Below are 55,907 nucleotides of genomic sequence, written 5' to 3'. Positions count from 1 at the left end.
CTGACCGTGGCCAACGTGGTGGGCGTCCCTCTCGGGACACTCGTCGGCCAGCGGCTCGGCTGGCGCGTCACCTTCCTGATCGTGGCCGCGCTCGGCGTGCTCGGTCTGCTCGGGATCGCCAAGCTCGTCCCCGAACTGCCGCGGCCCGAGGGCGTCCGCATCCGTCACGAACTCGCCGCGTTCCGCAACGCGCAGGTGCTGCTCGCCATGGCGATGACCGTCCTCGGTTTCGGCGGGGTCTTCGCCGCCGTCACCTACATCACCCCGATGATGACCGACGTCGCCGGCTTCGCCGACACCTCCGTCACCTGGCTGCTGGTCCTCTTCGGACTGGGCATGGTGGCCGGCAACCTCATCGGAGGCCGGTTCGCCGACCGCGCCCTGATGCCGATGCTGTACGTGTCGCTGGGCGCCCTGTCCCTCGTCCTGGCGGCGTTCACGCTCACCGCGCACAGCGAGGTCGGCGCCGCCGTCACCATCGTCCTCATCGGCGCCCTCGGCTTCGCTACCGTACCGCCGCTCCAGAAGCGGGTCCTCGACCAGGCGGCCGGCGCCCCCACCCTCGCCTCCGCCGTCAACATCGGCGCCTTCAACCTGGGCAACGCCCTCGCCGCCTGGCTCGGCGGCCTGGTCATCGCCGCCGGACTCGGCCTGACCGCCCCGAACTGGGTCGGAGCCGCGCTGGCCGCCTCCGCGCTCGTCCTCGCCCTCGTCTCGGGCGCCCTGGAACGGCGTACGGGCCGGCGCGCCGCCGCGAGCCGCGTCGTCGCCGGCGCCGCCCCGCACGACCGGGCGGTCCCCGCACACCACTGAACCGGATCGGACCCGCCCCGGCCACGCACGAACCGACCGAAACCGCACCGCACCCACCCGATCCACCCCAGGAGGCCCCGTGTCCGCCACCGCCACCGCCGTCGCCCCCTTGACCACCGAGGACGCCGAAGCCCTCCTCGACGCCGCCCGCGCGGCAGCCGAAGCCGCCGGGACGGCGGTCAGCGTCACCGTCCTCGACGCGGGTGGTCACCTCCTCGCCTTCCGTCGCGACGACCGGGCCGTCCTCATCTCCGGCGAGACCAGCACCCGCAAGGCGTTCACCGCCCTCCAGCTGAACGCGCCGACGGCCGACCTCGCGGACGCCGTCCTGCCCGGCGGCCCCTTCCACACCCTGCCCACCGCCCTGGACCGGCCGCTGCTCTTCATCGCCGGCGGATGGCCCGTGCACCGCGCCGGCCGCCTCGTGGGGGCCATCGGCGTCGGCGGCGGCGCCCCCGCCCAGGACCACGAGTTCGCCGCCGCCGCACTCTCGGCCGCCGGCTTCGCCGCGGCGGCCTGAGCCCCCGGTCCCGGTCGCGTCCCACCGATCCCCGTGCCACGTTGGTACGGGGAAACGGTGCATGATGCGAGAGACCAGGCAGCGCAGGAGGGTCAACGCCATCGCGACGGCAACGGTCGCCGCGCTGGTCACCCTCGCCGTTCCCGGATGCACGGGCGGCGGGAGGGGCGAGGCCCGCGCCGCCTCCCCGTCCGCCGCCACCACCGCGGGGGCGGCCACGGCGACGCCCGTCCCGTCGCCGCCCGCGCCCTCGTACCCGCTCTCCACGACCCCGCGCACCATTCCCGCCGTACGGGACCACGTCCCGGCGCGCGGCCCCGGCTGGAAGCCCGCCTCCGGCGCGCGCGTGATCATCGCGCCCGCGGACCGCGCGACGCTGACCGACGAGGCCCGGCTGATCGCCGGTGAACTCGGCCTGGGCTTCGCGGAGGCCCCCGACCCGGGCCCCGGCGACGTACAACTCGCCCTGGACGCGGCCCCGTCCGGGAAGCCGGAGTCGTACACCCTCACCGTCCGAGACGGCCGGGTCAGGATCAGCGGTCACGACGAGGCGGGCGTGTTCTACGGAACCCGCACCCTCAAGCAGGAGATACGGTCGGCCGGTTCAGCCCCCGAGGGGATCGTCCGCGACGCCCCCGACCGGCCCCAGCGCGGCCTCAACCTCGACATCGCCCGCAAGAACTTCACCCCCGACTGGATCGAGGCCAGGCTCCGCGAGATGGGCGACCTCAAGCTGAACCAGCTCGGTCTGCACTTCTCGGACGACCAGGCCTTCCGGATCGAGTCCGACACCCACCCCGAGATCGTCTCCACCCCCCACCTGACCAAGGCCGACGTCCGCCGCATCACGGCGCTCGCCGGCCGTCTGCACATCACCGTGGTCCCGGAGATCGACTCGCCCGGCCACCTCGGGGCGGTGCTGCGCGCGCACCCGTCGCTCCAACTGCGCGACGCACAGGGCCGGGCGGTCAAGGGCGCCGTCGACATATCGAACCCGGCGTCGGCGAAGCTGGTGGACGAACTGCTGCGCGAGTACCTGCCGCTGTTCCCCGGCGGGGCCTGGCACCTGGGCGCCGACGAGTACCAGGCGCTCGTCGTCCGCGACCCGCAGGCGTCCTTCCCGCAGCTCGCCCGCGCCGCGCGGCAGCGGTACGGCCCGACGGCCCGCGTACAGGACCTGGCGACGGGCTGGCTGAACGACCGGGCCGCGGTCGTGCGTCCCTCGGGCAAGGCGCTCAAGGCGTGGAACGACGGAATCTTCGCCGGGGGAGTGGTCGCCGCCGCCCCCGACCTCCAGGTCGAGTACTGGACGGGGAGGGAGATCGGCGCCCGCCCGCCGCTGGACTACCTGCGGGCCGGCCGGAAGGTGGTCAACCTCAACGACGAGTACCTGTACTACGTGCTCGGCGAGCCGAACCAGTTCACGTACCCGACCGGCCGCCGCATCTACGAACAGTGGACCCCGCTGGTCCTGCGCGGCACCACGGCGGTGCCCGCGGGGTACGGGGCGCAGGTCCTGGGCGCCCGGCTAGCCGTCTGGTGCGACCTGTCCGGCGCCCAGACGCAGGCGCAGGTGGCCGACGGGATACGGCTGCCGCTGGCCGCCCTCGCACAGAAGGTCTGGGACCCCAGGACCCCGCGGCTCACCTGGCCCGCCTTCCAAACCCTCGCGGGCAGGCTCTCCTGAACCCTGTCGGGCAGGCAGGCCCCTGTCCGGGCCCCGACGGGCCCGGATTCACGGGGCTTCGCGCCGGACCGTACGGTCGCGTTGCTGCCAGCGCCGCCTGATCCGCCGGCCGAGCAGCGGCAGGGCCGTGAACACCGTCACGATCCAGGCGGCGGCGAATGCCCAGATCAGCGGTTGCGACACCGTCACCGAGGCGGCGATCAGCAGCGCCACCGTCAGTGCCCCGAGCAGCCAGGCCGCCACGGCGTGGTTCCGGTGGTGCGCCGAACGCAGCCGGCGGTCCAGGGAACGGTCACCCTTCAAGTGCGACTCGATCGCCGAGAGGGCTCGCCTCTCGCGGTCGGAGAGTCCGGCTCCGTCCATCACGACGTACCTCCGCGGGCTGCCGCCGTCGGGCGCGGATCGCAGCCTCTGACCTGCGAATACCCGGCCTGGCGCGCGCCAATCCCGCGGAGGGCGTCGTGGTTGGCGTCGTCGGTCACCAGATGGAGTTGACCCACTCCGGGTGGTCGATGAAGGGGTTCCGGTTGTGCTGGTACGTGTCGAAGATGACCTGGTTGCGACGCTGTTCGAAGGCGTCCGGCGGGTCCATCTGGTTCCACTGCTTGAGCACGCTGATCCGGCCCATGGCGGGCGCCGTGCCGTTGTTGACCTTGTCGTTCGGTTCGAGGTCGGGGAAACCGTCCCCGCCGTCGTAGCGCACGGCCATGTAGAGCAGCATCCGTGCCACGTCGCCCTTGACCGCGTCGCGCGGCTCGAAGGAGTCGGAGTCGGTGTAGCTGCCGGGGGCCTCGGCGACGGGGCTGCCGCCCATGTCGAAGTCCTTGTTGCCCCGGACGCTGTTGACGGTGACGTCCTCGGGCCGCAGGTGGTGCAGGTCGGTACCGGGTCCGGTGGCCGTTCCGAAGTCGCCGTGGCTCTTGGCCCAGACGTGCTCGCGGTTCCAGTCGTTCGGGTCGCCGCCGTTGGTGTTCTTGGCCTGGGAGCGGCCCGAGTAGACCAGGATGACGTTGTTCGGGTTGGCCGGGTCCTGGTCGGTGACCTTCAGGGCGTTCCAGACGCCGTCGTAGGTGACCGTGGACTGGTTCTTGATGATCCCGTGGAGCGCGCTCTTGAGCGCCGCGCCGGTCTTGCCCTGGGCCGCGGCGTAGTAGTCCGCGGTGGCGGACGTGACGGCGTGGGGAGCCGCCGCCGTCCGCTGCTGTCCGGCCGAGGCGGTGGCCGGTATGAGGGCCAGGGCGGCGGCCGCGACGCCGGCCGCCCAGGGGGTGAGGCGGGAGAATCTCATGACGTGGGGGTACCTCTCCACACGCACCGTCCCCGCCGGTGCAGTTGGCGGGGTGTCAGGTGGCAGAGCGAGGCTCACATTGTCATGTATCCAACAGATGAAGACCATGTGTCGGGAGGGAGCACGACCACCGGCCCCCGGCTCCCGGCTCCCGGCCCCGGTCGGTGACGGGTCGCGGGGCGCCGGGAGCCGGACGGTGTCAGTTGCCCGAGGTCACCTGCGGCGCCGGCTCGTACTTGTAATTGGCAGGACCGAAGTTCTTCTTGACCGCCGCGTTCCAGGAACCGTCGGCGACCATCTTCGACAGCGCGGTGTTGATCTTGCGCTGGAGGGCGGTGTCGCCCTTCTTGATGCCGATGCCGTAGTTCTCGTTGCTCAGGTTCAGTCCGAGCAGCTTGAACTTGCCCTCGTTGCCCTTCTTGGCCGCGTACCCGGCCAGGATGGAGTTGTCGGTCGTCATGGCGTCGGCCTGGTTGTCCTGGAGGGCGACGACGCAGTCCGAGTAGCTTCCGAGCTCCAGGATGCTCGCCTTGGGGGCCAGGGTCTTGCGCACGTTGTCGGCGGAGGTCGAGCCGGTCACCGCGCACAGCCTCTTGGTGTTGAGGTCCTCGGCCTTGGTGATCGTCGTGTCGTCGGACCGTACGAGCAGGTCCTGGTGGGCGACGAAGTAGGGGCCGGCGAAGTCGACCTTCTCCTTGCGCTTGTCGCTGATCGAGTAGCTGGCGACCACGAACTTGACCTCGTTGTACTGGAGCAGCAGCTCCCGGTCGGAGCTGTAGACCTGCTTGAACTCGATCTCGTTCGGCTTGTAGCCGAGTTCCTTCGCGACGTACGTGGCCACGTCGACGTCGAACCCGGTGAAGGTGCCGTCGTCCTCGCGCATCCCGACACCGGGCTGGTCGAACTTGATGCCGATCGAGAGCGGCTCCTTGGGGCCGTCCCCCGCACACCCCGAGGCGGTCGCGGCGAGGGCGATCACTGCGGCGACCGCACCGGCCTTGGGAACCTTCATGCTGCACTCTTTCCTGGGGTCCGCGGATCACGCGGGGAGCGGGGGACGTACGGGGTGCCGGGGTGCGACACGGAGTACGGGGTCGGTACGCAGTGCCGGGCACATGCGGAACCACACGGTCCGCAGGGGCACGTGTATGAGGAAGCTAGGAAGGTGACGGGTGCAGCGTCACTAGATCTGAGGGAAATTTGAGGATAACGATCCGGCTCGGCCGCAGATCCTGCGGTCCGTCAAGGTCGGCGCACGCAAGGGTGAATGGGCATTCAGGTGGATAACCGAGCGATTCGGACGGCTCGTCCCAAATGCCTCATGGTCGCGGCGACGGGGAGTTCGCGCCCCTTCGGCGGGTAACGTACGTTTCCGCCGCCGTGATCACCGGCACATGACAGCATGGTCGGGCCATATCCGGTGAGCGGAGGGGGAGTTCGGTGAGCGGAGTACGCAAGAGCCTGGCCAAGGTCGAGGTGGCCCTGCGCTGGGACCCAAGCCCGGCGGGGACGCCGGCGCACGACCTGGACATCCTCGCCGCCGTGTACGGCGCGGCGGCCTTGTACGGGGACCCCGTCTACCTCGTGCACTTCGGCAGCCGCGCCCCCGACGGCACGATCACCCTGGACCGGGACAGCGAGACGGGGCAGGGACTCGGCTTCGACGAGGTGATGACCCTCGAACTGAACCGGTTGGCTCCCGAGCTGGGCCGGGTGGTCGTGGGCGTGGTGATCCAGGACCCCGGACCCGAGGGTGCCCGTACCAAGACCTTCGCCGCGGTGGCCGGGAAGGGGGTGCGCATCCGCGAGGGCTACACCGACCTGGCCGTGTCCGACCTCGACGAGGTCGGACGGTTCAGTGCCGCCACGGTCGCCGAATTCCTCCGGGACGCCTCGGGCGGCTGGTCCCTGGACGCCCGGCCGCGCGGCTTCGACGCCGATCCCGAGCAGTACACCCGGCTGATGGCGGCGCCCCGGCCCTGAGGCGGGCGCCGCTCCGCTCAGATCGGGCGGCGGCCACTCGTCGTGCGAGTGACCGCCGCCCGGTCCGGGTGGCGCGCTGCCGCCGTCCCCACGAGGCAGCGCGGGCAGGCCTCCGTCCGGTCATCGGGGACGGGGGCCCGCCGGTCTAAGGGGTGGCGTCCGGGGAGATGCCGAGCGCGGGCAGCAGGGCCGCGTCCACGAAGCGCACCAGGTAGTCGGCGTCGGCGTACCGGCCCTCCAGCACCGGCCTGATCCGCATGACGCCCATCAGCTGCGCGGGCAGGAACTCCACCGCCGTGTGGTCCGCGGCGATCTCGCCGCGCGCCACCGCCCGCGCCACCATCGCGTCGAACGCGGCCAGCTCGGGCTCGACGAGCGCCTCGCGCAGCGCCGCCTGGAGCTCCTCGTCGTCGAGCACCGCGTGCCCGAGGGCCTGGCTCAGCCGGGTGTCGCGGCCGGAGGTCCCCGCCGCGATCCGGGCCGCCTCGCGCAGGTCACCGGCGAGGGTGCCGGTGTCCACGGCGGCCAGGGTGCCCTGCCGGTTCGCCCGGAGGGCGGCGGCCACCAGCCGGGGCTTGGTCTTCCACTGCCGGTAGAGCGTGGACTTGCCGCAGCAGGCGCGGGCCGCGATGCCCTCCATGGTCAGGGCCTCGTAGCCGTTCTCGCGCAACTGGTCCAGGACGGCGTCGTAGAACTCCTGCACCCGCTCCGGGCTGATCTTGGAGCGGCGCGCTGAGGCCGGCGCTGTCTGCGTCATGGGTGCGGCCCTCCTCGGCGGCGTGGTCCGGATGTCGAGTGTACGACTACGCGAGCGTATCGGTACACCTGCGTATCGATACGCTCTTGTATCGATACACTGGCGTGTCGATGCGTGGCGACCTCCGGGCGAGTCCCGGCCGGCCGCCCGCCGAGAAGAGGAAGCGAGACCGTGGGATGACCACCCGAACCACCCCCGCGGAGCCCCCCACCGACCCACCCGGACGCGGGCGGGAGCGGCGCCGGCTCCTGCGCGAGTTGCTGCTCGTCGCGGGACTCTTCACCGTCTACAAGGCGGGCCGGATGCTCTCGACCGGCCGCACCGACGAGGCCTTCCGCAACGCCGCGCGGATCTGGGACGCCGAACGCGCGCTGCACCTGCCCGGCGAGGGCGCGATACAGCGGCTGCTGTTGCACGGCGACGCCCTCATACAGACGGCGAACGGCTACTACGCCGCCGTGCACTTCCCCGCGACCGCCCTCTTCCTGATCTGGCTGTACGTCCGCCGCCCCGCCCACTACCTGTGGACCCGCCGCGTGCTGGCGGTCCTCACCGGCGCCGCGCTCGCCCTCCACCTCGCGTTCCCCCTGGCACCGCCGCGGATGCTCGACGCGGCCGGACTGGTGGACACCGGCCAGGTCTACGGGCCCACCGTCTACCGGGCCGCGCCCGCCACCGACACCCTCGCCAACCAGTTCGCCGCGATGCCCTCGCTGCACTTCGGGTGGGCGCTGATGCTGGCCCTGGGCATGATCGCGGCCACCCGGACCCGGTGGCGGTACCTGTGGTCGGCGCACCCGCTGGTGACGCTGCTCGTGGTGGTCGGCACGGCCAACCACTACTGGCTCGACGCGATCGTGGCCGCCGTGCTGCTCGGGGCCGCGCTGCTGCTCGTCCCGCGCCCCGTCGCGGGCGGGCCCCGGGTCGCCGGCGTCTCCCGGGTCGTCGCGCCCGCCGCCACCGCGCCCGCCGGGTCCGGGTCGGCCGAGGTCGCCCCTCCGGGGCCCGCTTCCCCGGACGCCGCTTCCCCCGACGCCGGGGTACCGGTGGGCGGGTCCCCCGCCGCGCCACCCGACGGCGCGGTCCTGCCGGGGCCGCGCCCCAGTGAGCCCGTCGGCGCGGGCGCGGGGAGCGGGCGATGAACGCCACCGCCCTCGCGGTCGCTCTCTGCCTGGCCTCCGCCGTGGCCTACGCGGCGGCGGCCGTCGCCCAGGAACGCCTCGCCCGCCGCGCCGTCGCCCGCAGCGCCGCCGCGCTGCTCGGCAACGGTGCCTGGTGGTGGTCGGCCGGGCTGAACGCCACCGCGGCGCTGCTGCACGCGGCCGCCCTGCGGTACGGGCCGCTCACCCTGGTCCAGCCCCTGGGCGCCCTCACCCTGGTGGCGGCCGTCCCGCTCGGGGCGCGCGGCGCGGGACGCCGGGTCGCGGCCACCGAGTGGCGGGGCACCCTGGCCACCGTCGCCGGGCTCGGCCTGCTGCTGCTGCCCGCGTCCGGGCCCGCCCCCGAGGACACCCTGACCCTGGCCGAGGCCCTCGCCGTCTCGGGCGCCACCGCCGTAGTGATCACCCTGCTGACGCGGGGCGACGTCCGCTCCGGGCTGCGGCACGCCACGGCGTCGGGGCTGGCCTCCGCCGCCGCGTCCGCGCTGACCCAGACCGTGGCGGTGGCGGGAGGCAGGGGAGGGGCCCTGCTGAGCCCGCGGGTGGTCACCGTGGCGTTGCTCGTCGTGGTCTTCGCCGTCGGCGGCATGCTCCTGTCGCAGCGGGCCTATCGGGGTGGCCTGGGCGCCCCGCTCGCGGTGGTCAACCTCTCCAATCCGCTCGCCGCCGCCATCATCGGCATGGTCCTGTTGGGGGAGCGGCTCCAAGGCGGCGCCGTCGGCGTCCTGCTGGCCGGCGCGGGCGCCCTCGCCGCGGCCCGCGGGGTGCTCCTGCTGACCAGGACAAGCCCCGGCGACCGGGTGGCCGAGCAGGTTTCCGCGCCGGCGGGGCGGGTGGTGGTGGCCGAGCAGGTTTCCGCGCCGGCGGTCACCCCGGCGGGCCGGGTGGCGGTCTGACCCGCCGCACCGTCCGCACCGCCCCCGCCACGTTCGCCGGCCCGCCGGAGAACCGATCCCGCCCGCCCGACGTCCTCTTCCCCGAGTAGGCGAACGAACGAAGCGGAGTGAGCGGGCATGGGCGTCATCGGTTGGATCATCCTGGGGCTGCTGGCCGGAGGCATAGCCAAACTGCTGCTGCCCGGCCGGGACCCGGGCGGACTCATCGGAACCACCCTCATCGGCATCGCGGGGGCCTTCATCGGCGGGTGGCTCTCGGCGAGGTTCCTCGACCGCCCCATCCAGAACCAGTTCTTCGACGCCGCCACCTGGGGCTCCGCGATCGCCGGCTCGCTCGTCCTGCTGATCGGCTACCGCCTCCTGTTCGGCAACTCCCGCCGCTGACCGCGCCGCCGGCCGGCCCATAGGCTGACCCGCGACCGCCCGTCGGGCAGCAGCCCCGACGCAGAGCAGCGAGGAGCCGGAGCGAGATGACCGTCCAGCCGATACCCACCGCCGACCTGTACGACCGGTACGGAGAGGCCCTGGCCCTCTGCATGACGCCGCTGCGCCGGATCGGTGGCCGCGCGGTGTTCGCCGGACCCGTGCGCACCCTCTCCTGCCACGAGGACAACGCCCTGTTGCGGGAGCTCGTCAACACGCCGGGCGAGGGCGCCGTGTTGGTGGTCGACGGGGGCGGTTCCCCGCGGACGGCGCTCGTCGGCGACCTCATCGCCGGTGCGGCGCTGCGCAACGGTTGGGCCGGACTGATCATCAACGGCTCGGTCCGCGACAGCGTCGCGCTCGGCGGCTTGGACCTGGGCATCAAGGCGCTGGGCACGATCCCGCGCAAGAGCGGCAAGACGGGCGCGGGCGTGGTCGACGAGCCCGTCACCTTCGGCGAGGTCACCTTCCGCGCCGGGGACACCGTCTACGCCGACGACGACGGGGTGGCGGTCCTCCCGGCCGGCTCGCCCGCCGCCTGAGCCACCCGGGGCCGGCCGGGGGTGATATCCGGCCAGTGCCGCGCGGCACGCCCTGGTGCCCCCGGGGTCGATCGGGTTTCACTGCGGGGCCATGAGACGACACAGGATCATGGGCGTGCTCGGCGCGCTGGCGCTCGCCGCGGGCACCTTGGCCGCCGCGGGACCCGCCGGCGCGTCCGCCACGGCCACCGCCGGCACCACGGCCGCCCCCGCCACTGGCGCGGCCACCCTCGGCGGGGCCCGGCCGGGGGGAGACCCGCCGACCGAGTTCGGCACCGACTGGCACGACCCGCTCACCGCCGCCCCGCCCGTGTCCCGGCCCGCGACCCGGTCCTGCCAAGTGACCCTGGCCGAGGCCCGGTTCCGTGACTTCACCCCGTACCAGGGCAGCTACACGCCCCCCACCGGCTGCGGCCACGACGGCTGGGCGAAGGTGGTGCTCCGGCTCGACGGAGAGGTCAAGGGCCGCCAGTACGACCGCCTCGGCAACCTCACCCTCGGCGGAGTCGAGATCCTGCGCACCTCGACCCCCGAACCCTCACCCGAGGGCATCACCTGGTCCGTCGAGAAGGACGTCACCCCCTACCGGGACATCCTCAGCCGCCCCCAACCCGTGGAGATGCTGATCGGCAACGTCGTCGACGACACCTACACCGGCGTCATCGACGTCAAGGTCACCCTGACCTTCTACGCCGCCGAAGGCCGCACCCGGCCCGCCGAGACCCCCGACCGAGTCCTTCCGCTCGACACCCCCTCGGTGACCACCCCGCGCAACACCGAACGGCTCCTCGCCGAGGTGTACGCCACCGGTTCGGGCGGCGGCTGCGAGGAGTTCTGGTACCTGACCACGCCGGACGCCGCCCCGTACTCCTGCAAGGCGACGGACGGCCCCTACCGCGAGGTCCGCGTGCTGGTCGACGGCCGGCTCGCCGGACTGGCCGCGCCGTTTCCCAACGTCTGGACCGGCGGCTGGTCCAACCCGTTCCTCTGGTACGTCACCCCCGCCCCGCGCGCCTTCGACGTCCAACCCCTGCGCTACGACCTCACGCCGTACGCGGCGCTCCTCAACGACGGCCGCCCGCACCGGATCGCGGTGTCCGTGGCCGGCGTCCCGACCGGGCAGGGCGGTTGGAGCACCGCGGCGAACCTGCTGCTGTGGCAGGACCGGGGTCGTGAGGTGGTGACCGGCGCCCTCACCCGGCACGAGGAGGGCGATCCGGCCAACTCCGTCCAGTGGACGCCCGGTACCCCCGGCGGCGAGCACCGCCTGGACACCGAGGGAGGCCACACCCTGACCGTCGCCGGACACCTCGACACCTCCCACGGCCGCGTCCCGACCACGGTCACCCGGACCGTGCGCACCACCGACGTCCACCGCTGGACCGAGGGCGAGAACCTCGACGCGCTCACCGCGCAGTGGACCGACGAGGAGACCGTGTCCCACGACGCGACCGTCACCACCACGCGCCGCACGTACACGATGGACGGCCGGACCACCGTCGGCACGGGAGACCGCCTGCGCACCGTCCTCTCCCTGGGCGACCGGGCCGACACCGCGACCCTGCGCGGCGGCCGACAGGTGGGCTGGTCGCGTCTGGAGAACACGTACGCGGGGGACGCGAGTTACACGGCCGGCGTGCCGCGCGAGCAGCGGCACGCCGTGGGCACCACGACCGTGCGATACCGACTGTCCGGGTCGGCGGCCGGCTGCTACGACCGTACGGTCGCCACCGCGCAGGGCGTCCTCACCCAGGACCGCCGCCGCTGCTGACGCGAAACCGCCCGGATACCCGTACATCGGGTATCCGGGCGGTGAAGGGCCTCTTTAGTACGGGCCGTTGACGTTGTCGATCGAGCCGTAACGGGCGGCCGCGTAATTGCAGGCGGCGGTGATGTTGGCGACCGGGTCGTAGGAGTTCAGCGGAGTTCCGGGCACGTGATAGGCGCGGAAGGTCGGGTCGATGACCTGGAGCAGCCCCTTGGAAGGGATACCCGCCGCGGCGTTGGAGTCCCAGTTGTTGATCGCCATGGGATTACCCGAGGACTCGCGCATCACATTGCGCAGAATTCCGTTGTAGCTGCCGGGAATGCCGTGCTGGGCCATGATGTCCAGCGACTGGCGGATCCAGCCGTCGAGATTGTTGGCGTAGGAGGTGGCGGGCCGCGCCACGGCCTGTACCGCCGTCGCCGTGGTCTTCGCCGTCTTCGGCGCCGCTGCGAGGGTCAGCTTGATGCCCGGCCGGATGATCGAGGGATTGGCGCCGACGACGGTCTTGTTCGCCTGGTACAGCTGCTGCCAGCCGCCTGCCACCGAGTGCTCGGCGGCGATCTGCGAAAGGGTGTCACCGGCGACCACGGAGTACGTGGTGGGAGCGACGGTCGTCTCGGCCGCACCGGCCGTGGTCGCGCTGACCAGCGGGAGGGCGAGTGCCGCTCCGCCCGTGCCGGCCATGGCCAGCTTGCGGGCGATCGGGTGCTGCTTCGGCCGACGGTGCTTACCCTTTGGGGGCATGGCGCTATTCCTCACGTGGGGGTACGGGAGAGTCCTGGCGGCGACCGGTTTCGAGGGGCGGCCACTGGGAACGAGGTGACCGTAGGCGAATCCGAGCGGCTTGAACAAGGCGTGAATTCCGCCCTGTGATCGACTTCCCGCAGGGTGCCCGGTAAATGACCTTGGGAATGCCTTCTCCCGAATGCCAACTTTCTTTCGGGGGAAAGGGAATCGGGCCTTTGTCGGAATTGATGTTGATGCGCCCCGCGTGACTCACATCACGGGTCGACGGCCGATGTCCCAAACCGGACAACTCGCCCCTCGCGGGAGCAGATTCGGGCGACCCGGCCGTTATGCGCGAATCGCCCACCGCGGACTCTTTCCGGCACTCCGTCGCCCCGCCCGGCCTCTCGACGGCGCCGCGCGGCGGATCCGGCGAGGGCCCGGCCGCGCGTCGGGGCCGTCCGGGGTCAGACGACTGCCGCGAGCGCCGCGAGGGCGCCCGCCACCGCGGGCTTCGAAGCCGGGAGCGGCGGGAGGCGCACGTCGGCCCTGTGCGTGCAACACCCCCTTGACCACAGCCGGGTTGGGCTCGGCGGACAACGCCGTCGAGAGCCTCGCCAGGTCGTGGCCGAGGGATCGGGCCCGCGGGACGTCCCCCGACCGCCGGGCCGCGGCGAGCTCGGCGTACCGGTCCGTCGCCACCTACGCCGAGGCGAGCACCCCACCCGCCGCGCCGAGCACGAGCAGTGGCGAGAGGTACACGTCGTCACCCGCCAGGAAAGCGAAATCGGCGCTGGGCTCCCCGAGGAGCGCCACCGCGTCCTGGTCGATCCCGCCGGTGGCGTACTTCACCCCGGCGACCCCGGGCAGCTCCCCGAGCGCCCGCAGCGCGGAGGCGTCCAGCGGCCGCCCCGTCCGGTACGGGACGTGGTAGACGACCAACGGCACCGCACTCGCCTCGGCCACCCTCGCGAAGTGCGCCGCCATCCCCGCCGCCGAGGGCCGCACGAACGGCGGCACCGTCACCAGCGCCGCCCGCACCTGCGGCCACCTCGCCGGCGGGGCGACGGCGGCTCCCGCCGCCCGGGTCCCGCTCGCCCCGGCGCCCACGGTCAGCGGCGCGCCCCGCTCGCCACAGACCCGCGCGCAGACGGTGGTGACGACATCCCGCTCCGCCTCGTCGAGCGCGGCGACCTCCGCGGAGGTGCCGAGGGCCACGATCCCGGCGGCGCCCGCGTGGAGTACCTCGTGCGCGAGGGCCTCCAGCGCCTCGACGGCGACCTCCCCGCCCGAATCGAAGGGGGTGACCAGCGGGACGTGAATCCCGTGGGGCGAAAGATCCCGTACGTCCGGCGCCGCGCCGCCTGCGCCTGCTGCGCGAACTCGCCCGCCAGGGCACCATCGCCGCCGTGGCCGAGGCCCTCGCTTTCAGCCCTTCGGCCGTGTCCCAGCAACTCGCCGTCCTGGAACACGAGGCCGGTCTGCCCCTGCTGGCGCGTACCGGCCGCCGGGTCCGGCTGACGCCGGCCGGCCAGAACCTCGTCCGGCACGCGGAAGCCGTCCTGGAGCGACTGGAGCAGGCCGACGCCGAACTCGCGGAGGCGCGCCGGGGCCTGACCGGAGTCCTGCACATCGGGTCCTTCCCCACCGCCAAGCGGGCCATCGTCCCGGCGGCCCTCACCGTGCTCTCCCGGCGACACCCGGGGCTGGAGCCGAGGGTCCGCGAAACCGACCCGGCGGCGGTCGCACACGCGCTGCGCGCCGGTGACCTCGACGCGGCCCTGGTCCACGAGCACGACTTCGTCCCGGCAACCCGGGAGCCGGGCCTGGAGACGCAGCCGCTGTTCGGGGAGGCCGTGTAGCTGGCGGCCCCGGGCCTGTGGGACACCGGTCCCCGGGGTCCCCGCGACCGATTCCGCCGGGCGCGACCGCACCGGGTCGGACACCCGGGCCGGCCAGGAGGAGTCCCTGCGACGCCACGCCGAGGCACCCCGGATCACCGCCGTCGCCGGGAACCTCTGTCACGCCATGACCGTACGGGCCTGCCGGGCCGCGGGCTTCGAACCCGCGATCCGTCACCAGGTCGCGGAGTTCGCGACCGTCCTCGCCTTCGTCGCGGCCGGGCACGGGGTGGCCGTGGTCCCGCAGCTCGGTATCCCCGGCTCCGGCCACGAGGGCGTCGTCCTGTCCCGGCTGCTCATGGAACGCCGGACCATGCTCGCCTTGCGCGGCGGGGCGGCCCGCCATCCCGCCGTCGCGGCGCTGACGGTGGCGTTGCTGGAGGTCGTACCGACCGAACCGGCCGAATCCCGCGCCGCCGGGTGACACAACTCCCGCACCGGACGCCGTCCGTGTACGTTCGGTGATCCGGACAGAGCCGACAGGAGCGGGGTACGAAGTGACGCATCGCGTACGAGGGGTCATCGCGCGGAGCAAGGGCGCGCCGGTGGAGACGACCACGATCCTCGTGCCGGACCCGGGTCCCGGCGAGGCGCTGGTCACCGTGCGGGCCTGCGGGGTCTGCCACACCGACCTGCACTACCGCGAGGGCGGCATCAACGACGAGTTCCCGTTCCTCCTCGGCCACGAAGCGGCCGGGGTCGTGGAGGCGGTCGGCCCGGACGTGACCTCGGTGGCGCCCGGTGACTTCGTCATCCTCAACTGGCGTGCCGTGTGCGGCGACTGCCGCGCCTGCCGGCGCGGTCGCCCGTGGTACTGCTTCGCCACGCACAACGCGACGCAGCCCATGACCCTGGAGGACGGCACGCCCCTCTCCCCGGCCCTCGGCATCGGCGCCTTCGCCGAGAAGACCCTGGTGGCGGCCGGACAGTGCACCAAGGTCGACCCGGCCGCCTCGCCCGCCGCCGCTGGGCTGCTCGGGTGCGGGGTGATGGCCGGTCTGGGCGCCGCCCTGAACACCGGCAACGTCGGCCGGGGGGACTCCGTCGCCGTCATCGGCTGCGGGGGAGTGGGCAGCGCGGCGGTGGCGGGCGCCCGGCTGGCCGGCGCCTCCCGTGTCATCGCAGTCGACCTCGACGAGCGGAAGCTGGAGTGGGCGCGGGGCCTGGGCGCCACCCACACCGTCAACGGCCGCACCGAGGACGTGGTCGAGGCGGTCCGGGAACTGACCGGCGGCAACGGCGCGGACGTGGTCATCGAGGCCGTGGGTCGGCCCGAGACCTACCGGCAGGCCTTCTACGCCCGGGACCTCGCCGGAACCGTGGTGCTCGTCGGCGTCCCGACGCCGGAGATGCGTCTCGAACTTCCCCTCCTCGACGTCTTCGGGCGCGGCGGAAGCCTCAAGTCCTCCTGGTACGGGGACTGCCTGCCCGAGCGCGACTTCCCGGTGCTCATCGACCTCTATCTCCAGGGCCGGCTCGACCTGGACGCCTTCGTCTCCGAGACGATCCCGCTGGATGGGGTGGAAGCGGCCTTCACGCGGATGCACCGGGGCGAGGTGCTCCGCTCGGTGGTCGTTTTCTGATCTCGGGAGCACGGGTCGGGTGGGCGGTGCCCACGATCGCGCCGACGCGGGGCGGGCTCGACGACGCCGCCCAAGCCGGCCGCCCGCCGGGCGACCGGCCGGCCACCCGGTGACCGCCGGGCCGTACGGTCCGGGGGTGCCGCGTCGGGTCCGTACCTTCGCCTAGGGTGCGGGACATGACCGAACAACAGGCCCCGCGGCAGGCCCCCTTGCAGCCCATGCCCACCGATTGGCAGCGCGCCCTGGCGGTCGTCGCCCACCCCGACGACCTGGAGTACGGCTGCTCCGCCGCCATCGCCGACTGGACGGACGGCGGACGGGAGGTCGTCTACCTGCTCGCCACGCGTGGCGAAGCCGGCATCGACACCATCGCACCCGCCGAGTGCGCCCCCGTGCGCGAGGCGGAACAGCGGGCGAGCGCGGCGGTGGTCGGTGTCTCGACCGTTGAGTTCCTCGACTACCGGGACGGCGTCATCGAGTACGGACCGGACCTGCGCCGGGATATCGCCGCGGCCATTCGCCGCCACCGTCCCGAGCTCGTGATCACCCTCAACCACCGGGACACCTGGGGCGGCGCGGACGGCGGCGGCGTCTGGAACAGCCCCGACCACAAGGCCGTCGGCCGGGCCACGCTGGACGCGGCGGGTGACGCGGGCAACCGCTGGATCTTCCCCGAACTCATCACCGAGCAGGGTCTGGAACCCTGGGACGGGGTGCGCTGGGTCGCGGTGTCGGGCACCACCACGCCGACGCACGCGGCCGACGCGGGTCCCGGCCTCGAACGCTCCGTCGAGTCGCTGCTGCGACACAAGGCGTACATCGAGGTGCTGACCGACCAGGACCCCGAGGAGTACGTCCGCTCCTTCCTCACGGGCAACGCCCGGCAGGTGGCCGACCGGTTCGGCGGACGCCCGGCGGTAGCGTTCGAGCTCTTCCCCCGCTGACCGACCCGCCGCTAAACTGACGATCCGTCAGCCGAGTGGGGGTCCCGTGATCGACACCACCGGCACGGGCGTCGCGGAGGGCGAGGAGCGGATCCGCCTGGAGGTGGCGGACGAGATCGCCGTCCTCACGCTCTGCCGCCCCGACCGGCTCAACGGCTGGAGCTGGGAGTCCACCCGCCAACTGGGGCTGATGGCCGACCGCATCCGCTTCGACCCGGGCGTGCGGGTGGTCCTCCTGCGGGCCGAGGGCCGGGCGTTCTGCGCCGGGATCGACGTCAAGGCCCCGGGCGGCGCCATCACGGGGAAGACCGCCGCCGAACGGACCCGCAACTACTACGAGGGCGTCCGCTGGGCCCACGAGCGCTTCGCGGTCCTGGCCGGGCTCCCTCAGCCGGTGGTCGCCGCGGTGCAGGGCTACTGCCTGGGCTTCGGCTTCGAGCTGGCGCTGATGGCCGACATCCGGGTGGCCGCCGAGGACGCCGTCTTCGCGCTGCCGGAGGCCGGCCTCGGCGTGGCCGTGGACGCCGGGGGAGACCTGCGCATCGCCCGCGACGCGGGTGCGGGCTGGGCGAAGTACCTCGCCCTGACGGGCCGCCGCATCGACGCCGCCACCGCCGAACGCCTCGGTCTGGTCCAGCTCGTCGTACCGGGGACGGAACTCGACGCCACCGCCCGCGCGGTGGCCGGGGAGATCGCCGCCAACGCGCCCCTGGCCGTACAGGGCATCAAGCGGGCCGTCGACGCCTACGCGGACGCCGCCCTCCCGGCAGCCCTCGACCGGGTGGCGATGACGGCGGCCCTCACCCTCACCTCCCGCGACGCGGCCGAGGGGTACGGCGCGAAGGCGGCCCGCCGGCCCCCGAGGTTCACCGGAGGCTGAGCCCCCCGGCAACCCCCACGGCCCGCGGGAGCGCGTCAGCGGTCCGCGGCGGCGGGTACACCCCCGGGAGCGCCGGCGGTGGCGGCGGGAGTGCACCGCAGGGCGCGGAACTGGGCGTAGAGCCGGTCCATCAGCTCGGCGAACGAGTCGTGGCGTACGGGTCCTCGACCACTCCAGCTCGACCAGCTGTAGGCCGCCCACTCCCCGTGGGCGTCGCTGTCCCCGGGGTCGAGCAGCAGCCAGGTCTGGTCCCCCTCCGCGGATATCAGTATCGCCCGCGCCCACCGCTCGGAGTGCGCGACCTCCTCGTCGGCAGGGTCGACGTCGGCGTCGCCGACCGGCTCCCCGGACCGGTCGTCGGCGTCCTCGGCGTCCCACTCGTCCAGACAGGCTCGCACGCCGGGGCCCAGCTCGGGCAGCGGACCGACCTGTTCCGTCGATCCGAGCAGAGTGACGAACTCACCCGCCATCCGCCAACCGTCCGTGACCGCCAGGAACTGCCGGTACGACGGCGGCAACGGTCTTCCCAGCCTCGACTCCAGCGCCGTCAGCCGCTCCTCGGTCGCCGGCGCGAAGCCCAGCCACTCGGCCGTCCGCCCCGCGGGCTCCGCCGGTCGATCGGCGCCCACGACGGCGTACCGCTCGGCGCTCCAGGTCCGCAGGAAGGGTTCCCAGTCGTAGATCCTCATGCGTCCGATGCTGCCGCACACCACTGACAACGCCACCCGGCACGGCCTCGTGCTCACGCGGTGAACGGGCCGCGCCCCAACTGCTCCCGCACGGTGACGACGTCCGGGTTGACCAGGAACCGGCGTTGCCAGTTCGCGCCGTCGACCACCAGGGTGTGCCCGGTGATGAAGCGGGCGTAGGGCGAGGCCAGGAAGGTTGCCGCCCAGCCCAGTTCGCGCGGCTCCCCGACCCGCAGGGCGGGCTGCCGGGCGTCGTTCCCGCCGCCCTGCCCGTCCGTAGGAGGCTCGTACGGCCTCGACCCGGCCCCCCGCGCCCCGGCCCGGTCCAGGCCCTCGCGGATGTCGGCGCTCATGTCCTCGTGCGGGAACAGCCCGGGCACCAGACCGTTGATCCGGATGCCGTACGGGCCCCACTCGACCGCGAGCGTCTCCACCAGGTTCTTCACGCCGGCCTTCGCGGCGGCGCTGTGTGCGAAGCCGGGGCCGCCGGTCCACGCGTAGGAGGCCCCGATGCTGACCATCGCCCCGGGAGTACCCGCCGCGAGGTGTCGACGGCCGAACTCGCGGGTCGTGAACCAGGTGCCGGTCAGCGTGGTGTCCACCACCGCCCGCCAGGCGTTGGGCGACAAGTCCTCCGCCGGGCAAGGAAAGTTGGCGGCGGCGTTGTTGACCAGGACGTCCGGTGTCCGCCCGGACGCCGCGGCGGCCGCGTCGAAGGCGTCCGCGACCCGTCGCGGGTCCCGGATGTCGCAGACGGCGCTCGTCACCCGGCCCACCCCGGGCACCGCGTCCAACTCCGCACACGCCGCCGCCAGCGGCGCCGGGCGTCGCCCGGCGATCACCACGTCCGCCCCGAGCCGCGCGAACTCCAGGGCGATGGCCTTTCCCAGTCCGGTCCCGCCGCCGGTCACCAGGACCGTCTGCCCGGCGTACGTACCGGCGGGCAGGGCGGCCGCGCCGTACGGCGGCGGCGCGGGCAGCCCGCGCGGGCCCGAGGGGGGTGTGGGGGAGTCCATGGGCCCATCGATACAGTGCGGGCGCGCAGATCGCCATGCGCGGGCCGCGGCTAACTTCCCGGGTGGTAGGCCTGCTTGATCGCGCAGGTCCAGACGACCGGCCTGAGCTTGCCGGCCCCGTTCACGGCCGCCCAGCCGACCCGGCCGTCGTCCGAGACGGCGTCGGCCATGCTCGCCTTCCCCGGCGCGAGCCGAGGCAGCGCCATGACCGGGCCCGAGCCCGGCCACACCTGCGCCTGGTCGGGCAAGGTCATCTCCTCGGGGTGGAACTTGGCCGTGCCGACGCTCAGGCCGGTCGTCGGGCTGATCGCCTCGAACGTCCCGTACGGGTGCGTGCTCAAGGTGCCGGGGGAGGTGCCGGGGCCGGTGTGCGGGGGAGTCCAGACCCACGGCGTGTACTCGTGCCACGGCCCGGACCAGTCGTAGCCGACGATCCGGGTGCTGTCGTCCAGGTCCTGGACGTAGCTCTCCTCCATCGTGCCGGTGCCGGTGGGGGCCGGCAGCCGGGACGCCGTCCCGTCCGCCGGCCACAGCACCGGGTAGGTCCCCTGCATGTGCTCACCGGTCTCGGGCACCTCGTAGTCCTGTTCGGCCTGGCCGAGGATGTCGCCCGCGCGGTTGATGCCCGTGACCATTTTGATCCGGGTGCCGGGCCCGGCGTCCGCGGGGACGGGCAGCTCCCGCACCTTCCGCCCGTCCTTCCAGACGGTGCCGATCCAGCTCTTGGAGCGGGAGACGACGTACCCGGCGTCGTTGACGTCGGCCTCCCCGTCGGACCCGTCACTGTCCGGCAGTGGGGTGACGGCCGCCGCGCCCTGCCGGTACGTGAACAGGGTGGTGCCCTCGGAGCCGTGGAGGACCCCCACCATCAGGCCGTGCGCGTTGACGGCGAGTACCTTGCCGGTCTCGTCCGGGTCGCGCAGCGGGACGCGGTGGGGCGTGGTGCCGGTCCAGTAGACCGGCTTGTGGTCGGAGACCCCGACGGCGAGGTCGCCTGCACCGAGGTCCATGACGCCCTGGCCGGGCGGGACGTCGCGCGCGTAGGTGTCGTCCCCCAGCGCGCCGAGCACGAGGATCTTCGGCGTGCACGGACCGGCCGCGCCGGCCGCCGTGGCCGGCCCTGCCGGTCCGGCCACGGTGATCAGTCCCGCCAGGACGAGGGCGCCGGCGGTGCGTGTGACGCGTACGTGGTCCATCGGTGAAGCCCCCCGAGATGTGTCGTTTCCCGGGTCGTCTCCCCTGTGACACCGGTCCGTCGATGCTATCCGGATCGAACGGTTGTGCGCCGGTGAACGGTCGGACGGGGGTCGTCGGGGTGCGGGCCGCGCGGACGCGGTGGGCCCAGCCGTTCCCATACGGGCAAGCGACCGCTTAGTATGCGCTCGGAGTGTGGTTCCTCGACGGCGGCTGGAGGCCCCGGATGCAGGCATGGCGCGTACATACCCCCGGCGAGCCCCGAGAGGCCATGCGCCTGGAGGAGGTTCCCCAACCGGTACCGGGCGAGGGCGAGGTACGGCTCAAGGTACTCGCGGCGAACGTCAACTTCCCCGACGCGCTGCTCGCGCGCGGCCAGTACCAGATCCGTCCGCCGCTGCCGTTCACCCCCGGGGTGGAGATCTGCGGCGAGACCGAGGACGGCCGCCGCGTCATCGCCAACCCGAGCCTGCCGTACGGCGGCTTCGCCGAGTACGTCACCGCGCCCGCGCGCGCCCTGTTGCCGGCCCCCGACACCCTCGACGACGCCGAGGCGGCGGCCCTGCACATCGGCTACCAGACGGGATGGTTCGGCCTCCACCGCCGGGCCCGCCTGCGGTCCGGCGAGACGCTGCTCGTCCACGCCGCGGCGGGCGGGGTCGGCAGCGCCGCCGTGCAGCTCGGCAAGGCCGCCGGCGCCACCGTCATCGGCGTCGTCGGGGGCAAGGCGAAGGCCCGCACCGCCGAGGAGTTGGGCTGCGACCTCGTCATCGACCGTACCGCCGAGGACATCGTCGCCCGCGTCAAGGAATTCACCGGCGGACGCGGGGTCGACGTGGTCTACGACCCGGTCGGGGGCGACGCCTACACCGCCTCCGCCAAGTGCGTGGCCTTCGAAGGCCGGATCGTGGTCGTCGGCTTCGCCGGCGGCACCGTTCCGGCGCCCGCCCTCAACCACGCCCTCGTCAAGAACTACGCCATCCTCGGCTTGCACTGGGGCCTGTACGCGACCAAGGACCCCGCCGCGATCCTCGCCTGCCACGGGGAACTCGTCCGCCTCGCCGCCGAAGGGGCCGTCAGGCCGCTCGTCAGCGAACGCGTCCCGCTCGACGCGGCCGCCGACGCCGTACAGCGCGTGGCCGACGGCACGACCACCGGTCGGCTGGTCGTCGTGCCCTCCCTCGACGGAGGTGCCCGGTGACCACAGCGGAGGACCTGCCGGCCCGCGTCCGCGCCCTGCTGGCCGACCACCCGCCCGCCACCACCGACCGGGACGCCTTCCTGCGCGCCCGCTTCGACGCCGGACTCGCCTGGGTGCACTACCCCGAGGGCCTCGGCGGACTCGGCGCACCCCGCTCCCTGCAAGCCGTGGTGGACGCCGAACTGGAGGCCGCCGGAGCCCCCGACAACGACCCCCGGCGGATCGGCATCGGCCTCGGCATGGCCGCGCCCACGATCCTCGCCTACGGCACCGAGGAGCAAAAACACCGCTTCTTGCGCCCCTTGTGGCTCGGCGAGGAAGTCTGGTGCCAGCTGTTCAGCGAACCCGGCGCGGGCTCCGACCTCGCCGCGCTCGGCACCCGCGCCGTCCACGACGCGGCGAGCGACGAGTGGATCGTCGACGGTCAGAAGGTGTGGACCTCCAGCGCCCACACCGCCCGTTGGGCGATCCTCATCGCCCGCACCGACCCCGCCCTGCCCAAACACCAGGGCATCACCTACTTCCTCTGCGACATGCACGCGCCGGGGGTGGAGGTCCGCCCCCTGCGCCAGATCACCGGCGAGGCCGAGTTCAACGAGGTGTTCCTCACCGGCGTCCGCATCCCCGACGACCACCGGCTCGGCGCCGTCGGCCAGGGCTGGGCGGTCGCCCGCACCACCCTCATGAACGAACGCGTCTCCATCGGCGGCATGCGCATCCCCCGCGAAGGCGGCATGATCGCCCCAGTCGCCGCCACTTGGCGCGAGCGCCCCGAACTGCGCACCCACGCCCTGCACCAGCGGCTCCTGGAACTGTGGGTCGAGGCGGAAGTGGCCCGTCTCACCGGTGAACGGCTGCGCCAGCAGCTCGCCGCGGGACAACCCGGCCCCGAGGGCAGCGGCATGAAACTCACCTTCGCCCGCCTCAACCAGGAGATCAGCGGCCTGGAGGTGGAACTCCTCGCGGAAGAGGGGCTCCTCTACGAGGACTGGACCATGCGCCGTCCCGAGATCGTCGACTTCACCGGCAGGGACGCCGGATACCGCTACCTGCGCGCCAAGGGCAACAGCATCGAGGGCGGCACCAGCGAAATCCTCCTCAACATCGTCGCCGAACGCGTCCTGGGCCTGCCGCCCGAGCCGCGCGACGACAAGGACCTCGCCTGGAAGGACCTGGCCCGATGAGCGCACCCTTCGACCTGCTCTACTCCGAGACCGAGGAGGAACTGCGCTCGGCCGTACGGGCCCTGCTCACCGACCGCTGCCCGCCCGCGGCGGTCCTCGCCCGGATCGAGAGCGGCCGGCCCCACGACCCGGAGCTGTGGCACACCCTCGCCACCGGGATCGGCGCCGCCGGGCTGCTCGTCCCGGAGAAGCTCGGCGGACAGGGGGCGAGTCACCGCGAGGCCGCGGTGGTGCTGGAGGAGCTGGGCCGGGCCGTGGCGCCCGTCCCGTACCTCACGAGCGGGGTCCTGGCGACGGAGATCCTCCTCGGCTGCGACCCGTCCTCGACCGAGGTGAGCACGCTGCTGCGCGAGGTGGCCGGCGGCCGGCAGGTGTGCGTACCGGCCGTGCCGCTGACCCTGGCCCCCGGCGCACCGCTGCCCGCGCCGGTACGGGACGCGGGAGGCGGGTCGCTGAGCGGTTCCGTCGGCTTCGTCGCCGACGCCGTCGCCGCCGACGTGCTGCTCGTCCCGGCCGACACCGGGCTGTACGCCGTGCCGGCGGCGGAGGTCTCGCTCACGCCGCTGATCCCGCTGGACCTGACGCGCCCGCTCGCCGCCGTCCGCCTCGACGGAGCCGCCGGAACCCGGCTGGCCGACCCCGCCACCGCGCGCGCCGCCGTCGCCGGCGCGCTGCTCGCGGGGGCCGGGCTGCTCGCCTCCGAGCAGGTCGGCGTCGCGGAGTGGTGCCTGACCGAGACGGTGGCCCACGTCCGGACCCGCCACCAGTTCAACCGTCCCATCGGGTCGTTCCAGGCGCTCAAGCACCGCCTGGCCCGGCTCTGGCTCGACGTCGCCTCCGCCAGGGCCGCCGCCCGCGCGGCCGCCGATGCCCTCGCGACGGGCACCGCCGACGCACCGTTGACGATCGCCGTCGCCCAGGCCTACTGCTCGGGGGTCGCGGTGCGGGCCGCGGAGGAGTGCGTCCAACTCCACGGCGGCATCGGGATGACCTGGGAGCACCCGGCGCACCTGTACCTCAAGCGGGCCAAGGCCGACTCGCCGGCGCTGGGCACGGCGGGCCACCACCGCGGCCTCGTGGCAGACTTTGCCGAACTCCCGGCCCCGTAGGCCGTCCTCCCACCCCCGGGGTACTCGTGCCCCGGGGGTGACCTCGCCCGCCGGGCCGCGTTAGACCGCGTAGCACGGGCCATCGAGCGAGGAGAACGCATGTACGCAGCATCCGCCGCACCACTCACCCGTCGCACGGTCCTCCGTACGGCCTTCACCGCGGCGGTGCTCGCCGGAACGGCGGCGGCCCTGGGACCCGTACTCCGCGCCCGGCGCCCCCGCCAGACGCTCACCCCGGCCCCGCTGGTGGAGGAGTCGTACCGGGGCCGCCACATCAGCGTCGACCTCGCCGCGGCCGCCGTCCGCATCGACGGGCGGCCCCTGCACGTGATGCGCCGGGCCGACGGCAGTTACCTGAGCGGCGTCAACCACTTCGAGTCCTTCGCGACCCCGATGGAGCTGGCCCGCGCGGCCGTGGACGAACTCGGCACGACGAACCTGGCGATCGCCGCCCCCCACCACGGCTGACGGCAGGAGCCCCGCCTTGTACACCCGGCAGAACCAGAAGGACCTGACCCGCGCCCAGAAGCAGCGGTTCACGGCAGCCGTGCTCGAACTCAAGCGCAACGGCACCTACGACCAGTTCGTCCGCACCCACGGCAAGTACTTCGTGCCGGACCGCGACCGCAAGCTGCGTGTCGGGCACATGTCCCCGTCCTTCTTCCCCTGGCACCGGCGCTTCCTGTTGGAATTCGAGGGGCAACTCCGCTCCGTCGACGCCGGCGTCTCCATCCCCTACTGGGACTGGACCACGGACAACAGCCCGGCCTCGTCCCTGTGGGCCGAGGACTTCCTGGGGGGCACCGGCCGCGAGGGCGACCACCAGGTGACGACCGGCCCCTTCGCCTACGCGACGGGCAACTGGACCGTGACCGTCGGCGTGTCGGAGGCCGCCTACCTCACCCGCAACCTGGGCCGCCCGCAGAACCCGATCAAGCTTCCCACCAGGGCCGAACTCCAGTGGGCGATCGACGACCCCACCTACGACACCGCCCCGTGGGACTCCACGGCGCGCGACGGCGGCTTCCGCAACAAGCTGGAGGGCTGGGCCGCGCCCAAGAGCGAGCGCTGGCGCAACCACAACAAGGTCCACCAGTGGATCGGCGGCCACATGACGGGCGGCACGGCTCCCAACGATCCGGTGTTCTGGCTGCACCACGCCTTCGTGGACCTCGTCTGGGACCGCTGGCAGCAGAAGCACCCGGAGTCCGGCTACCTGCCCGCCGAGCCCCCGCCGGTGGGTGACCTCCAGCACGGCAGGGTGATCGCCCTCGACGAGCCGATGCCCCCGTGGAACGTCACCCCGCGCGAGATGCTCCGCCACCAGGGCCAGTACCGCTACGAGTGACCCCACCGCGCGAAAAGGGCCCCCGCCGTCCGGCGGGGGCCCTCGGTGCTTCGGTCACACGGTCCGGCGGCGGATGATCACTCGCCGTAGCCCTCGGTGTGGTGCTCGTCGCCACCCGACGCGTTGACGCAGGTGTTGCCGAAGGCCGGGTTGAGCAGGGCGATCACGTTCACGGTGTTGCCGCAGACGTTGACCGGGACGTGCACGGGGACCTGGACCAGGTTGCCCGACAGGACACCGGGGGAACCGATCGCCGCACCGTGCGCTCCGGCATCGGCGACGGCCAGACCCGCACCGGCCGCCACGGCGGTACCGGCGACAGCGGTGATGGCGAATGCCTTCGCGATACGCGACATCAAGATCTCCTCGTGACATTGGATCGCCGCAGGGCTGCGGCATTTGACATGGCGTACAACGCCGTGGCTGCCCAGGGGTCACGGCCGTTGCTCTTACCCGGTGACGGAAAAGCGCACGGACGCGAAATACGGCCGGACCGGGGTGACCGTCCCGGGCCGCAGCACCGCCACCGGGGCGCCGGCGCAGTGCGGCTCCCGGTACAGGGTCGCGGTGGTCCGGCCGTGGTTGGTGACGGCCCGGCCCCCGCCGCCCTCCGCCGCCACACAGCCCCGCGGCGCGCTCAGGCCGTGGACCTTGTCGTCCTGGCCCAGGTACTGGAAGTCGGGGCCGGTGGCCGCCGCCGTGCCCCCGGCGGTGGCGGCGCACGCCACCAGTAGGACGGGCACCACGCCGGTCCGCACGACGCGACGCAGGGTGCGGTCGATCCTCATGGCTCGCATGACCGGACCAACCCGGTCCGCACCGCGCCGGGTCACGCCTTGTCACTCTTCGGGCAGGTGTGCGACCGTGCCCGGAACACCGGATTCGGCGCCCCGGAACGGGGGAGACGCCCCCAGGAGGACACCATGAGTTCAGCGGGCGACGCCCGGCCCCGGGTCCGCACCCGGTACGGCGTGGTCGAGGGACGACGGGAAGCGGGCGGCATCCACGCCTTCCGCGGCATCCCCTACGCCGCCCCGCCCGTGGGAGCCCTCCGGTTCGCCGCGCCCCGGCCGCCGGCCGCCTGGGACGGCGTACGCGACGCGGGCGCCTTCGGGCCCACCGCTCCCAAGGTGCCCTACCCCGACCGTTACGCGGCGCTGCTCGCGGACCCGCGGATTCCGGGCGACGACTGCCTGAACCTCAACGTGTGGACCCCGGACCCCTCCCCGGGGGCCCGGCTGCCGGTCATGGTGTGGATCCACGGGGGCGCGCTCACCCGGGGGTCCTCCGCCGTGCCCGTGTACGACGGGGCGGCCTTCGCCCGGGACGGGGTCCTCCTGGTCTCGCTGAACTACCGGCTCGGCGTACTCGGCTACGGCGTCTTCCCCGACGCCCCCGCCAACCGCGGCCTGCTGGACCAGATCGCCGCCCTCACCTGGGTCCGCGACAACATCGGGGCGTTCGGCGGCGACCCCGACCGGGTCACCGTCTTCGGGGAGTCCGCCGGCGCCATCAGCGTCGGCGCCCTGCTCGCCGCGCCCCGCGCCGCCGGACTGTTCGCCCGGGCCGTGATGCAGAGCGGGCCACCCGAGGTGCTGCCCCGGGAGCGGACCCGCCCGATGGTCCGCAAGATGGCCTCCCTGCTCAAGGTGCCCGCCACCGCGAAGGCCTTCGGCGCCGTCGCCCTGCCGGACCTGCTCGCCGCCCAGGGGGCCGTGCTGCGCCGGTCCGGACCCGTCACCGGCGGTCCCGCCTTCGGCCTGGTCACCGACCCGGACTCGCTGCCGGAAGACCCGATGACCGCCGCGGCCGCCTCCGCCGTACCACTGCTCCTAGGCTGGACGGCCGAGGAGTACCGGCTCTGGCTCGCACCGACCGGGGCGATGCGGCTGCTCGACCGGATGGGCCCGCTCGCGGTGGAACTGGCCCGGGTCCGCGGCGGCAAGGACCGCGCCGCCGTACGGGCGCTGCGCGCCGCCCTGCCCGGGGCCGGACCGGCGGACCTCGCCGGGCACCTGCTCACGGACCGGCTGCTGCGTGATCCGCTGCGCCGGCTCGCCGGAGCCCGCAGGGCCGCGCCGAGCCACGTCTACGAGTTCCGCTGGCCCAGCGGGGTGCCCGGCCTGGGCGCCTGTCACGCGCTGGAGCTGGGCTTCGTCTTCGACACCCTCCACAAGCCGGAGTCGGCGTGGCTCGCGGGGCCGGACGCGCCGCAGGCCCTCGCCGACGAGATGCACGCGGCCTGGGTCCGCTTCGCCGTGGAGGGGGACCCGGGATGGGCGCCGTGGGACGGCGACGGCCCGCCGAAGGTGTTCGGCGGGCCGTCGCTGGAGGAGCGTGACGCTCAGCGGGCCGTCGGGGTCACCCCGTAGGCCGCGGGGTCCGTCATTCGACGGGCCCCTCCAGCACCTTGCTGATGAACTGGATCGGTCCTTCGCCCATGTTCGGCACGTAGGTCTTGGCGTTGTGCTCGCCGCCCGGGATGACCCTCAGGCTGGTGTGGATCGGTCCCTTGCCGTAGGTGGCGATGAACTTCTGCACGTCGGGGAGGGTCCTCTTGTTGTTCTCGTTGTCGCCGACCTGGAAGGCGAGGTAGACGTCCGGGCTGCCCTTCTTGTCGATGAGCTGTTTCGCCAGCAGCTCCGGGTTGTTCTCCGCCTTCTCCTTCTCGTGGCCCTTCCACATCAAGGAGTCGGGCACGATGTCCGGTCCCGAGCAGATGGCGGCCTTGAACTTCTCCGGGTACTTGAGCACGGCCTTGAGGCTCGCGAAGCCGCCCGTGGAGGAGCCCATGAAGGCCCAGCCGTCGCGGGACTTGATCGTGCGGAAGTTCTCCCGCATCAGGTCCGGGACGTCGTCGGTCAGCCAGGTGCCCATCTTGGGCTGACCGGGGATGTCCGAGGCGTCCCAGTACTTGTTCGACTGCTCGCCCTCAGGGTTGAGCACCGGCATGGCCAGGATGAAGGGCTTGCTCTTGCCCTCGCTGTACCACTTGCTGATGCTGGCCTGGAGCTTGAGGTCGGCGCCCATCCAGTAGTTCACCGGGAAACCGGAGCCGCCGGGCAGCGCGATCATGACCGGGAAGCCGCTCTTGGCGAACTTGGGGTCGTTGTACTCCTTCGGAGCCCAGACCCAGACCTTCCCCTTGAAGCCCGACTTCTTGCCGTCGAGCGTGGTGACGGCCACGTGGGTGCCGTCGGAGAGGGTCGACTCGTTCTTGAAGACGGCCGTCGGGTTCGTCGGCATCGACATCTTCGAGTTCGCCGCCGGCTTGGGGGCTTCGCCGGCGGCGCCGGGCTTGGCCCCGCCGAAGCTGACGGCCTGCCCCTTGTCGCTGAAGGGAGGTATGTCGAAGTGGCTCATCACCAGGGCCGCGACACCCGCGAGGGCGAGGACGGTGGTGCCCGCGATCAGCCAGCGCTTGACCTTGGACTTGCGGCGCGGGGGCTCCTCCTCGTACGGAGGCTCGCCGTACGTCTCGTACGCCCGGGTCTGGTCGTACTGATCGTCGTACTGCTGCCCCTGCCGGTCGGGCCGGTGGTACTGGGGCTGCTGCTCGTACGGGGACGGCCCGCGCTGCGGGGGCGGCTGCTGGCCGTACCCGCGCTGGTCGTAGCCCTGTGGGGTCTGCTGGTCGTAGCCCTGCGGGCCCGGCCGGCCGTACCCCTGCTGGTTGCCGTACTGCTGCGGCGGCCGCTGACCACCGCCCTGGCCCTGCTGCCCGGTGGGGCTACCACCGTACGGCCGGCCCTGCTGCTGCTGCCCGTAGGGCGGCTGTGGTGGCTGCGGTTGCTGTCCTTCCGGCCGGTACGGCGGCTGGTACTGCTGCCCGTCGGGTGAGTACGACATGTGCGGTGGCTTCTCCGGCTGGTACTGCCCCGTCGGGGCGGGGTGGGACTGCTTCCGTTCGAATGATGAACGAAACTACCTGTTGGTTCCTGACTTTGCCTTCTCTTGACCGTCCCGGGGCTATGGCATTGCCCGTGGTCAAGAAGGAGGGCGGAGTTCCCGTTCTGTTCGCCAAGTATCCCTGGCCCATGCACATGCCCCTGGGTATGTTGCCTCCGCGCCGCCCCAAGTCCCCCCGCGCCCGGAGGTAGAAACCGTGTTTGGCATGCCCCTTTCACGTCGCCGTCGCAAGACCGCCCTCGCCACCGCCTTCGGCGTCACCGCCGCGGGCGCCGCCCTGTGGGCCGGGATCGGAGCCGCCGCCCAGCCCGCCCACGCGGCGGGCCTCCCGGCCCCCGACCACATCGTCGTCGCCGTCTTCGAGAACCACGCCTACAACCAGGTCATCGGCAGCTCCAGCGCCCCGTACATCAACTCCCTGAAGACGGGCGGCGCCAACCTCACCAACTCGTTCGGCGTCACCCACCCCAGCCAGCCCAACTACCTCCAGCTCTTCTCCGGCTCCAACCAGGGAGTCACGGACGACAGCTGTTACACCCCCGCCTTCAGCTCCGCGCCGAACCTGGCCTCCGAGCTGATCGCCGCCGGCAAGAGCTGGACCAGCTTCAACGAGACCCTCCCCAGCCAGGGCTCCACCACGTGCAACAGCGGCAACTACGCACGCAAGCACAACCCCTGGTTCGCCTTCTCCAACGTGCCCACCGGCACGGCCAAGACCATGACGCAGTTCCCGACGGACTTCACCACCCTGCCCAAGGTGTCCTTCGTCGTCCCGAACCTCTGCAACGACATGCACGACTGCTCCGTCGGCACCGGCGACACCTGGCTCAAGAACAACCTCAAGGCCTACGCGGACTGGGCCAAGACCCACAACAGCCTGCTCGTCGTCACCTTCGACGAGGACAACCGGCTCGCCGGCAACAAGATCCCGACCGTGCTCTACGGCCAGCCCGTCACCCCGGGCAGCACCTCGGCCACCACCTACAACCACTACGACATGCTGCGGACCCTGGAGGGCCTGGCCGGGCTGACCTCCCACGCCGGGAACGCAGCCACCGCCAAGGACATCACGGGCATCTGGACCTCCTGACCATGTACGTCGCGGACAGTCGCGGAACCCCCGCACCCACCGTGACCCGCGAGCCGCAGGCCGTCGCCCCGGGCACCAGCCCGGGGCGGCGCGCCGCGCTCGGGCCCACGGTCCTCGCCCTCGGCACGGTCAGCCTGATCACCGACGTCTCCTCCGAGATGGTCACGGCCGTGCTGCCGCTCTACCTCGTCGCCGGACTGGGCCTCACCCCGCTCGGCTTCGGACTCCTCGACGGTCTCTACAACGGCGTGAGCGCCCTGGTCCGGCTCACCGGAGGCCACCTCGGCGACCGCCTCGGCCGGCACAAGGCCCTCGCGGGCATCGGATACGGGCTCTCCGCCCTGTGCAAGCCGCTGCTGCTGCTCGCGCACACCCTGCCCGCCATCGGGGCGGTGCTCGCCCTCGACCGCACCGGCAAGGGCCTGCGCACCGCGCCCCGCGACGCCCTCATCTCGCTGGCCGCCGCACCCGCCGAACGCGGGCGCGCCTTCGGCGTGCACCGGGCCATGGACACGGCGGGCGCCCTCGTCGGGCCCCTGCTGGCCTTCCTGATCCTGCGCGGGGCCGCCGACGGCTACGACGCCGTCTTCACCGTCAGCGCCTGCGTGGCCGCCCTCGGTGTGCTGGTCCTGGTGCTCTTCGTGCCCGGCCGCAGGACCCCGCCGGCGGCCGACGCGGCCCCCGTCTCGCTGAAGGCCTCCGTCGGGTTGTTGCGCGGCCCGGGCCTGCGTCGCATCACCCTCGCCGCCCTGTTCCTCGGCCTGTGCACCGTCAGCGACGCCTTCGTGTTCCTGTTGCTCCAGCGGGCCGGGCAGATCCCCGACCGCTGGTTCGCGCTGCTGCCACTGGGCACCGCCGCCGCGTTCCTCCTCCTCGCGCTGCCGCTGGGCAGGCTCGCCGACCGCGTCGGGCGCCGCCGCGTCTTCCTCTGCGGTCACCTCGCGCTGCTCGCCGCCTACGGGCTGCTGCTGACCGGCGGCTCGCACCCCGCGCTGCCGTACGCGGTGCTGCTGCTGCACGGCGCCTTCTACGCGGCCACCGACGGGGTGCTCATGGCCGCCGCGGCCGCCGTCGTGCCCGAGGAACACCGCGGGGGCGGCCTCGCCCTCGTCCAGACCGGACAGGCCCTCGCCCGGTTCGTCGCCTCCCTCGGCTTCGGCGCCGCCTGGACCGTCTGGGGCGCCCGTCCCGCGCTGGTCGTGGCGGCGGTCCTGCTGGCCGTCGCCCTCGCCGGTTGTGCACGGCTCTACCCCGCCGAAACGGACGTCGGCGCCGCCCGGGCCCCCACCGGCTGAACCGCCGCCCCGCATCCCGCCGCCCCGCATCCCCGCATCCCCGCCGCGCCGAATCCCCCGCGTGTCCGAAAGGCCCCCATGACCCTCCAACGCCGGATCCTGATCCTCGTCACCGCCGTCGTGGTGCTCACCGCCGTGGGGGTGCTCGCCTTCGTCCGGGCCTCCTCGCGGGCGGACGAGAAGAACCAGACCCGGGCGGGGGGCCCCGAAGTCACCCGGGGCGCGGTGTCCTTGACCCCGGCGGAGGGGGGACCGCGGATCGTGTTCCGGAACATGGCGTGGGGCCCCCACCGTGACGAGCTCGTCACGGTCCCGGCCGGCGCGCCCGGTGGACCCCGTACCGCCTCCGGCGTGAGCTGCCTGCGCTTCCATTCGGCGGCGGGCACCGGGATCTGCCTGCGGGCGGAGAAGGGCGGGGTCCAGGAGCAGTACCGGGCCGTCGTCCTGGACGCCCACCTGAAGGAGGTCACGGCGCGCCCGCTCGCCGGGATACCCACCCGGGCCCGGGTCTCGCCCGGCGGGCACCTCGTCGCGTGGACCGTGTTCGTCGGCGGGGACTCCTACGCCGGTACGAACTTCTCCACCCGCACCTCCCTGCTCGACCTGCGAACCGGCCGGTACGACGCCTCGCTGGAGGACTTCACCGTCGTCAAGGACGGCGCGACGTACCGGAACGCCGACGTCAACTTCTGGGGGGTCACCTTCGCCGCCGACGAACGGACCTTCTACGCGACGCTCGCCACCGGCGGCAGCACCTATCTGATCCGCGGGGACCTCACGGCGCGCACGGTCACCACGCTCCGGGAGAACCTCGAATGCCCCTCCCTGTCGCCCGACGGGACGAGGCTGGTCTTCAAGAAGCGGGTGCCGGGCCTGTCCGCCGACGCGCCGTGGCGGCTCTACGCCCTGGACCTGGCCTCGATGAAGGAGACCCCGCTCGCCGAGCAGCGCAGCGTGGACGACCAGGTGGTGTGGAAGGACGACCGGACCGTCGTCTACTCACTGCCCGGCGACTTCGGCGCCGACCTGTACGCCCTGCCCGCCGACGGCACGGGCGCCCCGGCCCCCCTGACGACGTCGGCCCTCGCCCCGGCCTTCCTCGGGAGCTAGGGGAAGGGCCGGGGCGAGGGCCGAAGGGGCGGGACCGCCCCGCCGAACGCAGGACCGTTACGCCGGGACCAGTGTTTTGCGCCGCCGCCTGCGCGGCGCGGCGGGCGCCAACCGGAGCTCGATGATCGAGCGGACCGTCGGCCACTCCTCGTCGAGGACCGAGTAGAAGGCCGTGCTGCGCACCGCGCCGTCCAGCCCCCTGGAATGAGCCCGGCGTACCCCTTCACAGGTGAAGCCGAGACGTTCCATCGCGGCCCGTGAGCGTCCGTTGCGGGCGTCCGCGCGCAACGAGACACGACGTACGCCCCAGGTCTCGAAGGCGTGGCGGAGCATGAGCAGCTTCGCCTCGGTGTTGATCCCGGTGCCCTGGGCCTGCGGGGACAGCCAGGTATTGCCGATCTCGGCGGCGTCGGGGACCGCCGTCGCCGGATCGCCGAACGGGACCCCCGGGACGGCCGGCCACACGAGCGGCCCCTGCCAGTAGTCGAGTTCCAGGAACCGGGTCGAACCGACGACCCGCCCATCGGTGGCTCTGACCACCGCGAACGGGAGGGATCGACCGGCCGCCTGATCGGAAAGCGCGCGGTCGATGTACTCGTGGGACGCCTGCAACCCGTGCGGCACGGGAGTGAAGGCGTAAGTCGTACGATCCTCGGCACCGGCCACGGCCAGGGCCTCGGTGTGGTGGGGGGCGAGGGGCTCCAGCCGCACGGAGCGGCCGGCGAGGAGTACGGGTACGGGCACGGAGCCTTCGGTCCTTCTGGGCGGTGGGGTGGTTGCACAGTCTGCGCTCCTGACGTCACCCCCCGCGCAAAACGCGGGTGAAAGGCAACGGGCTGTCAGGTGAACGCGAGTGGCTCAATGTAGCTCCTTAATGTGCTCTCATGAACCCCCAAAATGGCAACGCCGCGACCATGTTTTTCGACGACTTGGGTCCCCGGGGTGCGGAGCCCGTGATCCTTCTCCACGGGCACCCGTTCAATCGCACGATGTGGCTCCCCGGGCGACCGCACTCGCCACCGCCGGTTACCGCGCAATCACTCCTGACCTGCGGGGATACGGGGAGAATCCGGCGCGGCCGGGCGTCACGCCGTTCGCCGCGTTCGCCGATGACCTCGTCGCGCTCCTCGACCACCTGGACATCGAACAGGCGGTCGTGGGCGGGGTGAGCATGGGCGGTCGGATAGCGATGGAATTCCGGTTGCGCCACCCGGGTCGGGTGCGGGCTCTCGTCCTCTCCGACACTTCCCCCGTGCCGGAGACCGAGGAGGGCAAGGCGTTCCGTCGCGGGCTCGCCGAACGGCTCCTCGACGAGGGCATGGAACCGTACGCCGAATAGGTCATCGACAAGATGCCGGCGCCCTACAACGTCACCGGGATGCCCGAGGCGGCGGCCTCCGTCATGGCGATGATGCGCGCCACCGACCCCGAGGGCGCGGCCGCCGCCCTGCGCGGTCGGGCCGAGCGGCCCGACTACCGGCCCGCGCCGGCCCCACTGTCCTCCTCCGTGCCGTGCCTGGTGCTGGTCGGCGCGGACGACGTCCACACCCCCGTCGCGGAGGCCGAGGCCCTGCACGCCCTGGTTCCGCACTCCCGGCCCATCGTGATCGACCGTGCCGGACACCTGCCGGGGTGTGGAGCGCCCGGAGGCCTTCGACCGGGCGTTGCTCGCGTCCCTCGCGTCCCTCGCGGACCATCCGGCCGGGGGCCGAGTGGCCCAGTGAATCGGTACCCCACTGGCCCACCGGGACGGGCCAGTGTGCTGGTCAAATGATCCGGTGACCCTACGCTTCCCGCTCCTACGCTTCCTGCCCCCGCCCGGAGCGCCGCGCCGACTGGCCGCCGCGCAGTTGTGCAACTCCGTCGGAGACGGCGCCTACTACGTGTGTTCGGCGCTCTACTTCACCCGGGTGGTGGGCCTCTCGCCCGCGCAGATCGGCCTCGGTCTCACCGTGGCCTGGGCCGTCGGTTCCGTCGCCGGGGTGCCGCTCGGGTCCTTCGCCGACCGGCGGGGTCCGCGCGGCACCTCGGTGCTGCTCGCCCTGGCCACCGCCGGCTCGGTCGCGTCCTTCCTCGTCATCCGGTCCTTCTGGGCGTTCCTGCTCGCCGTGGTCTGCTACGCCACCGCCCAGTGCGGGCTCGCGGCCGCCCGTCAGGCGCTGCTCGCCGGAGTGGTTCCGCCGGGGGAGCGGACCGGCGTCCTGGCCCACCTCCAGGCCGTCCTCAACGCCGGACTCGCGGTCGGCGCCGCCTTGGGCGGGCTCGCGCTGGGCGCCGGCACCGAGCGGGCCTACCTCGGGGTGTTCGCGCTGGACGCGACGAGTTTCCTGGTGTGCGCGGCCTTCCTGCTCCGGCTGCCCGCGGTGGCCCCCGTACCGGGTCGGGAGGCGGGCGAACCCCGGCTGGCGGTGCTCCGCGACCGGCCGTACGCCCTGGTGACCCTGCTGAACGCGGTGCTGCTGCTGCGGATGCCGCTGTTGAGCCTCGCGATCCCGCTGTGGATCGTGGAGCGCACCAGTGCCCCCGGCTGGTTGGTGTCGGCGCTGTTCGTGCTCAACACCGTGGCGGTGATGCTGTTCCAGGTGCGGGTGGCCCGCCCGGTCACCGACCTGGGCGGCGCGGGCCGGGCCGTACGCCGGTCCGGACTGGTGATGGCCGCCTCGTGCGCGGTGTTCGCCCTCTCCGCGCTGCCGGGCGCGGGCTGGGCCGCGGCCCTGCTGCTCGTCGCGGGCGCCGTGCTCCAGGTCGACGCCGAGATGCGCCAGTCCGCCGGGTCCTGGCAGATCGGCTTCTCGCTGGCCCCCGACGGGCGCGTCGGCCAGTACCAGGGCTTCTTCGGGACGGGCGTGCCCGTCGCCCGCACGCTGGGACCGCTGCTGCTGACCTCGCTGCTCCTGCTGTGGGGGATACCGGGCTGGCTGCTGCTGGGAGCCGTGCTGCTGGCCGCGTCCTACGCCATGGGCCCGGCGGTGCGCCGGGCCGAGACGGTCCAGAGGGGCGGCGAGCCCCGGGAAGCCGTCGTGACGGGGTGAGGTCCGGCGGCAGGAGGCCGCCTGAGATCATCGCCGGATGGAGAGGACCGGTATGGGGGACGTGCTGGGGCGGTTGGCGGCCGTCGGGCCGTTCTTCAGCGTGCCGTACGGCGGCCGGCCGCCCGGACCGGGCTTCCGTCCGCTGCGCGAGCTGTACGGGGAGCCGCTCGGGCCCTACGTCGCCGAGATCGGGCGGCGCGTCGGCTGCGGGCCCGGCCGGGTGGCCGCCTCGACCGCGCAGTTCGCCCTCGCCTCGCGGCTTTGGTCGCTCGGGCTGGGGTGCGCGGCGCTCTCGGGGCGCGTGCCGGACCTGGGACCGGACAGCGTGTGGTGGAGGTTGCCCGAGGCGGGCTCCCTGGAGCTGTGGCTGCCGCGCCCCGGTCCCGGCGCGCCGGCCGCCGAGGCACTCGGGGAGGGCGTGCCCGGCCATCTCGGCGTCTTGGACGCGCGGCTGCGCGAGGGGTTCGGGGTATCGCCCCGTGTGCTGCGCGGGAACTCGGCGTCCGCGCTGGTCGGCGCGCTGCGCGTGCTGATGGACCGGGTGCCGGGAGAGACGGCGGTGCGGTGGGCCGAGGCCCTGCTCGGCGACGGCGGGCCGCTCGGCGGGACGGGGACCTTCCTCCACGAGGAGGGCCTCGGTGTGGCCTTCGTCCGCCGAAGCTGCTGCCTCTACTACCGGGTGCCCGGCGGGGGCCTCTGCGGGGACTGCGTCCTGCGGACGAGATGACGCGGCGGGCGCACCGGTCCACTGACGCGGTGGCGATCGCCCGGCTGACCGCCGCAGTGGGCGGCATCGACTCGGATGACGGGCCGCCGCTGGGGGATCAGCCGTTCAGCGCTGCGGTGGCGGCCTTCACCTGGGCCTGTAGGTCGGTCTTGATCTGCGCCATGGCGGCGGCGTTCTCGGCGATTGCCTGCTGCTGGTAGGCGAAGTCGACGGAATACCAGACGCCGACCAGGTTCGTCCTGTGCCGGCAGGCCGCGTCGGCCGTCGCCACCTGGATCTCGTGCGGCGTGGGCCCGGGGCTGTCCCACCACGTCTTGTCGCCCAGTGCGGCCACCGGATCCGGGTAGCTGAAGCCGCCCTCCTTCATGCACTGCGACCACTGCCCGAACACCGCCTGGGTCCGGGCGTCCTTCTGGGAGTCCAGCAACGTACGGAACTTGAGGTCCTCTGCGAGCTGCGCGTCGCCCACTCTGCCGTCCACGGCGCCGGTCAGCGCTTTGACGGCCTCCCCGACGCAGCCGTGGTCCGGTACCGTCTGGCCGCTGATGACCTGCCCGCCGGGACCGAACTTCTGCTTGATGTCGGACGACCCCCGTAGGGCGACCGTCATCTCCTGGCTCGGTTGCGGCCTGGGGGGCATCGATTCGGCGCCGACGTCACCGCCCTCCGAGTGATAGCCCCACTTCGCCATCACGGCGGCGTTCTGCGGCCCGTAACGGCCGTCCCTGCGGGTGGTGGGGGCATCGCTGCCGCGCGTCGGCCGGGGCGGTACCTGGGGCACGTAGTCGAAGCCGAAGCGTGCCATGCAGCTCGTGCCGAGCCGCGCCTGGGCCCTCTCGACCGTGAACATCTGCTCCGGATCGAACAGATAGGCGTCCAGGGGCAAGGGGCGGTCGTTCGCCGAGTCGAGCACGGGTGTGGCGGACACCGGGGGCGGAACCACCACGCGGGTCGGTGTGCCGGTGCCGCGCTTCGCGTCCGGGTCGGCGCTCGTACAGCCGGCCAGCAGCAGCGGCAGGGCGACCAAGAGGACGATGGAGCGAGGCGGGCGGCTGAACACAGGCGTGATTTCTCTCGGTTCGGCGAGGCGGGCGGGCGTCGACGGCTGACGCAGGTGGTGCCGCAGCGGTCTCCGGCCGGTGCGAATGGACGGAGACCGCTGTCGCGGCTGTCACTTCTCAGACGTGGTCAGCTCCGGCTCAGCCGAAGAATCCGGCCGCGTTGTTGTTCTTCATCTGCGCGTTGAGGTCCCTGTACGAGTAGTCCGGGACGGTCTGGCAGGCGTAGCTGCAGTTGCGGTCGCCGCTGCCGTAGTAGACGGTGAAGGAGCCGGCGTAGTAGCTGTCGACCGCGGCGGCGTGGTTCTTGACCGAGACGCCGGCGCCACTGGAGCCGTAGGCGCCCCCGCTGAAGTAGTAGCCCGAGTAGTTCGAGATGTTCGAGGTCTGGAAGAACACGGCCCCGTGGCCGCTGCTGCTGGAGTTGTAGTACAGGCAGACGGTCTCGCTGTGGCCACTGCAGTCGGCCAAGCTGGAGGCCGAGGCAGTGCCAGTGGTGGCCACGCCTGCGGTCAGAACGGTGCCGGCCATGGCGGCGGCGGCGAGAAACTTACGTATGCGCATCGTCGTCTTCTTTCCTGACGCCGGTAACTCCGGCGCTGTTGACTCATGTTAAGGCAGTGTTGGGAGTTGTGATCACTGCGGGGATTCGGCCCGGCACCGCCCGCGACTGGTAAAAAGTTCATGTGACGCAACGTGAACTGGACGATGAGGAATGGGCATTGGTCGAGCCGTTTCTGCCGATCGGCCGGTACGGCCCCTACCCGCAGCGTCTGCGCGATCAGTTCGAGGGCGTCGTCTGGCGGTTCCGCAGTGGAAGCACGTGGCGGGAACTGCCGGAGGAGTTCGGCAATTGGCAGACGGTTTACGACCGGTTCGCCCAGTGGTGCGACGCCGGCGTGTTCGCCTTCCTGACAGAGGCGTTGAGCCCCGGGGCGGCCCGGCGCGACCAGGCGGACATGTCCCTGGTCACCACGGACTCCCTGGCGGCCCGTGCACACCACGACGACGTGGCCAGGGCGGTGGTGGGACCGGAGGTCCTGGCGGCGCTGCAAGAGGCCGCAGCGGAGGAAGAGAGGCGACGGAAACCAGGTGGACCGTCCCGGTGACGGCCGAGTCGCAAGCGTGGTGGGCCACCACGGCGGCGGGCTCCGGGGTGCGGTGGGGCCGCACTCCGGAGCCCGCGGGGCCGGGAGGACCTAGAAGGTCAGGTTCCAGGCGTCGATCTTGCCCGTGTCGGAGGCGGCGTTGTCGTTGACCCGCAGCTTCCAGGTGCCGTTCGCGATCTCGGAGGAGGCGTTCACGGTGTACGTCTGGGCGATGTTGTCGGCGCTGCCGCCGGCGTGGTTGTGCAGGGTGTAGACCGTGCCGTCGGGTGCCACCAGGTCGACCTTCAGGTCACCGACGTAGGTGTGCTTGATGTCCACGCCCACCTTGAGGGTGGCCGGGGCGTTGCCGGTCACGCCCGAGACGGTGATCGGGCTCTCCACGGTCGCGTTGTCGTTGATGGCGAAGTCCGACAGGTTCTCGAAGTACTTGCCGGGGGGCGGGGTCGTCCCGACCGCCTTGAGGGCGTCGACCTGTCCCTCGCCGAAGAACGAGTTGTAGGCCGTGGTGCCCGTGCAGCGGTTGTCCGACGGGCAGGCGGTGTCGTTGGCCTGGGCCGCCAGCTTGGCGCGGATCTGCGCCGGGGTGATGCCCGGGTTGGCGCCGGCGATGAGCGCCGCCACGCCGACCACGTGCGGGGTGGCCATCGAGGTGCCGCTCTTGGTGCCGTAGCCGCCGCCCGGGAGCGTGGAGTACACGTTGCTGCCGGGGGCCGCGACGTCGATGACGCCCTGACCGTAGTTGGAGAACGAGGCCTTGGTGACGCCCGTTCCGTTGGCGGCGACCGTGACCACGCCCGGCAGTTCGGTCGGGATGTCCAGGCAGGCGTTGGTGATGGTGCGCGTGACCGGCGTCGAGTCGTTCGGGCTCGCGGAGTCGGTCGTCTTGTGGGCGAGGTCGTAGTCCTCGTTGCCCGCCGCGGCGACCTGGAGCGAGCCCTTGCCCTCGGCGTACTCCTGGGCGCGCTTGACGCCCTCGATGATGGCGGCCTGGTCGATGTTGTCGGGGCAGTTGAACTGCCACGGGTCCGTGTAGTAGCTGTTGTTGGTGACCTTGAATCCGTGGTCGCCGGCCCAGACGAAGCCGCAGATGGTGTTCTCGGCGAAGAAGAAGGAGTTGCCGGGCTCGGCGACCCGGACCGCGGAGATCTTCACGCCGGGGGCCACGCCGACGACGCCCTTGCCGTTCTTGGCCGCGGCGATGGTGCCCGCCACGTGGGTGCCGTGGGTGTCCACGTCCCGCCAGGCACCCGTGCGGGTGTCGGGCTTGCCGTAGGCGCAGGAGACCGAGTCGGCCGCGTCGAAGTTGGGCGCGAGGTCCTGGTGCTGGTCGTCCACGCCCGTGTCCAGGATGCCGACCTTGACGGACGGGGAGCCGGGGTTGACGGCCCAGGCCTGGTCCGCCTTGATCTGGCTCATGTCGGCCCGGACCGGTTCGCCGGCGGGGGTCGACGCCTGGGCGGGGTTGGCGGGCAGCGCCGGGTTGTAGGCGTCGGCCGGGACGTCGGAGGTACGGGTGGCACCGACCTGCTGGACGCCGGCGACACCGCGCATCGCGGCGGCGAACCCGCCGGACGCCGAATGGGCGACGATCACGCCGATGGCGTCGAAGGCGGAGAAGACCGTTCCGCCGTTGGCCGTGACGGCCGAACGGACCGCCGAGCTGTCACCGGGGGCGGTGATGACCAGGTAGGCGCGCGTGCCGGCAACCCAGGTCGCACTCTGGGAAGTCGGGGCGGCGGCCGGGGCGTGGGCCTTGGCGGCCGGTGCGCCGGACGGGGCGACGGGGAGGGTGCCCGCGAGGGCGCCGGGGGCGCCGAACGCGAGGGCGGCGCCGAGGGCGGCCGCCAGCACCAGCGTGCGTCGGGGGCGGCTGGATATGTGGGGTATCAATGCGTCCTCCGAAGACGGCCCGGCCGGTGCTGATGGCACCGGCCGGGCCGTACGAAACGAGTGGTGGACGCAAGATGTCAGACGCGTGCCCCTGTGCGGAAGTACCTTTCGGCGCCGAGACGTTCCGAGGGAAGTGGCTGAAAATCGCCGATTCGGGACGTGGCGGGGCGCTCCTGCGCAGTGGTCCGGGAGGCGAGGGGAGCCGGCCGGGCCGGGCACCGTGGGGGCGAACCCCGCCCGGCCGGTCCCGGTCTCAGGCCGGAACGCCGTCCTTCTCGGCTCCGCTCCGGACGGGGACGGGCGCGGGCGGTTCCCCCGGCAGCGGCGCGTGCCCGTCCTCGGTCGGCGCGTTCTCGTCGAACGGGAGCCGTCCGGAGAGGACTTCGGCGGCGCGGGCGCGGTCGAACTCCTTGGTCCACGTCCCGATGAGCACCGTAGCGATCGCGTTGCCGGCGAAGTTCGTCATCGCCCGCGCCTCGCTCATGAAGCGGTCGATGCCCACGATCAGGCCCACTCCGTCGACCAGTTCCGGCCGGTGGGACTGGAGGCCTCCGGCCAGGGTGGCGAGCCCGGCGCCGGTCACACCGGCGGCGCCCTTCGAGGCCACGATCATGAACAGCAGCAGCGAGATCTGCTCGCCCAGCGCGAGGGGTTTGTCCATCGCCTCGGCGACGTAGAGGGAGGACATCGTCAGGTAGATGGCCGTCCCGTCCAGGTTGAAGGAGTAACCCGTCGGCACGGTGATGCCGACCACCGGACGGGAGACGCCGACGTGCTCCATCTTCGCGATCAGTCGCGGCAACGCGGACTCCGACGAGGACGTGGACAGGATCAGCAGGAACTCCCGGCCCAGGTAGCGCAGCAGGGCGAAGACGCTGATGCCCGTGCACAGCCGCAGCAGCGTCCCGAGCACCACGAACACGAACAGCAGGCAGGTGACGTAGAAGCCGATCATGATGACGGCCAGCGACTTCAGCGCGTCGACGCCCGTCGCCCCGACCACCGCGGCGATGGCGCCGAAGGCACCCACCGGCGCCGCCCACATGATCATCGCGAGTACGCGGAAGACCAGCTTCTGCACGTGCCCGATCCCCCGCAGCAGCGGTTCGCCCGCCGTACCCATCGCCTGGAGCGCGAACCCGCAGAGCAGCGCCACCAGCAGGGTCTGCAGCACCTGGCCCCCGGTGAAGGCGGAGACCAGCGTCGTCGGGATGATCCCCAGCAGGAACTCGGGAGTGCTCTGCGCCCCGCCCGCCTTGGCCTGCGCCTCACCGGCGTGCCGTGCCGCCTCGGTCAGGTGCAGACCGCTGCCCGGCTCCAGCAGGTTGCCGACCAGCAGTCCGATGGCCAGGGCCACCGTGGACATCACCATGAAGTAGCCGAGGGCCAGACCACCGACCGCGCCCACCTTCGCGGCCTTGCGCACCGAGCCGATGCCCAGCACGATCGTGCAGAAGATCACGGGCGAGATCATCATCTTGATGAGGTTCACGAAGCCGGTGCCCAGCGGCTTCAGTTCGACGGCCACGCCGGGAGCGGCGAAGCCGACGGCGATGCCGAGCAGCACCGCGGCGATCACCGCGATGTAGAGATAGTGGGTCTTGTCGCGCCTGGCGGCCACGATGCCTCCTGGTGGTGAATGCGTTCCGGGAGACCATCGCCCACCCTGTGACCCCGGTCACCGTTGCGTTCATTGAGTTCACGGCGCGGTGCACACTGAACGGCATGTTCCGCCTCCCCCGACCACCCCGCAGCCTCGCCGGGCAGCTCTTCGCCATGCAGGTGCTGCTGGTCGCCGTCGTCGTCGCGGGCTGCGCCGTCTTCGCCTACGCGAGCGCCCGAGGGCAGGCCGAGGACGCCGCCCGGCGTCAGGCGGGGGCCGTGGCCAGGGCCGTCGCCGACTCACCCTCCGTCCGGGAGGCCGTACGGGGTGCGGGGCGCGGGAGCGACCCCTCGGCGGCCCTCCAGCCCTACGCGCAGCGGGTCCGGGCCGACTCGGGCGTGGACTTCGTGACGATCATGGCACCGGACGGACGGCGCTGGACCCACCCCGACCCGAGGCGCATCGGTGAACCCTTCCTGGGCAACACCGCTCCCGCGCTGCGCGGGGAGACCTTCAGCGAGACCTACACCGGCACCCTCGGCCCGTCCATCCGGGTGGTCACCCCGCTGCTCGACGACGGTCGGGTCGTCGGCATGGTCAGCGCGGGCATCACCATCCGGGCGATAAGCGCCCGTCTCGCCCGGCAGCTCACGGCGCTCGCCTGGGTCGCGGCCGGGGCCCTCGCCCTCGGCGGCGCCGGTACGTACGTCGTCAACGCCCGGCTGCGCCGCCACACCCACGGCATGAACGCCGCCGAGCTCAGCGGGATGTACGACTACCACCAGGCGGCCCTCCACGGCGTCCGCGAGGGGCTGTTGATGTTGGACGGCCGGCGTCGGATCACCTTGATCAACGACGCCGGGCGCGAGCTGCTGGGCCTGTCGGGGGAGGTGCGCGGCACCGGCGCCGCCGACCTGGGGCTGCCCGCGCCGCTCACCGGCGCCCTGCTCGCCGACCGGCCCCGGGTCGACGAGGTCCACCTGACCGCCGACCGGCTGCTCGTGGTCAACAGTTCCCCCGTCGCGGGCGGCGGCCGTCGCGGCACCGTGGTCACCTTGCGCGATCACACGGAACTCCAGGCTCTGACAGGGGAGTTGGACCACGAGCGGGGTTTCACCCAGGCGCTGCGCTCCCAGGCCCACGAGGCGGCCAACCGCCTGCACACGGTGGTCTCCCTGATCGGCCTCGGCCGGGTCGACGAGGCGGTGGAGTTCGCCACGGCCGAACTGGAACTGGCCCAGGCGCTCACCGACGAGGTGGTCACCGCGGTCGGCGAGCCGGTGCTGGTGGCGCTGCTGCTCGGCAAGGCCGCGCAGGCGCATGAGCGCGGCGTGGAACTGGTCGTCACCCCCGACAGCAGTGGCGTCGACGGCGGCGCGGGGAACCCGCCCGCCCGGGACCTCGTGACGGTGCTCGGAAACCTCCTCGACAACGCCGTGGACGCCCTCACGGGGGTCCCGGGCGGGCGCGTCGCGGTCACGGTCCGCCGCGACGGCCGGACGCTGCTGATCCGCGTCGCCGACAACGGGCCCGGACTGCCGCGGGAGTCGGGGGCGGACGTGTTCCGGCGCGGCTGGTCCGACAAGGGCGAGGGGCGGGGGCTCGGCCTGGCGCTGGTCCGTCAGGTCGCGCACCGGCACGGCGGGACGGCCGAGGCCGCGCGGGGGCCGGAGGGCGGGGCGGTCTTCACGGTGACGCTGCCTCTGGGCGTCGCGGCGGAGCGATCGTGAGCGCCGCCGAGGACGTGCGGGTGCTCGTCGTCGAGGACGACCCCGTCGTGGCCGACGCGCACGCGCTGTACGTCGGGCGGGTGCCCGGCTTCACCGCCGTCGGCGTGGCCCACTCGCTGGCCGAGGCCACTCGCGTCCTGGAGCGGACCCCCGTCGACCTGCTGCTGCTCGACCTCACCCTGCCCGACGGAAACGGTCTGCGCTTCGCGCGCGGACTGCGGGCCGCCGGGCACCCCGTCGACGTGATCGTGGTGACCTCCGCGCGGGATCTGGCGGTCGTCCGCGAGAGCGTCTCGCTCGGCGTGGTCCAGTACGTCCTGAAGCCCTTCGCCTTCCCCACCCTGCGCGAGCGGTTGCTGCGCTACGCCGCGTTCCGCGCGACGGCGGGGGAGGCGGCCGGCCAGGGCGACGTGGACCGGGCGCTCGCCGCGCTGCGCGCCCCGGGCCCCGCCGAACTCCCCAAGGGCCTGAGCGCCCCGACCCTGGACCGGGTCGCGGCGCTGCTGCGGGCGGCCCCGGACGGGTTGACCGCGACCGGGGCCGCCGAGGCGGCCGGGATCTCGCGGATCACCGCCCGCCGCTACCTCGAACACCTCGTGGACACCGGCCGAGCGGACCGCGCCCCGCGGTACGGTCAGGTCGGCCGGCCCGAACTGCACTACCGCTGGCTGACGGCGGCCGGTTCGACGTCGAAGGTGTAGAACTTGCGGTGGTCGAGCATGTCGGCCGGGGTCACGTCGTTCCAGGGCCTCATGGTGTCGTTCAGGTCGACCACGTTCGGCGTACCGGCCGCCGGCAGGTACGGGGACCGGGGGTGGCGGGCCTGCCACTCGGCCCACAGCTTGTCGATGAAGGCGTGGTGCAGCCAGAACACGGGGTCGTTGGGTGAGACCCCGGTGGCCATCTGGCCGCCGACCCACACGTGCACCCGGTTGTGCAGGTTGGCGCCCCGCCAGCCCTCCAGGTTGTTGCGGAATCCGGTCGAGGAGCTGTTCCACGGGGCCGCGTCGTAGACCGGCATGGCGAGGACGGCCTCGACCTCGGCCTTGGTCGGCAGCTGGGCGACGCCCTCACCGAGCGCCCGCCGCAGGTAGGCGCGCGCGTCCACCCGCACGTTCACCTCCCACTTGCCCGCCGCGTGGGCGAACGGTCCGTCCAGGACCTGTCCGTCCCGGGCCCGGCCGGTGCCGCCGAGGAAGTCGGCGGCCCAGAGGGAGGCGCGGGGCGTGCGGTCCGTGGTCCAGTCCCAGTAAGGGAGCGAAACGCTTTTGTCCACCGCTTGCAGCGCCGCCTCGAATTCGAGCAGGAACCGGCGGTGCCAGGGGAGGAAGGAGGGGGAGCGGTGGCCGACGCGGTCGCCCGTGTCGGTGTCCCCCATGATGAAGCCGTTGTGGGTGGTGACGAAGCGGTCGTAGCGGCCGGTGCGCTTGAGTTCGAGCAGCGCGTTGGTGAAGGCGCGCTTCTCCTCGGTGGTGAGTTCGGCCTGGTTCTTGCGGACGGTCATCACATGCCACCCATCGGGACGAGGGCGGCGCCCTGGAGTTCGCGTACGGCGGCGCGGGCGAGCGCGAGCGGGTCGGAGTAGGTCTCGTAGTGGTTGACGACGCTGATCCAGGTGCCGTCGGCGTTCTGCATCACGTGCAGTTCGCGGCCGTCTATCCGGACGCCGGGCAGGGCGGCGGAGTGGTGGCCGCCGTGATGGGTGCCCGGCGTCGCCGGGGTTATCTCGATACGACGGCCCTGGTAGACCTCGTCGACGGCGCCGGCGGATATCGCGGCGCGGGAGTCGGCGCCGGCGGATGTAGCGGCGCGGGAGTCGGTGCCGGCGGCGTAGGCGGTGGCGCCCGCGAGGCCGAGGACGCTGAGAGCGCCGGCGGTGGTGCCCAGGGCCTGCCGGCGGGTGATCTGGTTCATGGTCGAAGAACTACCAGCGGGTCGGGGCCGGTTGACCGCTATCCGGACATCGGCTGACAAGTTGCGCATAGAACGAATTGGGCGATCTTCTCGTCCCGCCGGAAGGGCGGGGCCCTCGCGGGAAGATCTGCTCCGAAAAGGCTACTCGCCAGTAATTATTGCGGTCGTGTGACACCGGCATGAACGGGGTCACATCGGCGACTCGTCCTGAAGATGCGACCTCCACTCAGCCCGGATTGCCCGATCGTGTCCTCTATAGTCCCGATATGCCTCTGCATGAGATGAAGGACGCGCACGCCGCCGACGCCGAAACGGACGTGTTCGCGTCCGCCCTCAGCGGCCAGGTCCTGCCCAAGCGCCGGATGCCCGATGACCACTCGCCCACCGAGGTGGTCTACGAACTGCTGCGCAACGAACTCCTCCTCGACGGCAACGCCGCCCAGAACCTGGCGACGTTCTGCACCACCTGGTCCGACGACGGCGTGCACCGCCTGATGAACCAGTGCCTCGACAAGAACATGATCGACAAGGACGAGTACCCCCAGACCGCCGAGATCGAGGCCCGCTGCGTCAGCATCCTGGCCGACCTGTGGAACGCCCCCGCCGGGGGCGCCGCCACCGGCTGCTCCACCACCGGCTCCAGCGAGGCCGCCATGCTCGGCGGCCTCGCCCTCAAATGGCGCTGGCGCACCCGGCGGCAGGCCGTGGGCCTCCCCGTCGACCGGCCCAACCTCGTGTGCGGGCCGGTCCAGGTCTGCTGGGAGAAGTTCGCCCGCTACTTCGACGTGGAACTGCGCCAGATCCCCTTGGAACCCGGCGCGACCGGCCTGCGCCCCCACCAGCTCGCCGCCTACGTCGACGAGAACACGATCGGCGTCGTCGCCATCCTCGGAGTCACCTACACCTGCGTCTACGAACCCGTCGCCGAGATCGCCGCCGAACTCGACCGCATCCAGGCCGAGCGGGGCTGGGACGTGCCGATCCACGTGGACGGCGCCAGCGGCGGCTTCGTCGCGCCGTTCCTCCACCCCGAGGTCGTGTGGGACTTCACCCTGCCGCGGGTGGCCTCCGTCAACGCCTCCGGACACAAGTACGGGCTGGCGCCCCTCGGCGTCGGCTGGATCGTGTGGCGCACCGCGGACCTGCTCCCCGACGAACTCGTCTTCGACGTCGACTACCTGGGCGGCGACATGCCGACCTTCGCCCTCAACTTCTCGCGCCCCGGCGGGGAGGTCATCGCCCAGTACTACCTCTTCCTGCGCCTGGGCCGGGGCGGATACCGTCGTGTCCACCAGGCCTGCGCCGACACCGCCCGCTACCTGGCCCGGGAGATCGAGGCACTCGGTCCCTTCACCCTGCTCTACGACGGTCAGGGCGCGCTGCCCGCCGTCTCCTACACCCTCAGCGACCCCGAGGGCGCCGGTTTCACCCTCTACGACCTCTCCGACCGGCTCCGGGCCCGCGGCTGGCAGGTGCCCTCGTACCCGCTCCCGGCCGACCGGGGCGACACCGTCATCCAGCGCGTCCTGATCCGCCACGGGGTGACCCGCGATCAGATCGCCATGCTCGTCGCGGACCTCGAACGGTCCGTGGAAGTGCTGAAGGCCGCCCCGCGGCCCGTCCCCGCCGGGGAGGCCCGCTCCGGCTTCCACCACTGACGGGGCACCGCCGACCGGGCCGCCCCACGCCCCGCGCCTTCACGAGGACGGCGACGACCACACCATGTCCAGGGCCGTGAGGGCCGCCACGCGCTCCGCGCCGAGGGAGGCGGCGCGCGCCCGCTGGTTGGCGATCCAGGACCCCAACCGGACCGCCCGGCCGCCCACCCGCTCCACGTGCGCGCGCGGCACCCGCAAGTGCCGCTCCCGACTGTGGAACTGCCGGGCCGCCTCCAGGTGCGCCGCCCACGCGGCGGCATGGCTCAACCGCGGCCGGGGACGCTCCGCCTCGCCGGCCGGCGTCACCCCGAGGGTGTGCTCCAGCAGCCAGCGCTGCGCCCAGGACAGGCGGTCCCAGGACAACCGCTGGGCACGCACCCACCGTCCCAGGTCCTCGCCCTGCGCCCGCACCTCTCCCGGGCCGAGCGGCAGCCGGCCGCCCGCGTCCAGGTGGACGCGCGTCAGGTGGAAGGCCCGCTGCCAGGAGATGTCCCACGCCGGGCACCAGGACGCGTCGATCTCCTCCAGTGCCTCCCGCCGCTCCCAGGACAACGCCCCCGGCCCCTCCCGGCGGGCCGCCGCCCGGTTGTTCTTGACCCACACCCCGACCGGCACCCCGCGCCAGGTCGCGTCCACGGGCGGCAGCAGGTGCCCGTGCTCCGCCGCCCAGCCCCGGGCCGCGGACAGGCCCTCCTCGAAGGCCACGTCGAAATGGCTCCACACCATGCCGATCGCGTCCAGTGGCCCGATCCGTTCCCGGCCCAGTGCGCCGCGCCGGCAACCACGCCGCACGTCCGCGATCCACTGCCCCAGCGGGAACCGGGCCGTCCCGGCGGGCCACCGCGCGTCACCCACCGGAACCCTGAACGCGAACGGCACCTTCAGGTCCCCGTACACCGCGGCGTACGTCCGCGCGGCCTCCATCCCGCGCCGCCACCGCTCGTGCTCCGGATTCAACACCCGCAGACGGATGAACGCCGCCAGCAGCGCCGGGTCCCGGGGGGTGGAGAAGCTCAGCAGCGCCTCGGCGCCCGGCCGGTGTGCCTGCGAGCCGGTCCTGCCGCCCGGCGCCTGCGGCTGGGCCAGGTCCTCCACGAGCCGGCTGTCGTGCGCCCGCAGCGCCTCCAGGAGCCGCGCGAGGTCCCCGTAGGCCCGGGACGTCAGCATCGAATCCGGTGTCTCGCCCGGTCCGAGCAGTACCGGGACCACCAGTGAGGCCACCTTCCCCTCGCCCGGCCGGATGCGCAGCGCCCGACCCACCGCCTGGACCAGGTCCGGCATGGACCCCCGAAGGTCGGCCCAGAAGACGGAATCGCACTCCTTGGTGTCGACGCCCTCGCCGAGCACCCGGACACTGCCGAGGAACGCCTTGTCCGCGACCCGGTCGTCGGCGAACGCCTCCAGGACCCGCCGCCGGTGCGGTGCGGGATGCTGCCCGCACAGCCAGTCCGCCCAGACCTCACGCGGATACCCCGGCGACCGGGTACGGCTCGCCTGCCGCAGCCGCGAGGCGACCGCCGGGAGTCCGGCCGCGAAGGCCTCCGCCTCCTTGGTCAGGTGGTGGAAGACCAGCGTCCGGCGGAAGCCCTGGTCCGCGGCCGCCTTCACCAGCGCCGCCTGGAGCGCCGCGAGCCGGGCGCCGCGCACCGCGTCCGAACGCCCCTCGGGACCGAGCAGGACGGCCGACCGGAACGCCGGGTCCGACACGTCGACGCACACCACCCGGTACGGAGCGCAGATGCCCCGGTCGATGGCCTCGGACAGCGAGAGGGTGTGACAGCGGGACCCGAACGGGCCGTCCGGGTCGTCCTCCATCGAGGCGACGAGCTCCCCACGACCCCGGTCGACCGGGCCGCCCGTGCCTTCCCGGGACCGATCTCCTTCGGGCAGCGGCTCCCCGGACGGTTCTCCGTCCCGCCACACCCGGGGCGTGGCCGTCATGTACAGCCGCCGCACGGACGGGATCCGGGCGTTGTCGTGCACCACCGCCCACGGCTTGCCGATCCGTCCCGACGTGCGGTGCGCCTCGTCGACCACGATCAGGTCCCAGCCGGGCAGCCCGGCCCGGTGCGCGTTCTCGATGGTGCCCAGCCCCAGTGACGCGTACGTGGCGAACACCGTCAGCCGCCGCCCCGGCGCGGCGCCCCGACGCGCCAGCTCGCCCGGGTCGGTGGTGGTGGGCACCCCCGCGTCCTCGGACCGCAGCGAGCACACGGCCAGCGCCCGCCCGCCGCGACCGCCCTCGCGCCAGGCCGCCGTGGTCTGCGCGAGCAGGTCGAGCGACGGGACCAGCACGAGGACCCGGGCGGCCCGCAGTTCCTCGGCGGAGCGGACACCGACCAGGGACTTGCCCGAACCGGTGGCCATGATCACCTGGGTGCGCAGGCCCCGTTCGGGCACCCGTCCGGTCGCGGGCAACTCCAGGGCGCGCACCACCGCGTCCACGGCCTCGCGCTGGTGCGGGCGCAGTTCCCTCTGTGTCACGTGCCTCACCCTGCCCGCCGCCCCGCCGCCGATCCGCTGCTCAGGCTCCCATCTTGCCCGCATTCCGGGTCGGCGGGTGGAGGCGGGCGGCCGTGATCGCCGGCGGGGGCTCCGGCGTCACATGCGGGCGCCGAAATTCTGCGTCCACCACGGGCCGCCGGGGCCCTGGTGGACGCCCACGCCGATGTCCTTGAAGGAGCAGTTGAGGATGTTCGCGCGGTGACCGGGGCTGTTCATCCACGAGTTCATGACCGACTCCGGCGTCTGCTGGCCCTTCGCGATGTTCTCCCCGTAGGTCGACCAGCGGTACCCGGCGGCGGTGGTCCGCGTGCCCGGGTCACCGCCGTCGGGGTCGGTGTGCTCGAAGTAGTCCCGTCGTGCCATGTCGTCCGAGTGCCCCTGGGCGGCGTTGCGCAGTTGCGGGTCTTCCTTGAGCGGGCCGCACCCGGCCGCCGCCCGTTCCTTGTTCACCAGTGCGATCACCTGGGCGGCGGTCCCGCTCGGCGCGGCGGGCGCCGGCGCCGGGGCCGCCGTACGCGGCGCGGGCGGGTCGCTCTTGGTCCGCGACGGCGCCGCGGCGGGGCTCGAACCCGTCGACGGGGAGGGGGACGCGGACACCGAGGGCGAGGCCGACGCGGACGGGGAACCCGAGGGGGAGGCGCCGGTGGTCGAGGGGGACGTCGCCCCCTCCCCGGTGGCGGACAGGGCGGCCGGCGGGGACGCCGGCGCCGCGTCGGCCGCCACCTCGGAACCCGAGCCCGGGAGGGTGCCCAGATAGGCGAGCCCACCGCCCGCGACGCAGGCGGCGATCGCCGCGCAGGCGATGACCCGGCGGCGGTGCCGGCGCCGTCTGCGCTGCGCCCCGCGGCCGGCGGCCGGGTCGGTGCCGGCAAAGCCGCCGTCCCCCTTGCCCCCCGAGTCGCCCGACCTGCGGCGGGCCGCCCGGCCGGGGTTCGCCGCCACGGGCGTGAGCTGGGTCGCGGCGTCCGAGAACGCCGCCTCGCTGCCGGCGCCGGCACCGCTGTCGGGGCCCGCCGCAGCGCCCGGGACCGCGTAGGCCGCGGCCGCCGGGGCGAGGCCGGCGCCCGCGACGGCCGACCGTACGCCCGCCAGCAGCGCCGCCCCGACCGGCACCAGCGCCAGCCCGGCCAGCAGCCCCTCGGCCGGCACCAGCCCGTTCCACAGCCCGGAACACCGCACGCACTCACGGGCGTGCCGCGCTATTCGCTTGCGCCAGAGCGCCGAGGGCCGTCCGTCCCAGGTCCCGGTCATCGCCCGCAGCGCCTCGCACGGCGGCTGCGCCTCCAGCGCGCGCTCCACCACCCGCGCCGCTTCCAACTGGGCCTTCATGCGCTGCACCCGGACCGCCGTGTGCTGCGGCGAGAGTTCCAGGGCCGTCGCCACCTCGGCCCGCGTCAGCTCCCCCGCGCACTCCAGCCACCACAGCGACAGCAACGCCCGGTCGTCCGGCTCCAGCCACCGCGTGGCGCGGGCGGTCTCGCGACGTTGGCCGGCCAGTTGGAGCCGGGCGACCGTCAGGTCCGCGAAGTCGGCGCCCGGGTCGGCCACGTCCTCGGCCGCCTCCAGACCGGTCGGCCCGGTGCTGCGGTCCTGCCAGTGCGCCCGTATCCGGTTCATGGTGATCGCCACCAGCCAGGACCGGAAGCTCTCGTCCGCGCGCAGACCGGACAACCCGTCGAGCGTCCGCAGCATGGTGTCCTGTACCACGTCGTCCACGTCGCAGGACCCGTTCAGGGCCCGCCCGACGATGTTGTAGACGAGCGGGAGACAGGCGCCGACAAGCTCGTCCTGCGCCCGGGGATCGCCCGCGCGGGCCGCTGCCACCAGAGCTGCCGTGTGCTGTGTACTCATGTGAAGTTTCCCTGTCCGTGCCGGCGGTCGATGATGCCCAATAACTCGGAGACCGTCGAGAGGGGCCCGGATAACACTTATCCGGTAACTCTTATCCGGAAGTCGGACCGGACGCGACCCCGGGCCGTCTTCCGGGGGACGCCGCGACGGGCGGGGAACGGTCGTCGGACCCGCCCCGTTGACAGCGGGCCGCCCCGTGACGCTATGGTCTGGACCACTGAAATCCCTTGGCCGTAGGACGAGTTGCGGTACGCGCAACGGGTGGGGGTCCCTTGTCCTGTCATCCCTATGCGGTACTGGCCGCCCAACGCCTGCTGCCGGTCCTGCGGGACACCGACGCCGCGCGGTCGGTCCGCAGGACCGCCGCCCTCCTGGCCGCCGGCTGCCGGGCCGTGGAACTCACCACCACGACTCCCGACTGGTCCACCGCCGTCGCCCGTACCGTCCCGCTCGCCGACGTCCTCGGCAGACCCGCCCTGATCGGCGTCGGTACCGTCACGACCGCCGCGCTGGCCGAGCGGGCCCTCGCCGCCGGCGCCCGCTTCCTGGTCTCCCCGTACCCGGCCCCCGAGGTACGGGCCGTCGCCGCCGAGCGCGGGGCGGTGTTCATCGAGGGCGCCTTCACCCCCGGCGAGGTCGCCTCCGCCGTACGGTACGGAGGCGCCGCGAAGGTCTTCCCGGCCCACGTCGGCGGGCCGGCCTTCATCCGCTCCCTCAAGGCCGTGCTCCCCGAGGCCCTCATCGTCCCGACCGGGGGCATCCATCCGGCGCGGGCCCGGGACTGGCTCGCCGCCGGGGCGACCGCCGTCGGAATCGGCGCCGGCCTGCCCGCCGACGCGGGCGAACTGGCGGCCGTCTTCGCCGACCTGGCCGGGCCGTGCTGCTGCGACCAGCCGGGGCGGGAACGCTGACATGGCGGCGGCGCCCGCCCCGCGAGGCCGCAGCGGCGTCGCCTACGACGTCCTCGTCCTCGGCGAAGTCCTGGTCGAGATCCACGTCGCCGGCCCGCTGCACGCGGCCGCCGACGCCGCCGCCCGTATCTCCTACTCCGGCGACGCCCTGAACGCGGCGGCGGCCGCGGCCGCCGCCGGGGCCCGTACCGCCCTCCTCGCCGTCGTCGGTGACGACGAACTGAGCGTGCCCCTGCTGGACCGGGCCACCCGACTCGGCGTCGACGTGTCCCACGTGCGCCGCTCCCCGCGGCCCAACGGCGCCTACCTGCTGTGCTCCGACACCGACGGCGATCGCGGGTTCGTCTACTGGCGCACCGGCAGCGCGGGCTCCACCCTCTCCCCGCGCCACATCGACTCCTGGCGGGAGCTGCTCACCACCTCCACGGCCCTCGTCACCAGCGGCATCACCGGCGCCCTCGCACCCGGCGCCCGCGCCGCCGTACTGGCCGCCGCCGAAATCGTGCACGAAGCGGGCGGGCACCTGTCGTACGACCCCAACTTCCGCCCCCGGCTCACCGGGCGGGCAGCGGCCAGGGCACTGCTGGCGCGCGTCGCCCCGCTGACGGGATTGATCAAGACCTCCTGCCCCGCCGACGCCTTGGCCCTGGTCGACACCGATGACCCCCGGCTCGCGGCCGATCGCTACCGCGCACTCGGGGCCCGCGCCGTCGCCGTGACCGCGGGCGCCGGGCGACTGTGGCTGCACGACGGGAGGCGCGCCACCGGTCACCCGGTTCCCGTCAACCCCGATCCGGTCGACGCGACGGGCGCCGGCGACTGCTTCACCGGCACGACCACCGCCCGGCTCGCCCTGGGCGACCCGCTCGCCCGCGCGGTGGCGTACGGCGCGGCCGCCGCCTCCCTCTCCGTGTCCGGCCGCGGCGGTACGGGCCGCGTCCCGTCGTTCGCCGAGACGGCGGCCCTGGCGGGACTCTGACCGGGCCGTGGGGCGGACTCGGCGGGGCTCGGAGCGGGCCGGTCGGGGCCGGGTTGAAAAACCTCTTTCACGGCACTGGGCACCTTCGCGGCCCCTCGCTACCCTCCGCGCATGATTCCCACGGTGGTCTGGGGCACCGGCAACGTCGGCCGCGCGGCGATCCGCGCCGTCGACGCGCACCCGGAGCTCGAACTGACGGCAGTCATCGTCCACAACCCGGCCAAGGCCGGCCGCGACGCGGGTGAACTCGCCGGCATGGGGCGCCCACTGGGTGTCGCGGCGAGCGACGACAGCGAAGCGGTGCTCGCCACCCGGCCGGCCGCCGTCGTGTACGCGGCCTCCGGGGACACCCGCCCCGACGACGCCCTCGCCGACATCACGCGGGCCATCACGGCCGGCGCCGTCGTCGTCAGCCCCGCCCTGTACCCCCTCTACGACCACCGAAGCGCACCGCCCGAGTTCCGTGATCCGGTGCTCGCCGCCGTCGCGGCGGGCGGGGGCTCGCTGTTCGCCTCCGGCGTCGACCCCGGCTGGGGCAACGACGTCCTGCCGCTGCTGATCAGCGGACTCGGCAGCACCGTGGACGTGATCCGCTGCCAGGAGATCTTCGACTACTCCACTTACGACCAGCCCGACTCCGTCCGCCACCTGGTCGGCATGGGCCAACCCATGGACTTCGAACCGATGATGCTCATGCCGACCGTCCCGACCATGGTGTGGGGCGGCCAGATACGGATGATGGCCCGTGCCCTCGGCGTCGAACTCGACGAGATCCGCGAGACGTCCGCCCGACGCGCGCTCGACGCGACGGTGACCACCCGCACGATGGGCGCCTTCGAGGCCGGCACCCAGGGCGCGATCCGGTTCGAGGTGCAGGGCATAGTCGAAGGCGAGGCGCGCATCGTCATCGAGCACGTCACCCGCATCCACCCCTCCTGCGCCCCCGACTGGCCCCAGCCGCCCGACGGGGCGGGCGCCCACCGGGTGATCATCGAAGGCCGCCCGCGCATCGAGGTGACGATCGAGGCCACCGACGAAGGGGAGAACCGTTCCGCCGGCGGTAACGCCACCGCCGTCGGCCGGCTGGTGGGGGCGATCGACTGGCTCGTGGACGCCCCTCCCGGAATCTATGACGCGCTCGACGTCCCGCTGCGGCCCGCAGTCGGCAAACTCGGAAGGAAGCAGCCATGAGGATCGACGTTCCGGAAGGTCAGCACCCCATCGAATACGTCTGGGGCGACCTGGTCCCCGGCATCGGGACGGCCGCGGCCAACTTCTCCCTGTCGGTCTACGCCCACACCACCCTGGGCCTGCGCGAGTTCGAGGCGGCCCGACTGCGGATCGCGCAGATCAACGGGTGCGTCTTCTGTCTCGACTGGCGGACCGACCGGGACGGCGAGAAGGTCGAGGAGGAGTTCGCCGACGCCGTCACCGAGTGGCGCACCACACCGGCCTTCGACGACCGCACCCGCCTGGCCGCCGAGTACGCGGAGCGCTACGCGCTGGACCACCACGGTCTCGACGAGGAGTTCTGGGAGCGGATGACGGCGCACTACAGCCAGGTGGAGATCGTGGAGCTGAGCATGAGCATCGGCTCCTGGCTCGCTTTCGGGCGGCTCAACCATGTGCTGGGTCTCGACAGCGTCTGCGTGCTGCCGGGGAGTTGACGCGGCGCGGGCCCGGCCGGGCCCGCGCCGCACGGGCGGAGTCCGGCCGGCCCCGGTTCCGGGCCCCGCGCGCCGCTGCGGTGCCCCGCGGGGAGCCGCCGCAACGCGCCACGGGGCGCTACAGGTCGGTGGCGATGATCTGCTCGATGTTCCGTTCGGCGAGCGCCGTGATCGTGACGAACGGATTGACGCTGGTGTTGCCGGGGATCAGCGCTCCGTCGATCACGTACAGGCCGGGGTGGCCGTGCAGGCGCCCG

Annotated in this window: 55 protein-coding genes and 1 pseudogene (1 of these 56 running past the window's edge); 34 read left to right on the top strand and 22 right to left on the bottom strand. The window is 73.1% G+C overall.

Features of this window, described 5'->3' with window-relative positions; all coding sequences use genetic code 11:
* From E6R62_RS06470 to E6R62_RS06460, 3 genes are all read left to right on the top strand, one after another.
* On the top strand, positions 1-813 hold the 3' portion of the coding sequence (locus E6R62_RS06470) for an MFS transporter (RefSeq protein WP_136212312.1). It extends 405 nt beyond the left edge of the window; the window shows 813 of its 1,218 coding nt (coding positions 406-1,218); the start codon falls outside the window, past its left edge; its stop codon occupies positions 811-813.
* Positions 814-892: 79 nt separating this feature from the next.
* Positions 893-1,333 carry a heme-binding protein gene (locus tag E6R62_RS06465; protein WP_136212310.1) on the top strand — a complete coding sequence of 147 codons (441 nt, stop codon included), beginning with the start codon at positions 893-895 and terminating at the stop codon, positions 1,331-1,333.
* A 64-nt stretch (positions 1,334-1,397) separates the two neighbouring features.
* Positions 1,398-3,020, top strand: a complete 1,623-nt coding sequence (locus E6R62_RS06460; RefSeq protein ID WP_136212481.1) for a glycoside hydrolase family 20 protein — start codon at positions 1,398-1,400, stop codon at positions 3,018-3,020.
* A gap of 48 nt (positions 3,021-3,068) precedes the next feature.
* Here E6R62_RS06460 and E6R62_RS06455 read toward each other — a convergent pair whose 3' ends face one another.
* The 3 genes from E6R62_RS06455 to E6R62_RS06445 all read right to left on the bottom strand — a co-directional run bounded on the left by E6R62_RS06455 (position 3,069) and on the right by E6R62_RS06445 (position 5,320).
* Entirely contained in the window at positions 3,069-3,383 is a 315-nt protein-coding gene (locus E6R62_RS06455) for a DUF3040 domain-containing protein (protein ID WP_136212308.1), read from the bottom strand.
* Positions 3,384-3,498: 115 nt separating this feature from the next.
* Positions 3,499-4,308 carry an endonuclease I family protein gene (locus E6R62_RS06450; protein WP_136212306.1) on the bottom strand — a complete coding sequence of 270 codons (810 nt, stop codon included), beginning with the start codon at positions 4,306-4,308 and terminating at the stop codon, positions 3,499-3,501.
* A gap of 199 nt (positions 4,309-4,507) precedes the next feature.
* Complete coding sequence (locus E6R62_RS06445) at positions 4,508-5,320, bottom strand: glutamate ABC transporter substrate-binding protein (RefSeq protein ID WP_136212304.1); 813 nt, start codon at positions 5,318-5,320, stop codon at positions 4,508-4,510.
* Positions 5,321-5,748: 428 nt separating this feature from the next.
* Between E6R62_RS06445 and E6R62_RS06440 the strand changes: the two genes are divergently transcribed.
* On the top strand, positions 5,749-6,291 hold the full coding sequence (locus E6R62_RS06440; RefSeq protein WP_136212302.1) for a TerD family protein: 543 nt from the start codon (positions 5,749-5,751) through the stop codon (positions 6,289-6,291).
* A 145-nt stretch (positions 6,292-6,436) separates the two neighbouring features.
* Here E6R62_RS06440 and E6R62_RS06435 read toward each other — a convergent pair whose 3' ends face one another.
* The gene (locus tag E6R62_RS06435; RefSeq protein ID WP_136212300.1) at positions 6,437-7,048 is read right to left on the bottom strand and encodes a TetR/AcrR family transcriptional regulator; all 612 of its coding nucleotides are present in this window, start codon (positions 7,046-7,048) and stop codon (positions 6,437-6,439) included.
* A 176-nt stretch (positions 7,049-7,224) separates the two neighbouring features.
* On the opposite strand from E6R62_RS06435, the gene E6R62_RS06430 reads away from it, so the two are divergent.
* The 5 genes from E6R62_RS06430 to E6R62_RS06410 all read left to right on the top strand — a co-directional run bounded on the left by E6R62_RS06430 (position 7,225) and on the right by E6R62_RS06410 (position 11,840).
* On the top strand, positions 7,225-8,190 hold the full coding sequence (locus E6R62_RS06430; RefSeq protein WP_136212298.1) for a phosphatase PAP2 family protein: 966 nt from the start codon (positions 7,225-7,227) through the stop codon (positions 8,188-8,190).
* Positions 8,187-9,104, top strand: coding sequence for a hypothetical protein (locus tag E6R62_RS06425; RefSeq protein WP_206308664.1), 918 nt, complete (start codon positions 8,187-8,189; stop codon positions 9,102-9,104). Before E6R62_RS06430 ends, E6R62_RS06425 begins: the two co-directional genes overlap by 4 nt.
* Before the next feature lie 117 nt (positions 9,105-9,221).
* Entirely contained in the window at positions 9,222-9,488 is a 267-nt protein-coding gene (locus E6R62_RS06420; protein ID WP_136212296.1) for a GlsB/YeaQ/YmgE family stress response membrane protein, read from the top strand.
* Positions 9,489-9,574: 86 nt separating this feature from the next.
* Complete coding sequence (gene rraA, locus E6R62_RS06415) at positions 9,575-10,069, top strand: ribonuclease E activity regulator RraA (RefSeq protein WP_136212294.1); 495 nt, start codon at positions 9,575-9,577, stop codon at positions 10,067-10,069.
* 91 nt (positions 10,070-10,160) lie between these two features.
* Positions 10,161-11,840 carry a peptide-N4-asparagine amidase gene (locus tag E6R62_RS06410; protein ID WP_240801510.1) on the top strand — a complete coding sequence of 560 codons (1,680 nt, stop codon included), beginning with the start codon at positions 10,161-10,163 and terminating at the stop codon, positions 11,838-11,840.
* 54 nt (positions 11,841-11,894) lie between these two features.
* Here the strand turns inward: E6R62_RS06410 and E6R62_RS06405 are convergent, their stop codons facing one another.
* Positions 11,895-12,581, bottom strand: coding sequence for a transglycosylase SLT domain-containing protein (locus E6R62_RS06405; RefSeq protein ID WP_136212292.1), 687 nt, complete (start codon positions 12,579-12,581; stop codon positions 11,895-11,897).
* Between the two features lie 684 nt (positions 12,582-13,265).
* Positions 13,266-13,874 carry a dihydrodipicolinate synthase family protein gene (locus E6R62_RS06400; protein WP_240801527.1) on the bottom strand — a complete coding sequence of 203 codons (609 nt, stop codon included), beginning with the start codon at positions 13,872-13,874 and terminating at the stop codon, positions 13,266-13,268.
* Positions 13,875-13,972: 98 nt separating this feature from the next.
* Between E6R62_RS06400 and E6R62_RS41690 the strand changes: the two genes are divergently transcribed.
* From E6R62_RS41690 to E6R62_RS06380, 5 genes are all read left to right on the top strand, one after another.
* Entirely contained in the window at positions 13,973-14,425 is a 453-nt protein-coding gene (locus E6R62_RS41690) for a LysR family transcriptional regulator (RefSeq protein WP_276615539.1), read from the top strand.
* The gene (locus tag E6R62_RS41685; protein WP_276615538.1) at positions 14,328-14,888 is read left to right on the top strand and encodes a LysR substrate-binding domain-containing protein; all 561 of its coding nucleotides are present in this window, start codon (positions 14,328-14,330) and stop codon (positions 14,886-14,888) included. Before E6R62_RS41690 ends, E6R62_RS41685 begins: the two co-directional genes overlap by 98 nt.
* Positions 14,889-14,961: 73 nt before the next feature.
* Positions 14,962-16,047 carry an S-(hydroxymethyl)mycothiol dehydrogenase gene (locus tag E6R62_RS06390; RefSeq protein ID WP_136212290.1) on the top strand — a complete coding sequence of 362 codons (1,086 nt, stop codon included), beginning with the start codon at positions 14,962-14,964 and terminating at the stop codon, positions 16,045-16,047.
* Positions 16,048-16,223: 176 nt separating this feature from the next.
* Positions 16,224-16,991 (top strand): PIG-L deacetylase family protein, encoded by a 768-nt coding sequence (locus E6R62_RS06385; protein WP_136212288.1) that lies wholly within the window; start codon positions 16,224-16,226, stop codon positions 16,989-16,991.
* 46 nt (positions 16,992-17,037) lie between these two features.
* Positions 17,038-17,871 carry an enoyl-CoA hydratase/isomerase family protein gene (locus E6R62_RS06380; RefSeq protein ID WP_136212286.1) on the top strand — a complete coding sequence of 278 codons (834 nt, stop codon included), beginning with the start codon at positions 17,038-17,040 and terminating at the stop codon, positions 17,869-17,871.
* Between the two features lie 35 nt (positions 17,872-17,906).
* Here E6R62_RS06380 and E6R62_RS06375 read toward each other — a convergent pair whose 3' ends face one another.
* Genes E6R62_RS06375 through E6R62_RS06365 form a run of 3 tightly spaced genes read right to left on the bottom strand, consistent with a single transcriptional unit; the run spans position 17,907 to position 20,772 of the window.
* Positions 17,907-18,560: an SMI1/KNR4 family protein gene (locus E6R62_RS06375; protein WP_136212284.1), complete on the bottom strand. Its 654-nt coding sequence runs from the start codon at positions 18,558-18,560 to the stop codon at positions 17,907-17,909.
* A 53-nt stretch (positions 18,561-18,613) separates the two neighbouring features.
* A complete protein-coding gene (locus tag E6R62_RS06370) occupies positions 18,614-19,576 on the bottom strand; it encodes an SDR family oxidoreductase (protein ID WP_136212282.1) in 963 nt (320 codons plus the stop codon).
* 50 nt (positions 19,577-19,626) lie between these two features.
* Entirely contained in the window at positions 19,627-20,772 is a 1,146-nt protein-coding gene (locus E6R62_RS06365) for a hypothetical protein (RefSeq protein WP_136212280.1), read from the bottom strand.
* 224 nt (positions 20,773-20,996) lie between these two features.
* On the opposite strand from E6R62_RS06365, the gene E6R62_RS06360 reads away from it, so the two are divergent.
* The 5 genes from E6R62_RS06360 (at position 20,997) to E6R62_RS06340 (ending at position 25,612) form a co-directional block, all read left to right on the top strand.
* Positions 20,997-21,971 carry an NADPH:quinone oxidoreductase family protein gene (locus E6R62_RS06360; protein ID WP_136212479.1) on the top strand — a complete coding sequence of 325 codons (975 nt, stop codon included), beginning with the start codon at positions 20,997-20,999 and terminating at the stop codon, positions 21,969-21,971.
* Positions 21,968-23,155 (top strand): acyl-CoA dehydrogenase family protein, encoded by a 1,188-nt coding sequence (locus E6R62_RS06355; RefSeq protein WP_136212278.1) that lies wholly within the window; start codon positions 21,968-21,970, stop codon positions 23,153-23,155. Before E6R62_RS06360 ends, E6R62_RS06355 begins: the two co-directional genes overlap by 4 nt.
* Entirely contained in the window at positions 23,152-24,264 is a 1,113-nt protein-coding gene (locus E6R62_RS06350) for an acyl-CoA dehydrogenase family protein (protein WP_136212276.1), read from the top strand. Before E6R62_RS06355 ends, E6R62_RS06350 begins: the two co-directional genes overlap by 4 nt.
* A gap of 99 nt (positions 24,265-24,363) precedes the next feature.
* Positions 24,364-24,732: a tyrosinase family oxidase copper chaperone gene (locus tag E6R62_RS06345; RefSeq protein WP_136212274.1), complete on the top strand. Its 369-nt coding sequence runs from the start codon at positions 24,364-24,366 to the stop codon at positions 24,730-24,732.
* 16 nt (positions 24,733-24,748) lie between these two features.
* Positions 24,749-25,612 (top strand): tyrosinase family protein, encoded by an 864-nt coding sequence (locus tag E6R62_RS06340; RefSeq protein ID WP_136212272.1) that lies wholly within the window; start codon positions 24,749-24,751, stop codon positions 25,610-25,612.
* A 77-nt stretch (positions 25,613-25,689) separates the two neighbouring features.
* Here the strand turns inward: E6R62_RS06340 and E6R62_RS06335 are convergent, their stop codons facing one another.
* Together E6R62_RS06335 and E6R62_RS06330 are read right to left on the bottom strand one after the other, a co-directional pair.
* Positions 25,690-25,968: a chaplin gene (locus E6R62_RS06335; RefSeq protein WP_136212270.1), complete on the bottom strand. Its 279-nt coding sequence runs from the start codon at positions 25,966-25,968 to the stop codon at positions 25,690-25,692.
* 93 nt (positions 25,969-26,061) lie between these two features.
* Positions 26,062-26,400: a hypothetical protein gene (locus E6R62_RS06330; protein ID WP_136212268.1), complete on the bottom strand. Its 339-nt coding sequence runs from the start codon at positions 26,398-26,400 to the stop codon at positions 26,062-26,064.
* Between the two features lie 135 nt (positions 26,401-26,535).
* On the opposite strand from E6R62_RS06330, the gene E6R62_RS06325 reads away from it, so the two are divergent.
* Positions 26,536-27,984, top strand: a complete 1,449-nt coding sequence (locus E6R62_RS06325) for a carboxylesterase/lipase family protein (protein ID WP_136212266.1) — start codon at positions 26,536-26,538, stop codon at positions 27,982-27,984.
* Positions 27,985-27,997: 13 nt separating this feature from the next.
* On the opposite strand, the gene E6R62_RS06320 is transcribed toward E6R62_RS06325, so the two are convergent.
* Positions 27,998-28,975 carry an esterase family protein gene (locus E6R62_RS06320; protein WP_168713996.1) on the bottom strand — a complete coding sequence of 326 codons (978 nt, stop codon included), beginning with the start codon at positions 28,973-28,975 and terminating at the stop codon, positions 27,998-28,000.
* Between the two features lie 751 nt (positions 28,976-29,726).
* Between E6R62_RS06320 and E6R62_RS06315 the strand changes: the two genes are divergently transcribed.
* The 3 genes from E6R62_RS06315 to E6R62_RS06305 all read left to right on the top strand — a co-directional run bounded on the left by E6R62_RS06315 (position 29,727) and on the right by E6R62_RS06305 (position 33,016).
* Positions 29,727-30,611, top strand: coding sequence for an alkaline phosphatase family protein (locus E6R62_RS06315; RefSeq protein WP_136212262.1), 885 nt, complete (start codon positions 29,727-29,729; stop codon positions 30,609-30,611).
* A gap of 2 nt (positions 30,612-30,613) precedes the next feature.
* Positions 30,614-31,906 (top strand): MFS transporter, encoded by a 1,293-nt coding sequence (locus E6R62_RS06310; RefSeq protein ID WP_136212260.1) that lies wholly within the window; start codon positions 30,614-30,616, stop codon positions 31,904-31,906.
* Between the two features lie 78 nt (positions 31,907-31,984).
* A complete protein-coding gene (locus tag E6R62_RS06305; protein ID WP_136212258.1) occupies positions 31,985-33,016 on the top strand; it encodes a hypothetical protein in 1,032 nt (343 codons plus the stop codon).
* A 57-nt stretch (positions 33,017-33,073) separates the two neighbouring features.
* On the opposite strand, the gene E6R62_RS06300 is transcribed toward E6R62_RS06305, so the two are convergent.
* Positions 33,074-33,760: a GNAT family N-acetyltransferase gene (locus E6R62_RS06300; RefSeq protein WP_136212256.1), complete on the bottom strand. Its 687-nt coding sequence runs from the start codon at positions 33,758-33,760 to the stop codon at positions 33,074-33,076.
* A gap of 140 nt (positions 33,761-33,900) precedes the next feature.
* On the opposite strand from E6R62_RS06300, the pseudogene E6R62_RS06295 reads away from it, so the two are divergent.
* The 3 genes and pseudogenes from E6R62_RS06295 (at position 33,901) to E6R62_RS06285 (ending at position 36,775) form a co-directional block, all read left to right on the top strand.
* Positions 33,901-34,740 (top strand): annotated as a pseudogene (locus E6R62_RS06295) (alpha/beta fold hydrolase).
* Between the two features lie 54 nt (positions 34,741-34,794).
* Positions 34,795-36,048: an MFS transporter gene (locus E6R62_RS06290; protein ID WP_136212254.1), complete on the top strand. Its 1,254-nt coding sequence runs from the start codon at positions 34,795-34,797 to the stop codon at positions 36,046-36,048.
* Positions 36,049-36,085: 37 nt separating this feature from the next.
* Positions 36,086-36,775, top strand: a complete 690-nt coding sequence (locus E6R62_RS06285) for a (2Fe-2S)-binding protein (RefSeq protein ID WP_240801509.1) — start codon at positions 36,086-36,088, stop codon at positions 36,773-36,775.
* Between the two features lie 97 nt (positions 36,776-36,872).
* Here the strand turns inward: E6R62_RS06285 and E6R62_RS06280 are convergent, their stop codons facing one another.
* Complete coding sequence (locus E6R62_RS06280) at positions 36,873-37,835, bottom strand: hypothetical protein (RefSeq protein ID WP_136212253.1); 963 nt, start codon at positions 37,833-37,835, stop codon at positions 36,873-36,875.
* Positions 37,836-37,974: 139 nt separating this feature from the next.
* Positions 37,975-38,397: a hypothetical protein gene (locus E6R62_RS06275; protein WP_136212251.1), complete on the bottom strand. Its 423-nt coding sequence runs from the start codon at positions 38,395-38,397 to the stop codon at positions 37,975-37,977.
* A 122-nt stretch (positions 38,398-38,519) separates the two neighbouring features.
* Here E6R62_RS06275 and E6R62_RS41680 point away from each other — a divergent pair, with 122 nt between their 5' ends.
* The gene (locus E6R62_RS41680; protein ID WP_136212249.1) at positions 38,520-38,942 is read left to right on the top strand and encodes a transposase; all 423 of its coding nucleotides are present in this window, start codon (positions 38,520-38,522) and stop codon (positions 38,940-38,942) included.
* Positions 38,943-39,032: 90 nt separating this feature from the next.
* Here E6R62_RS41680 and E6R62_RS06265 read toward each other — a convergent pair whose 3' ends face one another.
* Positions 39,033-40,793, bottom strand: a complete 1,761-nt coding sequence (locus E6R62_RS06265; protein ID WP_136212477.1) for a S8 family serine peptidase — start codon at positions 40,791-40,793, stop codon at positions 39,033-39,035.
* A 292-nt stretch (positions 40,794-41,085) separates the two neighbouring features.
* Positions 41,086-42,453: a cation:dicarboxylase symporter family transporter gene (locus E6R62_RS06260; protein ID WP_136212247.1), complete on the bottom strand. Its 1,368-nt coding sequence runs from the start codon at positions 42,451-42,453 to the stop codon at positions 41,086-41,088.
* A 104-nt stretch (positions 42,454-42,557) separates the two neighbouring features.
* On the opposite strand from E6R62_RS06260, the gene E6R62_RS06255 reads away from it, so the two are divergent.
* Both E6R62_RS06255 and E6R62_RS06250 read left to right on the top strand, forming a co-directional pair.
* Entirely contained in the window at positions 42,558-44,165 is a 1,608-nt protein-coding gene (locus E6R62_RS06255; protein ID WP_136212245.1) for a sensor histidine kinase, read from the top strand.
* Positions 44,162-44,866, top strand: a complete 705-nt coding sequence (locus tag E6R62_RS06250; protein ID WP_136212243.1) for a response regulator — start codon at positions 44,162-44,164, stop codon at positions 44,864-44,866. The genes E6R62_RS06255 and E6R62_RS06250 overlap by 4 nt, the downstream gene beginning before the upstream one ends.
* Here E6R62_RS06250 and E6R62_RS06245 read toward each other — a convergent pair.
* Positions 44,824-45,669 (bottom strand): tyrosinase family protein, encoded by an 846-nt coding sequence (locus E6R62_RS06245; RefSeq protein WP_136212241.1) that lies wholly within the window; start codon positions 45,667-45,669, stop codon positions 44,824-44,826. The genes E6R62_RS06250 and E6R62_RS06245 overlap by 43 nt on opposite strands.
* Positions 45,669-46,079, bottom strand: coding sequence for a tyrosinase cofactor (locus E6R62_RS06240; RefSeq protein ID WP_136212239.1), 411 nt, complete (start codon positions 46,077-46,079; stop codon positions 45,669-45,671). Before E6R62_RS06240 ends, E6R62_RS06245 begins: the two co-directional genes overlap by 1 nt.
* 266 nt (positions 46,080-46,345) lie before the next feature.
* On the opposite strand from E6R62_RS06240, the gene E6R62_RS06235 reads away from it, so the two are divergent.
* Entirely contained in the window at positions 46,346-47,737 is a 1,392-nt protein-coding gene (locus E6R62_RS06235) for a glutamate decarboxylase (RefSeq protein WP_136212237.1), read from the top strand.
* Positions 47,738-47,776: 39 nt separating this feature from the next.
* Here the strand turns inward: E6R62_RS06235 and E6R62_RS06230 are convergent, their stop codons facing one another.
* Both E6R62_RS06230 and E6R62_RS06225 read right to left on the bottom strand, forming a co-directional pair.
* Positions 47,777-50,221, bottom strand: a complete 2,445-nt coding sequence (locus tag E6R62_RS06230; protein WP_240801508.1) for a DEAD/DEAH box helicase — start codon at positions 50,219-50,221, stop codon at positions 47,777-47,779.
* A gap of 117 nt (positions 50,222-50,338) precedes the next feature.
* Entirely contained in the window at positions 50,339-52,093 is a 1,755-nt protein-coding gene (locus tag E6R62_RS06225; RefSeq protein ID WP_136212233.1) for a sigma-70 family RNA polymerase sigma factor, read from the bottom strand.
* Positions 52,094-52,365: 272 nt separating this feature from the next.
* Between E6R62_RS06225 and E6R62_RS06220 the strand changes: the two genes are divergently transcribed.
* The 4 genes from E6R62_RS06220 (at position 52,366) to E6R62_RS06205 (ending at position 55,650) form a co-directional block, all read left to right on the top strand.
* The gene (locus E6R62_RS06220) at positions 52,366-53,004 is read left to right on the top strand and encodes a bifunctional 4-hydroxy-2-oxoglutarate aldolase/2-dehydro-3-deoxy-phosphogluconate aldolase (RefSeq protein ID WP_240801507.1); all 639 of its coding nucleotides are present in this window, start codon (positions 52,366-52,368) and stop codon (positions 53,002-53,004) included.
* Position 53,005: 1 nt separating this feature from the next.
* Positions 53,006-53,983 carry a PfkB family carbohydrate kinase gene (locus E6R62_RS06215; protein ID WP_136212231.1) on the top strand — a complete coding sequence of 326 codons (978 nt, stop codon included), beginning with the start codon at positions 53,006-53,008 and terminating at the stop codon, positions 53,981-53,983.
* 111 nt (positions 53,984-54,094) lie between these two features.
* Complete coding sequence (locus E6R62_RS06210; protein WP_136212229.1) at positions 54,095-55,174, top strand: dihydrodipicolinate reductase; 1,080 nt, start codon at positions 54,095-54,097, stop codon at positions 55,172-55,174.
* Positions 55,171-55,650, top strand: a complete 480-nt coding sequence (locus E6R62_RS06205; RefSeq protein WP_136212227.1) for a carboxymuconolactone decarboxylase family protein — start codon at positions 55,171-55,173, stop codon at positions 55,648-55,650. The genes E6R62_RS06210 and E6R62_RS06205 overlap by 4 nt, the downstream gene beginning before the upstream one ends.
* 118 nt (positions 55,651-55,768) lie before the next feature.
* On the opposite strand, the gene E6R62_RS06200 is transcribed toward E6R62_RS06205, so the two are convergent.
* Positions 55,769-55,907: GMC oxidoreductase (locus E6R62_RS06200; protein ID WP_136212225.1), on the bottom strand; the 139-nt coding region annotated here is incomplete at its 5' end.

The organism is Streptomyces sp. A1136 (genome assembly GCF_004795055.1).
Lineage (GTDB): Bacteria > Actinomycetota > Actinomycetes > Streptomycetales > Streptomycetaceae > Streptomyces.
The sequence above is the reverse complement of the archived record's forward strand: the minus strand, read 5'-3'. Positions and strand labels throughout refer to the sequence as shown.

Coding starts and splice junctions, on each gene's coding strand:
- E6R62_RS06460 (WP_136212481.1), top strand. CDS start 1,398: ATGCGAGAGACCAGGCAGCGCAGGAGGGTCAACGCCATCGCGACGGCA.
- E6R62_RS06455 (WP_136212308.1), bottom strand. CDS start 3,383: ATGGACGGAGCCGGACTCTCCGACCGCGAGAGGCGAGCCCTCTCGGCG.
- E6R62_RS06450 (WP_136212306.1), bottom strand. CDS start 4,308: ATGAGATTCTCCCGCCTCACCCCCTGGGCGGCCGGCGTCGCGGCCGCC.
- E6R62_RS06445 (WP_136212304.1), bottom strand. CDS start 5,320: ATGAAGGTTCCCAAGGCCGGTGCGGTCGCCGCAGTGATCGCCCTCGCC.
- E6R62_RS06435 (WP_136212300.1), bottom strand. CDS start 7,048: ATGACGCAGACAGCGCCGGCCTCAGCGCGCCGCTCCAAGATCAGCCCG.
- E6R62_RS06430 (WP_136212298.1), top strand. CDS start 7,225: ATGACCACCCGAACCACCCCCGCGGAGCCCCCCACCGACCCACCCGGA.
- E6R62_RS06425 (WP_206308664.1), top strand. CDS start 8,187: ATGAACGCCACCGCCCTCGCGGTCGCTCTCTGCCTGGCCTCCGCCGTG.
- E6R62_RS06420 (WP_136212296.1), top strand. CDS start 9,222: ATGGGCGTCATCGGTTGGATCATCCTGGGGCTGCTGGCCGGAGGCATA.
- rraA (WP_136212294.1), top strand. CDS start 9,575: ATGACCGTCCAGCCGATACCCACCGCCGACCTGTACGACCGGTACGGA.
- E6R62_RS06410 (WP_240801510.1), top strand. CDS start 10,161: ATGAGACGACACAGGATCATGGGCGTGCTCGGCGCGCTGGCGCTCGCC.
- E6R62_RS06405 (WP_136212292.1), bottom strand. CDS start 12,581: ATGCCCCCAAAGGGTAAGCACCGTCGGCCGAAGCAGCACCCGATCGCC.
- E6R62_RS06385 (WP_136212288.1), top strand. CDS start 16,224: ATGACCGAACAACAGGCCCCGCGGCAGGCCCCCTTGCAGCCCATGCCC.
- E6R62_RS06375 (WP_136212284.1), bottom strand. CDS start 18,560: ATGAGGATCTACGACTGGGAACCCTTCCTGCGGACCTGGAGCGCCGAG.
- E6R62_RS06370 (WP_136212282.1), bottom strand. CDS start 19,576: ATGGACTCCCCCACACCCCCCTCGGGCCCGCGCGGGCTGCCCGCGCCG.
- E6R62_RS06365 (WP_136212280.1), bottom strand. CDS start 20,772: ATGGACCACGTACGCGTCACACGCACCGCCGGCGCCCTCGTCCTGGCG.
- E6R62_RS06360 (WP_136212479.1), top strand. CDS start 20,997: ATGCAGGCATGGCGCGTACATACCCCCGGCGAGCCCCGAGAGGCCATG.
- E6R62_RS06350 (WP_136212276.1), top strand. CDS start 23,152: ATGAGCGCACCCTTCGACCTGCTCTACTCCGAGACCGAGGAGGAACTG.
- E6R62_RS06345 (WP_136212274.1), top strand. CDS start 24,364: ATGTACGCAGCATCCGCCGCACCACTCACCCGTCGCACGGTCCTCCGT.
- E6R62_RS06335 (WP_136212270.1), bottom strand. CDS start 25,968: ATGTCGCGTATCGCGAAGGCATTCGCCATCACCGCTGTCGCCGGTACC.
- E6R62_RS06330 (WP_136212268.1), bottom strand. CDS start 26,400: ATGAGGATCGACCGCACCCTGCGTCGCGTCGTGCGGACCGGCGTGGTG.
- E6R62_RS06325 (WP_136212266.1), top strand. CDS start 26,536: ATGAGTTCAGCGGGCGACGCCCGGCCCCGGGTCCGCACCCGGTACGGC.
- E6R62_RS06320 (WP_168713996.1), bottom strand. CDS start 28,975: ATGAGCCACTTCGACATACCTCCCTTCAGCGACAAGGGGCAGGCCGTC.
- E6R62_RS06315 (WP_136212262.1), top strand. CDS start 29,727: ATGCCCCTTTCACGTCGCCGTCGCAAGACCGCCCTCGCCACCGCCTTC.
- E6R62_RS06310 (WP_136212260.1), top strand. CDS start 30,614: ATGTACGTCGCGGACAGTCGCGGAACCCCCGCACCCACCGTGACCCGC.
- E6R62_RS06305 (WP_136212258.1), top strand. CDS start 31,985: ATGACCCTCCAACGCCGGATCCTGATCCTCGTCACCGCCGTCGTGGTG.
- E6R62_RS06285 (WP_240801509.1), top strand. CDS start 36,086: ATGGAGAGGACCGGTATGGGGGACGTGCTGGGGCGGTTGGCGGCCGTC.
- E6R62_RS06275 (WP_136212251.1), bottom strand. CDS start 38,397: ATGCGCATACGTAAGTTTCTCGCCGCCGCCGCCATGGCCGGCACCGTT.
- E6R62_RS06255 (WP_136212245.1), top strand. CDS start 42,558: ATGTTCCGCCTCCCCCGACCACCCCGCAGCCTCGCCGGGCAGCTCTTC.
- E6R62_RS06245 (WP_136212241.1), bottom strand. CDS start 45,669: ATGACCGTCCGCAAGAACCAGGCCGAACTCACCACCGAGGAGAAGCGC.
- E6R62_RS06240 (WP_136212239.1), bottom strand. CDS start 46,079: ATGAACCAGATCACCCGCCGGCAGGCCCTGGGCACCACCGCCGGCGCT.
- E6R62_RS06235 (WP_136212237.1), top strand. CDS start 46,346: ATGCCTCTGCATGAGATGAAGGACGCGCACGCCGCCGACGCCGAAACG.
- E6R62_RS06225 (WP_136212233.1), bottom strand. CDS start 52,093: ATGAGTACACAGCACACGGCAGCTCTGGTGGCAGCGGCCCGCGCGGGC.
- E6R62_RS06215 (WP_136212231.1), top strand. CDS start 53,006: ATGGCGGCGGCGCCCGCCCCGCGAGGCCGCAGCGGCGTCGCCTACGAC.
- E6R62_RS06210 (WP_136212229.1), top strand. CDS start 54,095: ATGATTCCCACGGTGGTCTGGGGCACCGGCAACGTCGGCCGCGCGGCG.
- E6R62_RS06205 (WP_136212227.1), top strand. CDS start 55,171: ATGAGGATCGACGTTCCGGAAGGTCAGCACCCCATCGAATACGTCTGG.